General features: G+C 58.2%; 59 protein-coding genes (1 of these 59 cut by a window edge). 16 read left to right on the top strand and 43 right to left on the bottom strand.

The window, feature by feature from the left end:
• Nucleotides 1-89 carry the beginning of a plasmid mobilization protein MobA gene (gene mobA / locus AC4LE2_RS21815; protein ID WP_491828333.1) on the bottom strand. 241 nt of this gene lie to the left of the window's left edge, so only the first 89 of its 330 coding nucleotides appear in the window; its start codon is at nt 87-89; the stop codon falls past the left edge of the window.
• A 413-nt stretch (nt 90-502) separates the two neighbouring features.
• Between mobA and AC4LE2_RS21810 the strand changes: the two genes are divergently transcribed.
• The gene (locus AC4LE2_RS21810; RefSeq protein ID WP_491828332.1) at nt 503-799 is read left to right on the top strand and encodes a mobilization protein; all 297 of its coding nucleotides are present in this window, start codon (nt 503-505) and stop codon (nt 797-799) included.
• 65 nt (nt 800-864) lie between these two features.
• Here the strand turns inward: AC4LE2_RS21810 and AC4LE2_RS21805 are convergent, their stop codons facing one another.
• The 13 genes from AC4LE2_RS21805 to AC4LE2_RS21745 all read right to left on the bottom strand — a co-directional run bounded on the left by AC4LE2_RS21805 (nt 865) and on the right by AC4LE2_RS21745 (nt 10,307).
• Nucleotides 865-1,065, bottom strand: coding sequence for a hypothetical protein (locus AC4LE2_RS21805; protein WP_426154154.1), 201 nt, complete (start codon nt 1,063-1,065; stop codon nt 865-867).
• A gap of 79 nt (nt 1,066-1,144) precedes the next feature.
• The gene (locus AC4LE2_RS21800; RefSeq protein WP_491828331.1) at nt 1,145-1,969 is read right to left on the bottom strand and encodes a DUF932 domain-containing protein; all 825 of its coding nucleotides are present in this window, start codon (nt 1,967-1,969) and stop codon (nt 1,145-1,147) included.
• 50 nt (nt 1,970-2,019) lie between these two features.
• Nucleotides 2,020-2,187, bottom strand: a complete 168-nt coding sequence (locus tag AC4LE2_RS21795) for a hypothetical protein (RefSeq protein ID WP_426154158.1) — start codon at nt 2,185-2,187, stop codon at nt 2,020-2,022.
• Nucleotides 2,188-3,111: 924 nt separating this feature from the next.
• Entirely contained in the window at nt 3,112-3,579 is a 468-nt protein-coding gene (locus AC4LE2_RS21790) for a TrfB-related DNA-binding protein (RefSeq protein WP_491828330.1), read from the bottom strand.
• A gap of 216 nt (nt 3,580-3,795) precedes the next feature.
• Nucleotides 3,796-4,047 (bottom strand): ribbon-helix-helix protein, CopG family, encoded by a 252-nt coding sequence (locus AC4LE2_RS21785; RefSeq protein WP_426154162.1) that lies wholly within the window; start codon nt 4,045-4,047, stop codon nt 3,796-3,798.
• A gap of 76 nt (nt 4,048-4,123) precedes the next feature.
• A complete protein-coding gene (locus AC4LE2_RS21780) occupies nt 4,124-4,777 on the bottom strand; it encodes an AAA family ATPase (protein ID WP_491828329.1) in 654 nt (217 codons plus the stop codon).
• A gap of 180 nt (nt 4,778-4,957) precedes the next feature.
• Entirely contained in the window at nt 4,958-5,920 is a 963-nt protein-coding gene (locus AC4LE2_RS21775) for a tyrosine-type recombinase/integrase (RefSeq protein ID WP_491828328.1), read from the bottom strand.
• Nucleotides 5,917-6,294, bottom strand: coding sequence for a DUF2513 domain-containing protein (locus AC4LE2_RS21770; protein WP_491828327.1), 378 nt, complete (start codon nt 6,292-6,294; stop codon nt 5,917-5,919). Before AC4LE2_RS21770 ends, AC4LE2_RS21775 begins: the two co-directional genes overlap by 4 nt.
• Nucleotides 6,295-6,497: 203 nt before the next feature.
• Nucleotides 6,498-6,869 (bottom strand): hypothetical protein, encoded by a 372-nt coding sequence (locus AC4LE2_RS21765; RefSeq protein WP_491828326.1) that lies wholly within the window; start codon nt 6,867-6,869, stop codon nt 6,498-6,500.
• A 160-nt stretch (nt 6,870-7,029) separates the two neighbouring features.
• Nucleotides 7,030-7,794 (bottom strand): TraX family protein, encoded by a 765-nt coding sequence (locus AC4LE2_RS21760; protein ID WP_491828325.1) that lies wholly within the window; start codon nt 7,792-7,794, stop codon nt 7,030-7,032.
• 29 nt (nt 7,795-7,823) lie between these two features.
• Entirely contained in the window at nt 7,824-9,197 is a 1,374-nt protein-coding gene (locus AC4LE2_RS21755) for a heavy metal sensor histidine kinase (RefSeq protein ID WP_491828324.1), read from the bottom strand.
• Complete coding sequence (locus tag AC4LE2_RS21750) at nt 9,194-9,877, bottom strand: heavy metal response regulator transcription factor (protein ID WP_040259172.1); 684 nt, start codon at nt 9,875-9,877, stop codon at nt 9,194-9,196. Before AC4LE2_RS21750 ends, AC4LE2_RS21755 begins: the two co-directional genes overlap by 4 nt.
• A gap of 232 nt (nt 9,878-10,109) precedes the next feature.
• Nucleotides 10,110-10,307 (bottom strand): heavy-metal-associated domain-containing protein, encoded by a 198-nt coding sequence (locus AC4LE2_RS21745; RefSeq protein ID WP_005782520.1) that lies wholly within the window; start codon nt 10,305-10,307, stop codon nt 10,110-10,112.
• 157 nt (nt 10,308-10,464) lie between these two features.
• Here AC4LE2_RS21745 and AC4LE2_RS21740 point away from each other — a divergent pair, with 157 nt between their 5' ends.
• Together AC4LE2_RS21740 and cueR are read left to right on the top strand one after the other, a co-directional pair.
• Complete coding sequence (locus AC4LE2_RS21740; RefSeq protein ID WP_491828323.1) at nt 10,465-12,849, top strand: heavy metal translocating P-type ATPase; 2,385 nt, start codon at nt 10,465-10,467, stop codon at nt 12,847-12,849.
• The gene (gene cueR, locus AC4LE2_RS21735) at nt 12,846-13,244 is read left to right on the top strand and encodes a Cu(I)-responsive transcriptional regulator (protein ID WP_491828322.1); all 399 of its coding nucleotides are present in this window, start codon (nt 12,846-12,848) and stop codon (nt 13,242-13,244) included. The genes AC4LE2_RS21740 and cueR overlap by 4 nt, the downstream gene beginning before the upstream one ends.
• An 86-nt stretch (nt 13,245-13,330) precedes the next feature.
• Here cueR and AC4LE2_RS21730 read toward each other — a convergent pair whose 3' ends face one another.
• From AC4LE2_RS21730 to AC4LE2_RS21720, 3 genes are read right to left on the bottom strand one after another with little or no spacing between them, the layout of a single operon-like run.
• Entirely contained in the window at nt 13,331-16,474 is a 3,144-nt protein-coding gene (locus AC4LE2_RS21730; RefSeq protein WP_491828321.1) for an efflux RND transporter permease subunit, read from the bottom strand.
• Nucleotides 16,471-17,925 carry an efflux RND transporter periplasmic adaptor subunit gene (locus tag AC4LE2_RS21725; protein WP_491828320.1) on the bottom strand — a complete coding sequence of 485 codons (1,455 nt, stop codon included), beginning with the start codon at nt 17,923-17,925 and terminating at the stop codon, nt 16,471-16,473. Before AC4LE2_RS21725 ends, AC4LE2_RS21730 begins: the two co-directional genes overlap by 4 nt.
• Entirely contained in the window at nt 17,922-19,184 is a 1,263-nt protein-coding gene (locus AC4LE2_RS21720) for a TolC family protein (RefSeq protein ID WP_491828319.1), read from the bottom strand. The genes AC4LE2_RS21725 and AC4LE2_RS21720 overlap by 4 nt, the downstream gene beginning before the upstream one ends.
• Nucleotides 19,185-19,797: 613 nt before the next feature.
• Here AC4LE2_RS21720 and AC4LE2_RS21715 point away from each other — a divergent pair.
• Complete coding sequence (locus AC4LE2_RS21715) at nt 19,798-20,244, top strand: DUF411 domain-containing protein (RefSeq protein WP_491828318.1); 447 nt, start codon at nt 19,798-19,800, stop codon at nt 20,242-20,244.
• 86 nt (nt 20,245-20,330) lie between these two features.
• Here the strand turns inward: AC4LE2_RS21715 and copD are convergent, their stop codons facing one another.
• The 5 genes from copD to AC4LE2_RS21690 all read right to left on the bottom strand — a co-directional run bounded on the left by copD (nt 20,331) and on the right by AC4LE2_RS21690 (nt 24,874).
• Complete coding sequence (gene copD, locus AC4LE2_RS21710; protein WP_491828317.1) at nt 20,331-21,266, bottom strand: copper homeostasis membrane protein CopD; 936 nt, start codon at nt 21,264-21,266, stop codon at nt 20,331-20,333.
• A 2-nt stretch (nt 21,267-21,268) separates the two neighbouring features.
• The gene (gene copC / locus AC4LE2_RS21705; RefSeq protein WP_491828316.1) at nt 21,269-21,652 is read right to left on the bottom strand and encodes a copper homeostasis periplasmic binding protein CopC; all 384 of its coding nucleotides are present in this window, start codon (nt 21,650-21,652) and stop codon (nt 21,269-21,271) included.
• Nucleotides 21,653-21,713: 61 nt separating this feature from the next.
• Complete coding sequence (locus AC4LE2_RS21700; RefSeq protein ID WP_491828315.1) at nt 21,714-22,655, bottom strand: copper resistance protein B; 942 nt, start codon at nt 22,653-22,655, stop codon at nt 21,714-21,716.
• Nucleotides 22,656-22,660: 5 nt separating this feature from the next.
• Nucleotides 22,661-24,541, bottom strand: a complete 1,881-nt coding sequence (locus AC4LE2_RS21695; RefSeq protein ID WP_491828314.1) for a copper resistance system multicopper oxidase — start codon at nt 24,539-24,541, stop codon at nt 22,661-22,663.
• Between the two features lie 129 nt (nt 24,542-24,670).
• Entirely contained in the window at nt 24,671-24,874 is a 204-nt protein-coding gene (locus AC4LE2_RS21690) for a co-regulatory protein PtrA N-terminal domain-containing protein (protein ID WP_491828313.1), read from the bottom strand.
• Nucleotides 24,875-25,088: 214 nt separating this feature from the next.
• On the opposite strand from AC4LE2_RS21690, the gene AC4LE2_RS21685 reads away from it, so the two are divergent.
• Both AC4LE2_RS21685 and AC4LE2_RS21680 read left to right on the top strand, forming a co-directional pair.
• A complete protein-coding gene (locus tag AC4LE2_RS21685) occupies nt 25,089-25,439 on the top strand; it encodes a hypothetical protein (protein WP_491828312.1) in 351 nt (116 codons plus the stop codon).
• Nucleotides 25,440-25,445: 6 nt separating this feature from the next.
• Nucleotides 25,446-25,598 (top strand): DUF305 domain-containing protein, encoded by a 153-nt coding sequence (locus AC4LE2_RS21680; protein WP_491828311.1) that lies wholly within the window; start codon nt 25,446-25,448, stop codon nt 25,596-25,598.
• Nucleotides 25,599-26,036: 438 nt separating this feature from the next.
• On the opposite strand, the gene AC4LE2_RS21675 is transcribed toward AC4LE2_RS21680, so the two are convergent.
• The gene (locus AC4LE2_RS21675; RefSeq protein WP_491828310.1) at nt 26,037-26,363 is read right to left on the bottom strand and encodes a four-helix bundle copper-binding protein; all 327 of its coding nucleotides are present in this window, start codon (nt 26,361-26,363) and stop codon (nt 26,037-26,039) included.
• Nucleotides 26,364-26,712: 349 nt separating this feature from the next.
• Between AC4LE2_RS21675 and AC4LE2_RS21670 the strand changes: the two genes are divergently transcribed.
• The 9 genes from AC4LE2_RS21670 (at nt 26,713) to AC4LE2_RS21630 (ending at nt 33,776) form a co-directional block, all read left to right on the top strand.
• Nucleotides 26,713-26,988: a metal/formaldehyde-sensitive transcriptional repressor gene (locus AC4LE2_RS21670; RefSeq protein WP_491828309.1), complete on the top strand. Its 276-nt coding sequence runs from the start codon at nt 26,713-26,715 to the stop codon at nt 26,986-26,988.
• 17 nt (nt 26,989-27,005) lie between these two features.
• Entirely contained in the window at nt 27,006-27,953 is a 948-nt protein-coding gene (gene dmeF / locus AC4LE2_RS21665) for a CDF family Co(II)/Ni(II) efflux transporter DmeF (RefSeq protein ID WP_491828308.1), read from the top strand.
• 178 nt (nt 27,954-28,131) lie between these two features.
• Nucleotides 28,132-28,476, top strand: coding sequence for a metalloregulator ArsR/SmtB family transcription factor (locus AC4LE2_RS21660; protein ID WP_491828349.1), 345 nt, complete (start codon nt 28,132-28,134; stop codon nt 28,474-28,476).
• Between the two features lie 25 nt (nt 28,477-28,501).
• A complete protein-coding gene (locus AC4LE2_RS21655; RefSeq protein ID WP_491828307.1) occupies nt 28,502-29,785 on the top strand; it encodes an arsenic transporter in 1,284 nt (427 codons plus the stop codon).
• A gap of 16 nt (nt 29,786-29,801) precedes the next feature.
• Complete coding sequence (locus tag AC4LE2_RS21650; protein WP_491828306.1) at nt 29,802-30,272, top strand: arsenate reductase ArsC; 471 nt, start codon at nt 29,802-29,804, stop codon at nt 30,270-30,272.
• Nucleotides 30,273-30,319: 47 nt separating this feature from the next.
• A complete protein-coding gene (gene arsH / locus AC4LE2_RS21645) occupies nt 30,320-31,033 on the top strand; it encodes an arsenical resistance protein ArsH (RefSeq protein ID WP_491828305.1) in 714 nt (237 codons plus the stop codon).
• A gap of 41 nt (nt 31,034-31,074) precedes the next feature.
• Nucleotides 31,075-31,482, top strand: a complete 408-nt coding sequence (arsC, locus tag AC4LE2_RS21640) for an arsenate reductase (glutaredoxin) (protein WP_491828348.1) — start codon at nt 31,075-31,077, stop codon at nt 31,480-31,482.
• Between the two features lie 39 nt (nt 31,483-31,521).
• On the top strand, nt 31,522-32,589 hold the full coding sequence (locus AC4LE2_RS21635; protein ID WP_491828304.1) for an ArsO family NAD(P)H-dependent flavin-containing monooxygenase: 1,068 nt from the start codon (nt 31,522-31,524) through the stop codon (nt 32,587-32,589).
• Entirely contained in the window at nt 32,589-33,776 is a 1,188-nt protein-coding gene (locus AC4LE2_RS21630) for an MFS transporter (protein ID WP_491828303.1), read from the top strand. Before AC4LE2_RS21635 ends, AC4LE2_RS21630 begins: the two co-directional genes overlap by 1 nt.
• 45 nt (nt 33,777-33,821) lie before the next feature.
• On the opposite strand, the gene AC4LE2_RS21625 is transcribed toward AC4LE2_RS21630, so the two are convergent.
• Nucleotides 33,822-34,373, bottom strand: a complete 552-nt coding sequence (locus AC4LE2_RS21625; RefSeq protein WP_491828302.1) for an arsinothricin resistance N-acetyltransferase ArsN1 family B — start codon at nt 34,371-34,373, stop codon at nt 33,822-33,824.
• Nucleotides 34,374-34,549: 176 nt separating this feature from the next.
• On the opposite strand from AC4LE2_RS21625, the gene AC4LE2_RS21620 reads away from it, so the two are divergent.
• A complete protein-coding gene (locus tag AC4LE2_RS21620) occupies nt 34,550-34,915 on the top strand; it encodes a hypothetical protein (protein WP_491828301.1) in 366 nt (121 codons plus the stop codon).
• A 4-nt stretch (nt 34,916-34,919) separates the two neighbouring features.
• Here AC4LE2_RS21620 and AC4LE2_RS21615 read toward each other — a convergent pair whose 3' ends face one another.
• The 19 genes from AC4LE2_RS21615 to AC4LE2_RS21525 all read right to left on the bottom strand — a co-directional run.
• On the bottom strand, nt 34,920-35,627 hold the full coding sequence (locus AC4LE2_RS21615) for a hypothetical protein (protein ID WP_491828300.1): 708 nt from the start codon (nt 35,625-35,627) through the stop codon (nt 34,920-34,922).
• Nucleotides 35,628-36,286: 659 nt separating this feature from the next.
• Nucleotides 36,287-37,057 carry a hypothetical protein gene (locus tag AC4LE2_RS21610; RefSeq protein ID WP_491828347.1) on the bottom strand — a complete coding sequence of 257 codons (771 nt, stop codon included), beginning with the start codon at nt 37,055-37,057 and terminating at the stop codon, nt 36,287-36,289.
• 370 nt (nt 37,058-37,427) lie between these two features.
• Complete coding sequence (locus AC4LE2_RS21605) at nt 37,428-37,619, bottom strand: hypothetical protein (RefSeq protein WP_491828299.1); 192 nt, start codon at nt 37,617-37,619, stop codon at nt 37,428-37,430.
• A 119-nt stretch (nt 37,620-37,738) separates the two neighbouring features.
• Nucleotides 37,739-38,170: a GntR family transcriptional regulator gene (locus tag AC4LE2_RS21600; RefSeq protein WP_491828298.1), complete on the bottom strand. Its 432-nt coding sequence runs from the start codon at nt 38,168-38,170 to the stop codon at nt 37,739-37,741.
• 35 nt (nt 38,171-38,205) lie between these two features.
• Nucleotides 38,206-38,367 (bottom strand): hypothetical protein, encoded by a 162-nt coding sequence (locus AC4LE2_RS21595; protein WP_426154095.1) that lies wholly within the window; start codon nt 38,365-38,367, stop codon nt 38,206-38,208.
• A 71-nt stretch (nt 38,368-38,438) separates the two neighbouring features.
• Nucleotides 38,439-40,757 carry an F-type conjugative transfer protein TrbC gene (gene trbC / locus AC4LE2_RS21590; RefSeq protein WP_491828297.1) on the bottom strand — a complete coding sequence of 773 codons (2,319 nt, stop codon included), beginning with the start codon at nt 40,755-40,757 and terminating at the stop codon, nt 38,439-38,441.
• A complete protein-coding gene (locus tag AC4LE2_RS21585) occupies nt 40,744-41,820 on the bottom strand; it encodes a DsbC family protein (protein WP_491828296.1) in 1,077 nt (358 codons plus the stop codon). The genes trbC and AC4LE2_RS21585 overlap by 14 nt, the downstream gene beginning before the upstream one ends.
• A gap of 108 nt (nt 41,821-41,928) precedes the next feature.
• Nucleotides 41,929-43,137, bottom strand: coding sequence for a secretion/conjugation apparatus DotM-related subunit (locus tag AC4LE2_RS21580; RefSeq protein ID WP_491828295.1), 1,209 nt, complete (start codon nt 43,135-43,137; stop codon nt 41,929-41,931).
• A 101-nt stretch (nt 43,138-43,238) separates the two neighbouring features.
• Nucleotides 43,239-43,877: a plasmid IncI1-type surface exclusion protein ExcA gene (excA, locus tag AC4LE2_RS21575; protein ID WP_491828294.1), complete on the bottom strand. Its 639-nt coding sequence runs from the start codon at nt 43,875-43,877 to the stop codon at nt 43,239-43,241.
• 11 nt (nt 43,878-43,888) lie between these two features.
• A complete protein-coding gene (locus AC4LE2_RS21570; RefSeq protein ID WP_491828293.1) occupies nt 43,889-46,036 on the bottom strand; it encodes a DotA/TraY family protein in 2,148 nt (715 codons plus the stop codon).
• Nucleotides 46,037-46,165: 129 nt separating this feature from the next.
• Nucleotides 46,166-46,723 carry a conjugal transfer protein TraX gene (traX, locus tag AC4LE2_RS21565; protein WP_491828292.1) on the bottom strand — a complete coding sequence of 186 codons (558 nt, stop codon included), beginning with the start codon at nt 46,721-46,723 and terminating at the stop codon, nt 46,166-46,168.
• Complete coding sequence (traW, locus tag AC4LE2_RS21560; RefSeq protein WP_491828291.1) at nt 46,713-47,927, bottom strand: conjugal transfer protein TraW; 1,215 nt, start codon at nt 47,925-47,927, stop codon at nt 46,713-46,715. Before traW ends, traX begins: the two co-directional genes overlap by 11 nt.
• A gap of 10 nt (nt 47,928-47,937) precedes the next feature.
• Nucleotides 47,938-50,991 (bottom strand): ATP-binding protein, encoded by a 3,054-nt coding sequence (locus tag AC4LE2_RS21555; RefSeq protein WP_491828290.1) that lies wholly within the window; start codon nt 50,989-50,991, stop codon nt 47,938-47,940.
• Nucleotides 50,966-51,577 carry a conjugal transfer protein TraT gene (locus AC4LE2_RS21550; protein WP_491828289.1) on the bottom strand — a complete coding sequence of 204 codons (612 nt, stop codon included), beginning with the start codon at nt 51,575-51,577 and terminating at the stop codon, nt 50,966-50,968. Before AC4LE2_RS21550 ends, AC4LE2_RS21555 begins: the two co-directional genes overlap by 26 nt.
• Before the next feature lie 103 nt (nt 51,578-51,680).
• A complete protein-coding gene (locus tag AC4LE2_RS21545) occupies nt 51,681-52,070 on the bottom strand; it encodes a DUF6750 family protein (protein ID WP_426154115.1) in 390 nt (129 codons plus the stop codon).
• A 74-nt stretch (nt 52,071-52,144) separates the two neighbouring features.
• Nucleotides 52,145-52,684, bottom strand: coding sequence for a conjugal transfer protein TraQ (gene traQ, locus AC4LE2_RS21540; protein WP_491828288.1), 540 nt, complete (start codon nt 52,682-52,684; stop codon nt 52,145-52,147).
• A gap of 8 nt (nt 52,685-52,692) precedes the next feature.
• Complete coding sequence (gene traP, locus AC4LE2_RS21535) at nt 52,693-53,406, bottom strand: conjugal transfer protein TraP (RefSeq protein WP_491828287.1); 714 nt, start codon at nt 53,404-53,406, stop codon at nt 52,693-52,695.
• A complete protein-coding gene (traO, locus tag AC4LE2_RS21530) occupies nt 53,403-54,767 on the bottom strand; it encodes a conjugal transfer protein TraO (RefSeq protein ID WP_491828286.1) in 1,365 nt (454 codons plus the stop codon). Before traO ends, traP begins: the two co-directional genes overlap by 4 nt.
• A gap of 5 nt (nt 54,768-54,772) precedes the next feature.
• A partial coding sequence (locus AC4LE2_RS21525) for a DotH/IcmK family type IV secretion protein (protein ID WP_491828285.1) occupies nt 54,773-55,801 on the bottom strand: 1,029 nt, incomplete at its 5' end.

Raw genomic sequence — 55,801 nt, 5'->3', positions numbered from 1 at the left:
AGGGCCTTGTCACGGATTAGGTCTGCATCGGCTTGAGTGCATCGGATTTCGATCCTTACCGTTGCCTGGCGCGCTTTGCTCTTTGACATAACAACAACCTTGGAAGATCAACGGGGTATCGGGGCACAGCCCTGATTCGGGTTTTGAATGGATGGACTGCTTGAAGGCCGTCCGTACAAAACATTTCCGGTCCTAAATATAACATCGAATTTCAGATACAGAGATGTTACACCGTATTACACGCCAAAGACCATAGCTGGATCCGTTTCACCGACGAAGCGAACAGCGGGCGTCGGGTAGGTGCGGGGGCTCTAGCTCAGTACACCCAGGCCGCCAGCTGCGACAGAGGAAACGCATGCCCTACCCTGTAGGGCGAATTAGGGCATCGTGCTGATCATTGCTCGGCGGGCTGTGAAGGGCTTAGATTTTCCTGATACGCTAAACCGAAATGAGGCCTCGCCATCATTTCAATTTACGCCAACGCATCAGGTAGAAAACCATCATGGCTAAGAAAACGTACACGCAAGAAGACATTGAAAAGGCACGCGCAGCACTGGAATCACTGCCAGATTTGAGCCGTCAAAAGCTCGGTCAGGCCGAAGCCTTGGCAGAGCTAAAGGACCAAATAATTCTGCTCTCCAGCACTAAAGGCTACTCAAACGCTGAGATAAAATCAGCGCTAGCTCAGGTGGGCATACAGGTCACGACGAAGGCCATAGCTGAGGTGATCACTACCCGAAAGCGCGGGCCTGGCCGTAAGAAATCGGATTCAGAAAACGGCGACACCACGGCGGGCTGAGGTTAGCCAGACCAAAAAAAATGCCCCTTCTATAGGGGCACTTTTTTCGTCTTGGATTGCGCAGGCTAGATCAAAATTTGATGTTCCGCCAAGTCGACTTGCTGCGATTTGCCGCCGCTATCGGTGACGATGAAAACGCAAGCGGTGTCAGGCTCACCTGCTGAGATTCTAGGTTGAAAATAGCTTTCCGCTACTTCCCGTGCTGCGGCAACATGGTCGTCGGTTGTCTCAACATAAGTGGTCCATATGACGGTGTAACCTTTCATGGATAGCGCTCCTTCACGTGTCTTCGACCGCGTGCAATCCGGGCACATTCACCCGGACTGCTGACTGGAAAATAACGGATTAGGCAGCTTGCATCGCCTGAGCCAATACCCATAAAGCGCGGTTCAATTTTAGGTCCTGGTCAATGCCTGTAACCGCTCTCGTTTTGGTACGACGACCTTGCTTGTTCCTGCCTACCAGCCCGCCTTGAATTGTGTTCTCCTGGATGCGGTTGAATGTAGTCCATAGATCGTCGTTTCTGTCCTCACGACGACGCGGCATGAGCAGCTGGCTTGGCGTTACCGGCGCTGGTCCTTCTGCCGGATCATACCGGTAGGCAAGCGCGGCCATGGCGAACGCTTCTTGCTCTAGTGGCTTGAGCCGGCGACCTTTCATGCCATCTAGATGCTCGTCAATCTGTTCAAACTGATTAAGCACCTCGAACGCGCCTTCAATTACATTATCAATCACGCTGGCGCCGCCGCTGTGCCGCACCTTTTGGTCGCTGGCCACGTCACCCAGCACCAAACCATTAGCGCACACGAAACGGAACTTGCCGCCGATCATTTGATAGCTGCTGCTGCCATCGTGGCTGTTCAGCAAGATGATTTCGTTCGCTTCTTCCGTGGCGATTTGGCTTGCATGACGCAAGCGCAGCATGTGCTTGGTATGCTCGCGCTTACCTTCATGGCGTACGCGTGTCTGACAGGCCATGAAAGCCTCGAAACCTTGAGCCCGAAGCCCATCCAACACCTGGACCGTAGGGATGTACAGATAGCGCTCTGAGCGGCTGTCGTGTGCTTCTTCAGCAAAGATGGAAGGTGCCACGCTGGCAATCGCTTCATTGGTCAAAGCTTCGTCGCTGCGGATCATGCAAGGGTTACGAAAATTGCTGGAAAGGCGCATGTGATTCTCCTTGGGAAGGAACCCAGCGGACCGGGCTCCTATGCTGTTGATTAACCCGCGAGGGCTACGGCGGCTTGTGGGCGGCGTACCTTGATGGTCTGGCCGATTTCTTCAACCGTTACGCCTTTGCGCTGGTATGCAGGCACAAGATCCAGCAACGCGTAGTCAACTTGCCCAAGGGCTATGGAACGGGGGGCTTTAGTGGCTTGATGTTTCATTTCGTATCTCTCCTTTGGTAGCCCTGAGCGGTGGCTGCCGCTTGTTTCAGGGCATCGAACCCGAGTGGCTTCGATGGATTTATTATACTTCACCCCTTGTTATTTGTCACCACTTGTCACCACTAATAATCCGTTATTTTTACCTTCAGAACAGTGAGGTTTGCCGGTTCGCGTAAGTTGACCATCGGTTAAATGATTCCTCGCCACACCATTACCGCACGTTTTCTATGAAGCCCTCCCCTTCCGCTATCTCGATCAATTCGCCTCTAACATCCTGGGAATCGCCCATCTCGAAACAACTATCGAACTGGCGTTCGCCTGAGCCTTCATAACCATTTTCCAAAAGTTCGTAGCTAGTTATTTCATGGACCAAGTTATGACGAAAAGCCAGCCTCAAAAAGACTACCCTTGCCTCGTCTTTATGCAGCTTCTGGCTAAGCCTCAATAGTTCGCAGCACACCGCCCCCCTACCGCTTTTGACGCGCTTTTTTCCGCTGTTGCTCTTGTGTGGCTTTTTGCTTCTTAAGTCTTCACTTCATTGTCGACTTTGCTGGGTGCTTTTGGCCGTTGCGCATTGGTCGATCAGGCAGTGCCTGGTTCAAGGGCGCAATACGAGGCCGCAGCTAAGGGAGCGAAACGAGTCTGAACGGGAGCGTATTGCGGGCGAAGCCACATCCTTGAACCAGGCCCTGGATGAGCTACCGTAAAACGCAGGACAAATGCACTTTGCAAAGCCTACGGTAAGTTGTAGGAGCCAGCAGATAACTATCGGCACAGGTTGCTAGGCTTGTGCGTTAGGATTGAAACCCGTAGGGGCGAGACTGGCAGGCTTCATGGCCAGGCTCGATGCGCAGCATGAAAGCCCGACCCGTAGCGAAGTGAAGGGGAACGTCCGTCAAGTGATCTGGCGCTGACGGCCTGTCCTCAACGCTGCAAAGTGATAGTGAAACTCTGCGCCTCAAGCTCGCCAGTCGCTTGCGCGGACCTCAGCGAGGTGGCCAAGGCGCGTAGCTGTTCAGCTACGGTCCCTGGGTACCATTCAGTCACTTTCACCCAGTCCGCAGGTAGTTTCTCCATACGGCGGCGAATACGTGTTATCAGTCGGTGCACCACCTGGCGAGCTAGATCCGTATCAGCAGCAGCTTCAGCTACGCTAGCTCCTTTCACGAACACCAATCGAGCTGCCGCTATCGATTTGTCAGAGAATGCGCGGCGCGTGTTTTGTCCGGCCAGCACGTTCATCACCTGCTCGAATGCTTCATTGCTCATCAAAGCAGTGCTTGGTGCAGGCTCGATCAGGCGGATGAGCTGTGAGATTTCACCAGATGAATAGGTATCCTGGATTTCGGCAGCCAAGGCTTTTAGTCTGTCATCCAGTAACTGAGTGGTCATGAAGTCGGTTCCATGGGTTTAACGATTGCGTTTATTTCTGTCACCTGTTGTCACTACTAATCTGTATCTGGCTGTTCCCCTTCTCTTTCTGTACCATGGCCATGCTTTCTCGTATCTCTCATTACGGTAAGCATCGAACCGAAGGCCTGGCTGGGCTTTCGGTTTTTTTATGCCTAGACCTTGCTAAGCCCCTGGCCAGAGTTGCCTCGATCAGGCTCAAACGCCTGCGTCCAGCAAGCGTCTTACCGCAATCTTGATCAGAGCCGGCCTAGACAGGCCCAGTTGTTTCCGTGCAGCGTCAAATTCAGCCAGAAGCTCAGGCTCGAAACCTACCTGAAACATTTCACGCTTCCCCCGCACGTTCTTTTTAGCCTTGCTATCAGGCGCCGTAGCAGCAGCTTTAGCAGCCACTTGGGAGGATTCAGGGTCAGCAGTAGCTGATTTTGGGGCTCTTTTTATGATAGCCATTACACATCCTTAAAATACTATAAAAGCATGCTACTCATACCGAAGGGATATGAAAATCATATCCTTTTCGTCTCATCTAGAAAAGGGCGGAAAGCAGTGCGTTGATCTCCTTTACGGCCTTGGGATCTCGCGGTTTCATCTCACTGACTGCTAGCCCCATGGTCGAGGCTGCGGCAATAGATTTTCGCCTGACGATGTTCAGATCGATCAGCTGCAACTGGGGGTAATTCTCTATCGACTTACGGGTATCGACGTTATCGCTTGAGAATTTCTTGGGTTCAGCCATGTTGAGGTAGGCATAAATGGGAAGGGGATTGTCACCGCGTAATGCCTGAATCTCGGCTATCAAAGGGACCAATTCGTCTTCCAAGGCATCAAGCTCAAAATTACCTGGAGCGATAGGCACTAGCATCACGTCAGCGATCATCATCGCGTGACGAAAGGCTGAGCTATCACGACCGCCTGCATCAATGATGATGTCGTCGTACTTATCCAGCTGACGGAGTACCTGGTTGCGCAGTTGTTCACCTTCAGGGTAGGCGACCAGAGTCACGCTTGGCTTAAGGCCGGCCTCGTCACGCCTGTCTATCGCTTTGGATGATGAAGACTGTCTATCACTGTTCACCAAAAGCACGTCCTTACCTTGAAGGGCGCGGCCAACAGCAACCTGGACTGTATTCGTTGATTTTCCAACGCCACCTTTGGTGTTACCAATCACGATAATGGACATTCAAGCTCCCAAGGCATCTCGTTAAGATGCCAGTAGGATATCCCTTTCGTATCCCTTGTCAATCAATATCATATGAAAGGGATATCCTTTTCATGCCCCGTGCGTTCAGCAAGATTTGTGTGGTTTGCACAATGCTGACGACACGAAAGGTTCCATGTGCACATGGAATGCCTACTGATTTCACACCCTGATACGCTCAACCTCGCTCAAGCTGATTTCATCAATGCGGCGGTCGTAGAGCTGCGTGGTGCGGGTGGAAGCGTGGTTGGCCATCGCGGCGGCGCTTTCCAGCGTTCCACCGTTTTTGAGATACGCGGTGATGCCAGTGGCTCGAAAGGTATGGTTGCCAATTTTGGTATCAATGCCAGCTGCAACGGCACGGCGACGAACCATGAGGTAAGCGCTGGGTTGGGGGAGGGGGGTTCTACTCAGCTGCTTGGTACCCCTGGCTAGCGTCCTGAACAGCGGACCTTTGCTGTCCAGGTCGATGCCAGTCCCCACCAGGTAGGCGTGTAAGTATTCTTCCAATGAGTGGTGGCAGGGCATGGTGTGCTGCTTGCCGCCTTTCTCACGCAGTCGAACCCATAGCCGGCGATTCTGCGTGTACACGTCCTCCACCTTCATAGCTAGCGCTGCACCGATCCGCGCAAACGAAAACACCATCAGCCCAATCAATGCTCGATCACGAAGGCCGGCAGGGGTGCTGATATCAATGCTGTCTAGCAGCTGGCGCGCCTCGCTCGGATCAAGCACCGGTGTCTTACCCGTGCGGCTGGTGTGACTAGGGCCGCGGACTGAGGCGGCTGGATTCAACGGGACGACCTGGCCCACTACTAACCAGTCGAACAAATGGCGTAGGGCGGCCAGGCGCTGCTTCACAGAGGGGACCGACAACCGCTCTAGCTGTAGCTCGATCCAGGTTGAAACGTGCAGAGAGGTGACAGCCGCCAAGCTAGGCACGCCGACCGTAGCGCACCAGGTTAGAAACTCATCCGTAGCACGGGCATAAGCGCGTCGTGTGTTGGGATTGCGGATGTTGGCCGTGAAGAACTCCAGGAAGCGCATACCTGCACGTTCGCCAGCCTGGCCGACAAGCATTGGAACGTTTACCAAGGCCGAGGCGGGCATCATCAGACCGTTCATGGCAGCTCGATCCCCAGACGATCCTTGATGACCTGCTTACCGTAGACCTTACCCACTTCAAGGATCAAGCTGAGGCTGGCACTGCCTGCTTTTTCTACGCCTTTCTTCGTCAGCCCCCAAACCTCGTCATCACGAATGGTATCGAGGAATTCGTGTCCCTTATAGGTCAGCCGCTTGGGTGCCCATCTGAAGTGATTCATCCCACCTAAAGAAATACCTTCTAAAAGCCCGGCTTCGTTCAGAAGCATGACGTGATAGGACACAAGCTCAGCGGGTTGGTCGCCCAACTTTAGATTCACCAAACCAAGCGGGGGCTTTTCATCAGCCTCAACCGCCAACAGGATTTCGCGCACCAGGTCTTTGTCAAGCTTCATCGAGGGGCTTCCGCGCTATATATGATAAAGGACATTATCATACATAGGCGAAACCTTGAACTGAGCGGCGAAAATAAATAGCCGTTAAGGCCGAAACAGATTGACAAGGCAAATATTTAATGAGCGCAGCGGGGGCGGAGGGGAGGCTTAACGAGGAACTGGTGGAGCCAGTCCTCGATGTCGGGGACTGGCTAAGGCACTGGTCAATAAGCGCGGGGCTGACCAACACGACGATACTGACGGGCAGGCGGCCTGTCGTTTTTGCCCGGCGTGCAGCGGCCCAGGTGCGACAAGAAGAACTCATGATCACTACTATGAAGTGCGTTTAGTTCGACGGCCTGCGAAAGAACCAACTTCATGCTGTCGTGCCATTCCTGCTTTTGAAGCACAGCGACCGCTAAGACTTGATCGAGACGCTTGACAATGCCTACTCTATACTGACCGAAAAGCTGTTCTTTGCATGCATAGATGAAATAACGAATTCGCTGTTGATACAATACGTAGGGATCACCCATATGCTGTGCAAAGCTATCACGCTGATTTGAAGTCAGAGGCAGCATCGTCTTCTTCTCCATAAAGTAGTTATCATTTACCCTTGAATATATTACCTAAAATAAATCAGGCTTTCAATTAAACATCTAACTGCACCGTACTTTATCTATCTGTGGTAGCCAACCATGCTCGCGTCATGCGCTCCCGGCTGAGAGCATTTCGCTTATACTTAATACGCGTCCACTACAAAATCTTTATTAGTTTTATCGCCAACAAATGCGCAGGATAGAAAAAATAGCCCCAACGGCCAACACGCCATATTCCAAATCTTAAACTGGTATTGGCCAAATATAAGCCACCCAGCGGGGCAAGAAAAGCAGCTATCCAGATGACCCGGACAAACCCGTGTGCATCTCCCCTTGTTACCCACACATTACGATTGTTTGCCGCCACACACACCAATGCTGCGATAAGGGGCCAACAGGATTTATATTTGAGGGCCATAAGGAATATTCCTGGCAACAGTACGCCATAGACTCCGTACATCAGAGAGGAGTGAAGAGCCACAGCCAGCAACGTAACGCCTATGGACAGAAACAAAGAGTGCTTTGAGCGATAGTGAATCCCCCAGGCGACTAGCAGGCCAAGCATGAGTGTCGGCATGATATTCGTAGTGCTGGAGGACCAGTCAAGCCACCGATAGGGGATTTCTGAAATGACAGTGAATGCTATCAGCCACATAAGATAGCGGCTATTGACGTCCGTAATCATGGAATCGCTCGGTGCCCGCGCGATATTCATTGCCATTGCTAACGAAAAAAATGGAAACGCGAACCGCCCAAGAATAAAAAGACCCTCAGCTTTTGGGAAAAGATACCGGAGGTGATCAAACAGCATACTGGCCATGGCAAGCCATTTTATTAGGTCTTGAGCAGCATTGCGGCCCCCATGTTCCATATGATCCCTTATAGCTGTAGCAATTACTGGTATATATTTCAAGATTTGCATGAGCATCGCTTGCTGTGGCTTGAAATGAATCAATTGTTCCGAGGAAACACGAGTGTAAACGTAGTCATATGTTCGTTTGATTGACAGGATATTTGACCGCCGTGCGCTTTCATCAAAGATCGAGCAATGGCAAGGCCCAATCCAGAGTTTCCTGACCCTTCCCTTCTTGCTGGATCAACCCGGTAAAAACGATCGAAAATACGCTCAACATGCTCTGCAGATATTGCCGGTCCAGCATTTTGGACCGCTAGCTGAATCGTGCTCTCATCGCTGCAGATATTAACCTTTATAGTCGTTCCCGCCGGGGCGTAGCGCAGGGCATTTGAAAGAAGATTCGACACAACCCGGTCCACCATGACCGCATCCGCAACTACTTTACCCTGTCCTTCTAGGACTAGATTCACACCATTATCTTCAGCTAGGAGCTCATAGTAGCCAAAGAGTTTTTTTACCGCGTCGCTTAACTCGAATGACGAGGCGTTTGGCAGTACCAAACCGTTGTCCGACTTGGCCAGAAAAAGCATGCCATCAATGATGGTGGAAAGCCGGTTAAGCTCCTCCAGGTTCGAGAACAGATTTTCTTCGTAAGCATCGGGCGTGCGCTTTTTGGCCAGGATCACCTCAGCGTGGGTCCTGAGATTGCTAAGCGGGGTCCGCAACTCATGGGCAATGTCCGCAGAAAAATTGGAGAGCCTGACAAACGACTCTTCGAGCCTCGCGAGCATGGAGTTGAACGCAACTATCAGCTCCCGTAGCTCATCCGGCACCGGCTCAAGCGGTATTCTACTTTTCAGCGAGCCTGCCGACATCGAGGCTGCGACCTGCGTTACCTGGGCGACCGGTTTCAAGCCGCTTTTGGCCACCAGCCAGCCGAGGAGGGCGCTCAATACTGCGCTGCCTAGCAGAACCACACCGAACCACCATTGCAATAGCGCAAAGAAATGCATGTGGGTGGTTACGTCCAGGATTAACCAGACCGTGAAGGTTTGCCCTCGGGCTGTTTGCACCACTTTGGCGGTCAAACCACGGTAGAGATGGTGACCATGCCCCCATTCCCAGACGTCATCGCGCAATTTACCGTCATCCAGAGAGGGAAGCTCAAGGTCAGGCGGGGCTGAGAAAACAACGGACCCGTCTGATGCCAGGACTAATGCCGATAGGTCAGGGTGTGCGCTCAGTAAGGCGCGTAACTGCAGCTGAATACCTGATGGGGCTTCTGCGCTTTCGCTGCTGTTAAGGATTAGCCGTGTGGCTTCAAGCTTCTCGACGAGCGCTTGTTTATCCAGGGCTCTGAAGTGATGTCTGCTCAGCTCGTTGAAAGCGGTGCCCGCTACGACCAGCACGGCTACGACTGAAACCACGAACATGATGCTCAAGCGCAGCGTCAATGACCCACGCTTCATACGTCTTCCTGAGTGTCGAGCATATAGCCCATGCCACGCGAGGTATGAATCAGCTTGGTTTCAAAACCGTCATCGATCTTGGCGCGCAGCCTTCGGATCGCCACTTCGATCACGTTCGTGTCGCTGTCGAAATTCATGTCCCAGACCTGAGAGGCAATGAGCGACTTTGGTAGCACTTCGCCCCGTCTGCGCATAAGCAGTTCGAGGAGGGCAAATTCTTTTGCGGTGAGGTCAATTCGCTTGCCTGAGCGGGTGGCCCTGCGCTTGAGCAAATCCACCTGAAGATCACCTATCTGCATGGTTGTCTGGGTCTGGGCAGTACTGCCCCGACGCAACAGGCTTCGCACACGTGCCAGCAGTTCGGAGAAGGCAAAAGGCTTTATCAGGTAGTCATCAGCCCCCAATTCAAGCCCTTTCACCCGGTCATCGACGCCGTCTCGTGCCGTGAGAAACAGCACGGGGACAGACTGGCCAGCGTCGCGCACGCTCTTGACGACTGCCCAGCCATCGAGGCCTGGCATCATCACATCGAGAATAAGCAGGTCATAGGCTTCGCTTAGTGCCTGGTTTAGCGCCTCGGTACCGGTCATTACCCGATCTACGCTAAATCCAGCTTCCATCAAGCCTTGCTGCAGATACATGCCGGTTTTAGGTTCGTCTTCAGCCACCAACAGTTTCATGACAGCAACCTCATTTACAGATGAGGTTTAGTCTGCCGACAAACCGATAGGTTTGGTGTCACCTTACACAAATGTAATCGGCAAATCAGGTGCACGTCAGCTGCCAAGGGCTAGTCTGGGCTCAGCTCCCTTCAAAGACCTCCGCTCCTTGGTCTCCGGCGCCTGTCCAGGCGCCGTTTCTTTTGCAAAAGAACCGTCTTAGGAAAGCCTGAACCCAAGGGAAGGACAGGAATCAGGCAAGCTCAGCGGGATAGCCTTTTTCCTGGATTGCTTCGAGCAGGGCCTGCGCTGGCTGGCGGCTTTGAACCTGTACGGTACGGCTTTCCAAGTCCACATCGACCGTGGCCTCACTATCCAAAGCCGTGACCGCTGCGGTGATCGATTTGACACAATGACCGCAATTCATGCCTTGCACGTTGAACTGATACATAGCGTGTCTCCAAATCATAGGGGGCAGCGCTACTTTCAACGTTGACATGAGGTCAAGGTCAAGCCTCTCCTGTTCTGAAGCGTTAGGCGCGGTTGGAGGTTGACCTTTACATGAGGTCAAGGTTGATCCTCTACTCATTGATAGCGAGGAATCCGCCATGGCTGAATTTAATCTACCTATCCAAGGGATGACCTGCGCCGCGTGTGCCGGTCGCGTGGAGCGTGCGCTGAAGAAAGTGGCCGGCGTACAGGAAGCCAGTGTGAATCTGGCCAACGAGCAAGCCCGAATTGAAGCGCCGCAGGACGCCATGCCGGCTTTACGTGAGGCGATTACCCGCGCCGGCTACGGAGTCCCGGACGAAACCCTCGTATTGAGCATCACCGGCATGACCTGTGCCAGTTGCGTTAACCGTGTCGAACGGGCCTTGCGCAAAGTGCCCGGCGTGGGCGAGGTCAGCGTCAATCTGGCCACCGAACAGGCCCATGTCACTGCCGTAGCAGGCACGTCTGTGCAGGCCTTGATCGCCGCCGTAAGGGACGCGGGCTACCAGGCTCAACCTCCCACTACCAAGGTCCCAGCCGCTGAAAATACTCGACTCACACAGGAGCGCTGGGCGTTGATCGCAGCCTTGCTGCTGGCCGCTCCGCTCGTGCTGCCCATGCTGCTGCAACCGTTAGGCATTCACATCATGTTGCCGGTGTGGCTTCAGTTCGCTTTGGCCACACCGGTGCAATTCCTGCTCGGTGCCCGTTTTTACCGCGCAGCCTGGAAAGCGCTACGGGCCCGCACTGGCAATATGGATTTACTCGTCGCCCTGGGGACCAGCGCTGCTTATGGCTTGAGCGTCTACCAAGCCGCGGCCGCTGTGCCCGGCCAGTTCCCCCACCTTTATCTAGAAGCTGCAGCTGTCGTGATTGGCCTGGTCCGTCTGGGCAAATACCTTGAAAGCCGAGCTAAGCGGCAGACCGGTGAAGCCATACGTGCGCTTCAGGGGTTGAGGCCCGAGCGCGCCCTACGTCTGGAAGCTGATGGCCGTGAGCAGGAGGTTGCGGTAGCTGACTTACGCCTGAAAGAACGCGTACGGATCAGGCCCGGCGAGCGCATCCCGGTGGACGGCCTCATTGAGACAGGCGACAGCCATGCGGACGAAGCCCTGATCAGTGGCGAGAGCCGCCCGGTGGCCAAACAAGCCGGCGACAAGGTCATTGGTGGCTCCATCAACGGTGAAGGCACGCTGATCGTTCAGGTCACAGCCCTTGGGGGAGAGAGCGTACTGGCGCGGATCATTCGTCTGGTTGAAGACGCACAGGCGGCCAAGGCACCCATCCAACGCCTGGTGGACAAGGTTAGCGAAGTTTTTGTGCCGGTGGTGCTCGGCATTGCCCTGTTAACGCTTGTGGGCTGGCTGCTGGCAGGGAGCGACTGGGAGACGGCGCTGATCAACGCGGTAGCCGTACTGGTCATTGCCTGCCCTTGTGCCTTGGGCTTGGCCACTCCAACTGCAATCATGGCAGGCACCGGCGTTGCGGCACGTCACGGCATCCTGATCAAGGATGCACAAACCCTGGAAGTCGCCCATGCCGTGCAAGCGGTGGCCTTTGACAAAACCGGTACCCTCACCTCAGGGGAGCCCCACCTGGTGCATATGGCGGTAGCTTCGATCCCCGAAGCGGAAGCCTTGGCGCTGGCGGGCCGCTTGCAACGAGGTAGTGAACATCCCCTGGGTCGTGCTGTTCTGGCGGCCTGTAGTGAACGCGGCCTTGATACCCCAGTGGCTGACAGCGTCCGTGCGCTGCCTGGTCGTGGCGTCCAAGGCTCTGTCGAAGGCCGGCAGCTTGCCTTGGGCAATGGCCGATGGCTTGAAGAGCTAGGGCTCGAACCAGGCGCGTTAGCTGAACACGCTCAGCAATGGGACGCGGAAGGCCGGACCTTGTCCTGGTTGATCGAGCTGGGCGCTGCGCCCAGGGTGCTGGCCTTGCTCGCGTTTGGCGATGCGCTTAAGCCTGGCGCCCAGCAGGCTGTAGCGGCCTTGGCAGCACGTCAGATCAGCAGCCATTTGATTACCGGGGATACCTGGAGCAGTGCCCGGCAGGTCGCTGCTCAGACGGGCATTGAGAACATTCATGCCCAGGTACTGCCGGCCGAAAAGGCGGCCGTCGTTGCAGGTCTCAAGGCGAAGGGCACACGGGTGGCCATGGTCGGCGACGGTATCAATGATGCGCCCGCCCTGGCGGCTGCCGATGTCGGCATTGCCATGGGCAGCGGTACCGATGTGGCCATGCATGCTGCCGGAATCACACTACTGCGCAGTGATCCACGACTTGTACCGGCAGCGCTGGATATCGCCCGGTGCACCTACCGCAAAATCCGCCAAAATCTATTCTGGGCCTTCGTCTATAACGTGATCGGCATCCCATTGGCAGCGTTCGGTCTGCTCGATCCGGTTTTTGCCGGCGCAGCCATGGCCTTTTCAAGCGTAAGCGTGGTGAGCAATGCCTTGCTGCTCAAACGCTGGCAACCGGCATTGGAGGACACGCCATGAACATCAGCCAAGCTGCACACGCCAGTGGGCTGACGCCCAAGATGCTGCGCTATTACGAAAGCATTGGTTTGCTTGAGCCTGCCATACGTACAGCAAGCGGTTATCGCCAGTACCGGCCTGCCGATCTGGATACCTTGGCTTTTCTCAAACGTGCCCGAGACCTGGGCTTCTCCTTGGAGGAAGTCGGCACCCTGCTCGAACTGCAACGCGACCGACACCGTGCCAGTGCCGACGTCAAAGCGCTGGCCAATGCTCATGTGCAGGACTTGAACCGCAAAATCGAGGAGTTCATCAGCCTGCGCGACACGCTGCAGGCCTTGATCAATGAATGCCAGGGCAATAAAGATTCTGCCTGCGCCATTCTCGACTCGTTGGCCGGAGTCGAGGGCAAATAGCGCAAAGCCCCGATGTCAGGCCAGTCAGCTTGTTAAGCCAAGCGCCCTGCAGTTGCGGTACCTAGAATCAGGGTACGTTCAGGTACTCAGATCTTCAGTCGTCGCGCTTGAATACGGTGAGCCTGGAGTAGGAAATAGCATGTTGGAATCAGTAGCATCGATAGCAGCGGTGCGGTAAGCATGCCCCCTATCATCGGTGCTGCTATGCGCTTCATGATCTCCGAACCGGCCCCTGACCCCCAGAGTATGGGCAGCAGCCCCGCGATGATCACGGCCACCGTCATCGCCTTGGGCCTCACCCTGAGCACTGCGCCTTCCTTGATAGCTTCTGTCAAATCCTGCTCGGTTCCATGTCCTGCTGCGAGGCGGGGCGACCAGGCGCTGCGGAGGTACACCAGCATGATGACGCCAAACTCGGCAGAAACGCCGGCAAGGGCGATGAAGCCCACGCCTGTAGCGATGGACAGGTTATAGCCCAGGACATACGACAGCCAGATTCCGCCGGACAACGCAAAAGGCAGCGTCGCCATGATGAGTAGCGCCTCGCTGGCCGTACCGAAGGTGAAGTACAACAACACGAAAATGATCGCCAGGGTAGCCGGTATCACCCACAGCAGGCGCTGGTTTGCCCGCTCCAGGTACTCGAACTGACCCGAGTACGAGACAGTGAGGCCGGGAGCCAGTTGGACCCTGGATGCTATCTGTGTCTGAAGCTCTTTTACTGTCGTGGCAAGGTCGCGGCCACGCACGTCCACATAGACCCAGCCCGAAAGCCTGCCATTTTCGCTACGCAGCATCGGTGGGCCATCGGTGATGGTGACATCTGCCACCATCGATAGGGTAATTTGCTGGCCGCTGCTGGTGACGACGGGGAGCCCTTTCAGCGCCTGTGCCGTATCTCGCCATTCGCGCCCGTAGCGCAGGTTTATAGGGTATCTGGCGAGCCCCTCCACGACTTCGCCGATGTTGCTTCCGCCAATCGCACCAGAAACCACTGCCTGCACCTCGCTGATATTCATGCCATAACGCGCTGCGGCTTGGCGATTGATACGTACGTCTACGTAGCGTCCTCCTGTCAGCCGTTCCGCCAGTGGGGATTGGACACCGGCGACTTGCTTGGCCACGGCCTCGATCTGTTGAGTTGCCTGGTCTATCTGCGCAAGCGAGGTGCCGGCCACCTTGATCCCCACCGGGCTTTTAACGCCCGTGGCAAGCATGTCGATGCGGTTGCGAATGGGGGGCACCCAAATGTTCGAGAGGCCTGGGACCTGTACCGCCTTGTCCAGCGCCTCGATCAGCTTTTCAGGGGTCATCCCGGCTCGCCATTGCTCCCTGGGCTTGAACCGTACAGTAGTCTCGAACATTTCCAACGGCGCCGGATCGGTAGCTGAATCCGCACGTCCCGCCTTGCCGAATACCCGCTCCACTTCAGGAACTGAGAGGATCATTCGGTCAGTAAGCTGGAGCAGCTGGCTCGCCTTGCTGGCCGATAAACCAGGCAAGGCCGATGGCATGTACAGCAAATCGCCTTCATCCATTTGAGGAAGAAACTCTCCCCCCAGTCGGCTTAAAGGCCAAAGCGTCGAGAAAAACACCAGGGCGGCGATAAGCAAGGTGAGTTTTGGCCACGCCAGAACCGTGTCGATTACCGGGCGGTACACCGCGATCAGCCCGCGGTTGAGAGGGTTCTGATGCTCGGATGGAATCTTTCCCCGGATCCAGTAACCCATCAGCACGGGGACCAGCGTCACCGAGAGCCCTGCCGCGCCTGCCATTGCATAGGTCTTGGTGAAGGCCAGAGGCCCAAATAGCTTGCCTTCCTGGGCCTGTAGCGTGAAAACAGGCAAGAAAGACAACGTAATCACCAGCAGGCTGAAAAACACAGCCGGCCCGATCTCGACAGCGGCTTGAGCGATTACGTGCCAGTGAGCCTGGCCTTCCAGCGGCTCCCCAGGATGCTGCTGCTGCCACGCTTCGATGTGTTTGTGCGCATTTTCGATCATCACTACTGCAGCATCGACCATCGCTCCGATGGCAATCGCAATCCCCCCCAGTGACATGATGTTGGCATTGACGCCCTGGTAGTGCATCACAAGAAAGGCAACCAAGATGCCCAGGGGCAAGGTCACGATGGCCACCAGCGAGGAACGTACGTGCCAGAGGAAGACCAGGCAGACCAGCGCGACCACCCCAAATTCTTCAAGCAGTTTGAAACCCAGATTGCTGACGGCGCGATCGATAAGCTGTGAGCGGTCATAGGTCGTGACTATTTCAACCCCAGCCGGCAGGCTGCTGCGCAAGTGTTCCAGCTTCTCCCTAACGGCAATCAGGGTATCGCGTGCATTTTTGCCGGAGCGCAAAAGAATGACCCCGCCCACAACCTCACCTCTGCCGTCCAGCTCAGCAACGCCGCGCCGCATTTCAGGCCCAAGCTGGATATTGGCAACTTGCCCGAGCAACACCGGGATGCCATTGCGAGAGGTCCGAAGAGGAATGTTGTTGAAGTCCTCCAGGCTTTCCAGATAGCCGGACGCCCTGACCATGTATTCCCTTTCGGCCATCTCCAATACCGCACCACCCGCTTCCTGGTTGGCGCCCTGGATGGCTTGGGTCACTTCCTGTTGGGTTATTCCGTACGCTGCCAGCTTCAGGGGATCGAGTACCACCTGGTACTGCTTGACCATGCCGCCGATTGTCGCGACTTCAGCCACGTTAGGGAGGGACTTGAGCTCGTACCGAAGGAACCAGTCCTGGATCGACCGTAACTGAGCGAGGTCGTGGCTACCCGAGCGGTCAACGAGCGCATATTGGTAAATCCAACCCACGCCCGTTGCATCAGGCCCCAGACTAGGCGTAACGCCTTTTGGCATGCGTGCCTGCGCTTGGCTGAGGTACTCCAGCACCCTCGATCGCGCCCAGTACAGGTCAGTCCCGTCTTCAAAGAGCACATAGACAAACGAGTCGCCAAAGAACGAGTAGCCTCGGACCGTCTTTGCGCCCGGCACCGAAAGCATCATCGTGGTCAGAGGGTAGGTCACCTGATTCTCCACAAGCTGTGGAGCCTGGCCGGGATAGCTGGTTCGAATGATGACTTGGGTATCAGACAAATCAGGCAGCGCGTCCAGTGGTGTGTTGCGCACGGCCCAGAGTCCTGCGGCTACCACGGCGAGCGTAGCTAGCAACACCAGGAATCGGTTGGCGATAGACCAGTAGATCAGCCGGCGAATCATTGGCCAGTCTCCTGCCTGGAGAGCTGTTCAACGATAAGCCCAGCGTCGCTTTTGGAAATTCCAATGGCGACGTGATCACCCACCTCGAGCCCTTTAGCCACGTCCGGCCTTGCCAGTGGGAAGGTCATGGTCATGCCGGGCATGCCAAGACTTTGGAACGGGCCATGGGCCAGTGTGACGGTCTCGCTGTCCAGGTCAATGATCTGACCCGTACTGGTGTGCCATTGCGCTCCCTCGGAGGGGCCCTCACGCGCGAGCAGGCCTTGGAGGCTCGCTTCCGAATCAAGCAGAAATTGCCCTGAACTGACTACCTCATCTCCTTCGGTCAGGCCCTTGACGATTTCTGCTTGCCCCCCAGATTCTTTGCCCAGTTCGACCACCTGCGGTCGATATCGCCCCTCGGGTAACGCAACCATGACGAAGGACCGCTTACCGCTGCGGATTACGGCTTCGCTCGGGGCTAGGAGTACAGAGGGCTGCTCTTCACCCTGCAGGCGAACCTGAGCGTACATGCCTGGACGAAGCTTCCCGTTGGCATTGGGTAGTTCAGCGCGCACCGTGACCGTCCGCGTTGCGCTGTCAGCGGAGGGCAACATGGAAATGATCTTTCCCTGTATAGCTTGGCCAGGCCAGGCGACGAAAAAGGCAGAAATGGGGTTGCCCACCGCCACACTGGATGTCAGAGCCTCAGGTACGGAGATGTCCAGCCATACCCTCGAAAGCCCATTGATCCGAGCCAGGTCCTGGCCTTTGGAGATAGCCATTCCGGCCTTGGCGTCGAGGGTCAGCAGCTCACCGGCGATGGGCATCACGATGGTTTGTACGGCAGCCGCTCGCCCGGTGCGGTCTACGGCTGCAATGGTGGATCCGGGCATTCCCAGCAAGCGAAGGCGTTCTTTCGCAGCGGCAGTGAGCTGAGAGTCTCCGGTCTGTTTTACAGCCAGGTATTCAAGCTGCGCCGCGGACCACTGAGGGATGAGCAGGTCTACAAGCGGTGTGCCGGCGGCTAATACGTCGCCCGGAGCTCGGCCGTAGACCTTATCAACGTAGGCGTCGGCACGAGCCTGGACCGTGGCCAGCTCCCGCTGGCTGTATCCCAAAGTGCCAGCGGCATCAATGCTTGATGGCAATGCCCCGCGTTGCACCCGCACGGTTCGAACACCCAGGCTTTGCACTGTTCCTGCCGCCAGTCCCAAGGATGTTGACGCTTGCTCATCGGCGTATTTTGGAACCAGGGCCATGTCCATGAACGGCGATCGACCGGGCTTATCAAAATGCTGGTCTGGCTTCATGGGGTCATACCAATACAGCGCCTTGCGCGCTTGGGTCGTGGTAGTGCCAGGTTCGACAGCTGTCGATTCGCTTGCCGTGCCGAGCCAAAAGCCAAGCAGAGCCCCCACGCCTACCAGGCAGGCGGCGGACAACGTACCCATCACGTATGAGCCCTTCATTGCGCGCCCTCTGCGTAGGCAAAGAAGAGTTTGGCGGTCAGAACCGACAGCTCTTCCTCCAACCCGACCTTGCGCAAAGTCGCTTCAATCAGCTGCCGGCGCGCAGAAACGACCGTGCCGATGTCAGCGCTGCCAGCCTTGTAAGCCGCCATTTCCAAGGAGAACCTACGCTGGGCCAGCGGTATAGCGCTCTCGGTGCTTCGCCTGAGTACCGCACGTAAGCGATCCTGTTCAGCCAGCCCCGATTCCAACTCCATCTGGTGACTGCGTAGCATCACTTCCTGTTCTTGCTCCATGCGCGAGAGGTTCTTTTCCCTTGATGTGATTCGCGGCCCTTGCCTGGCCCCGGTGAACAGTGGAAGGTCGAACGTCACCTGTAGGCTGACCATATCGCCGAATCGCTTGTCGCGGTTGCCATAACCAAGCTCCACACCCCAGTCGGGCTTTTTCTCGGCGACTGCTTCGCCCAGCTCCGCCTTGGCCTCACCGACCCGAGCGGCGGCGGCCTGGATATCGGGATGATGGGCCAGCCCATGCTGGCTATGAGTAGCTGACCACTCCAATACAGGCGCCGACCCAGCCAAGGGCTGGTCACCTTGCGCACCCAGGAACTGGCGCAATTGTGCCCTGGCGCCGGCTACATCACTGATCAGCTGATCGCGCCTGTCTTCAAGGTCCAACGTCTCCTGTTCGAGCGCCACAGCATCAGCAGGCTTTGCTGTTCCCCCGGCAATCAGCGCAGGTACCGTAGAGCGTTGTAGGTTGAGCTGTTTCAACAGGTCATCAAAAGCGGAAAAGCGTTGCTGAGCATAAAAGAGCTTCAGCCAACTGGCGGCAACGTCCTGCTTGACCTTGATCAGAACCTGGCGCTGCTCGGCTTGCGCAAGCTCAGCGAAGGCTTCAGCCGAATGGCGCCGTGCACGGCGCTTGTCGCTGTTAGGAACCTCTTGCATAACCCCGATCCGACGCATCGTCATTGAGTCGTCGTCCAATGAGTAGCGCTGCTGCCCTTCTACGGGCAAGTTGTCGATACCCAGAAAGAGCTTGGGATCAGGTAGCGCATCAGCGGGGCGAATGGCGGCATTTGCCGACGCGACCTGAGCGGCCCTGGCTAGATTTTCAGGGGCCATTGTCTCTGCCAGCTTCAGCGCATAATCGAAAGTAAGGGCGTCAGCCAGGGCCGGCTGGGCCGCAGTTACAAGCAGCAAGAGTGCAAGCGCGCTGGGTATGCCAGCGGAAAAAGCGGGACGAACAGGCATGACCTGCCTCCATGCGAAACCAATGTATACGCAGACCCGGCGGTATTGCGCCGTTGGTAATGCGTTCGGACAAAGGAATTACACGAAGCGTGGTGGACGCCAAGGCGTAGCGAAGGCCTCTTGAGGCGCTGGCCTAGCTACGCAGGCGTGAACCGGCAGGGGGCCCGGCTTTGGGATTTGTAGGGTGAACAGGCTGATCAGAGAGCTGGTTTTGCAATCCTGTCCCCATTTGCATGGCGCTGTCTGGTTATCCTTGGCCTTTTTCTCCATATCCGCACACGGTGTCTGAGCGCGCTTTTGGACTGCTTGCATTGGACATGGCTCCGCTGGCAGCGGCCCGCCACCCTGGCCATAAGCGGGGAGAAGAAGACTTAGAATAAGCGCAAGTACGAAAACCACGCGAGCCATAGGATTCCATGAACCGAGCCAAACCATTGGCTGTCACCGAGGCTGATTATAGAGCGAAACGTTTGCTGGGCCAGCTATGGCGCGCCTTGCTTACAGCATTGTAATGGGGTCGTGGCAGCTTGGAAGATATCCTTGGGCTATTCCATTCCAGGTGACTATTCGAGCAGCCTCTTGCCAAAGGGCCTGCCTTCAATCAGGAGCAACGATGAAAAGAAAGACGATCATGACCTTGGCGGCCCTGCTTATCGCGAGTACCGTTCAGGCGGCGGAGACGCTTAAGGTCGATGTCCACCGTGAGGCCAATTGCGGGTGCTGCAAAGGCTGGATCAAACATTTGGAGGCTGAGGGCTTCACGGTAAATGACCAGGTGGAGCAAGACATGGCGGCTGTGAAGGGGCAGCTTGGTGTGCCACAGGGGCTGCGCTCGTGCCATACCGCCGTCATCAACGGTCGCTTTGTGGAAGGGCATGTGCGGGCAGAACAGCTCAAAGCGCTGAGCAAACGTACTGACCTGGTGGGGATTGCGGTCCCCGGCATGCCGCTGGGTTCGCCGGGCATGGAGCACGGCACTGCCCGGCACGCTTACAAGGTCATTGGGGTGACTGTTGCCGGACCGCAGGAAACGGTCGCAACGTATGACGCCAGGCCCTAAGGGTTCCATACAAGCCACTCCGCAAGAGGAGTCGCCTGGCTCTTCTTAGCATCTGAGCCAGGCTTAATGCACAGCCAGTAGGGCAACTATTGCATCGCCATCTCCACCTCCGGGCTGAGCGTACCCAGCCAGGCGACCAGCCCAAGAACAACCACCGCTGCAGCAAGCTCTGTGGCCATACTCCAACGCAAGGCCTTGGCGGCCCCGGTGTAGTCCCCGTGCCCAATGGAATGCTCAAGGTGAGGGCTGAGCCGAAAGCGGTTCAACGAGGCCAAACCAATCATTGCCGCAAACAGCACCAGTTTAGCCATCAGCAACCGCCCGTACGTGGTATCAGCCAGGCTGTCCAACTGGGGGCCAACGATGAACAGGTAGTTGACTATCCCTGTGACCAGGATGGTCGCGACGATGACACCACCTGCCGATTCAAAGCCGGTTAGCGTCCGCGCCAGGATCTTCACAGAACTGTGGTTATCTACCTTTTTAGCTCGCAGCAGTAAGGCAAAGGCCACCAGAGCACCCACCCAGCCGCCTGCGGCAAACAAATGCACGATGTCGCTCGAGAAGTGCCAGAAACGGCGACTTCCTTCGTCCATAGCACCGTGGCCCGTCCAGGCCAGCGTGGCCAAGGCAACCCCACTGAGCGCTGTGACCACCCAAAGGCTGCCTGTCGGGCTACGGCTGGTTAACAGGCCAGCCACCGCTATCATGGCAAGGGCCGCCATGCGTACGTTCCAGGAAAAACCCACCTCGGTTTCTGCCAGCATCATTTTGAGATGAGGGAAAAGCTCCTCCCACTCAGTAGCGCCACTCATGGCCTTGGTCATCTGCAACAGCGCGGCAAGGGACAGCAACGCTCCCAGCACGGCTGTCCCGGTGAGTAATAGCTTGAAGTTCAGCACCGCGCCTGACTGGCGCTCCGTTCCCCTCAAGCTGTACAGGCCGAAAAGGGCCAAGCCAAACAACACCATCAGGTCGGTATAAAGCGCAAAACGAAGCGCGATGCTGAGTGGATCGGCCATGCTTATTTCACCTTGAAGGTGACGTTGCCTGTAATGGGATGGGTATCGGCCGAGACCGCGCGCCATTCCACCTTATAGCTGCCCGTTGTGAGCGGCGACGCTGGGGTAATGACCATCGTCTTAGGATCGCTGCCAGCGGCCACGCTTGCTTTTACCGGCATGGGGGAATTAGGCATGCCAGGCATGTCCGTCATGATCAGCTTGGCACCGGAAAACTGAGTGACCAAGTTCTCCGAGAAATGAAGCTCGACCTTCTCCGGCGCAGCACCATCAGCCCCTTGCGCAGGCGTGGAAGACACAAGCTTCGGATGGGCTTGAGCCAGGGCGCTTACCAGCATGCCGGCAGCCAGAAGGGTGGCGATGCCTGTGGACTTCAAGAGAGACATAAAACGCTCCTCACAGCAGATGGCTGTTCGATTGGGGGTAATTACTGGGTGAATGTAGCGGTTAGAACCACAGGCGCACGCCCAGGACCAGGCGGGCTTCACTACGATCCTCACCCTCGTCGCGGGCATAATTGGCCGTGTTCCCATATGACCGGTTCCAGGTCACACCGATGTAAGGGGCAAACTCGCGGCGGATTTCGTAGCGCAATCGTACGCCGACTTCACTCTCGGCCAGACCCGCACCGGTACCCCTCTGTGGGTCATTCTTGCCGTAGAAATTGACCTCGGCAGTAGGCTGCAGGATGAGTCGATTGGTCAGAAGGATGTCGTAGTCACCTTCAAGCCGCATGGCTGTTTGGCCACCTTCGCCAACAAAGACCGTAGCCTCGGCTTCGAAGTTGTACAGCGCCAGACCTTGGAGACCAAAAGCGGCCCAGGTCTGTGGATCTCCTGGCTTGAAATCCTGGCGAACGCCTGTCACAACATCCCACCAGGGGCCAACGGCATGGCCCCACAGGGCCTGAACTTCCGCTTCTTCGGTTTTGCCATTGAGCCGCTCACCCTCCGAGCGCACCCACAGTCTGTCGATGTCGCCACCAGCCCAGCCGGTGAAATCCCAGTTCAGAACACTGCCGCTGTTAGCGTCCTGCCATTCAAGCTGATCGAACAGGAGCATGTAGTTGATCGACTCATCATGCACCGTGTGGCCGGCGTCCGATTTATAGACGGCGGCGCGGTCCGCTGCGTTAATCGCGGGGATGGGCGTACGGCTCTGAGTCGGAGCAGGCTTTTGGGGGGACGAGGCCATGCTCGTCATGGAGTCATCCATGCCCTGCATCGAGCTGTGATCCATACCCTGCATCTGGCTGTGGTCCATGCCCTGCATCTGGCTATGATCCATCCCCTGCATGGTGTCTTCCGCTGCCACATAGGCAAATGGGGCCAGCATCAGACTTGCCGTGACCGCCAGACGCACCCCATTACGGGTTAGTAATGTGTCCATACCTGTTATTCCTCTACCCGGACTTCACGGAACATGCCCATCTCCATGTGGAACAAGAGGTGGCAGTGATAGGCCCAACGGCCTAGCGCATCCGCGGTGACTCGATAACTGCGTTTGGAGCCAGGAGGCATGTCAATCGTGTGCTTGCGCACCATGAAATTGCCGTTCTCGTCCTCGAGGTCGCTCCACATCCCGTGCAGGTGAATGGGGTGGGTCATCATGGTGTCGTTTACCAGGACCACGCGCACTCGCTCGCCATATTTCAATCGCAGGGGCTCAGCATCGGCGAACTTGACCCCATTGAATGACCAGGCGAATTTTTCCATATGGCCTGTGAGGTGCAGCTCGATCGTTCGCCCGGGCTCTCGGCCGTCCGGGTCTTCAAAGGTGCTTCGCAGGTCGGAATAGGTAAGCACCCGACGACCGTTATTGCGCAGGCCTAATCCGGGATCATCCAATTTTGGCGTAGGACTCATGGCCTGCATGTCAACCAAGGGATTGTCCTTCTCGGTAACCGGGTGGGCTTGCATCGGCATGTCACCCATGCCTGACATGCCGGCCATGTCTCCCATGTCTCCCATGTCTCCCATGGCCCCATGGTCCATGCCTGCCATTTTGCTATGGTCCATGCCCTGCATCTGCCCGCCGTCCATGCCCTGCATGGGTGCGCCAGACATACTCTTCATGCCCTGCATGTCACCTGCGCCCATGGCGCCGTGATCCATGCCTTCCATGCTGCCCATGTCGCCCATCGAACCGTGATCCATACCGCCCATACCCATGTCGGCCATGGTCACCAGTGGCCGAGGATCAAGCGACGGTACGGGCGCTACGAGGCCTTCACGAACCGCCAGGGTGCCGCGCGCGAAACCAGTACGGTCCATCGACTGAGCAAACAAGGTGTAAGCCTGCTCGGTAGGCTCAACAATGACGTCATAGGTCTCGGCAACCGCGATGCGCAGCTCGTCAACGGTGACTGGCTTTACGTATTGCCCATCCGAGGCGACCACCGTCATTTTCAAGCCAGGGATACGCATGTCGAAATACGTCATGGAGGAGCCATTAATGAAGCGAAGCCGAATCTTTTCACCTGGGCGGAAAACGCCCGTCCAGTTCGTGTTCGGCGCATGGCCATTCAGGAGATAGGTATAGGTAGCCCCGCTCACATCGGCCAGGTCAGTGGGGTTCATCTTCATTTCAGCCCACATTTTTCGGTCAGCCACGGTCGCTGACCAGCCTTGCTTGTGGACATCCTCGATAAAATCGCTAACTGTGCGCTTGTTATAGTTGTAGTAATCCGATTGTTTTTTCAGCTTTCGCATCAACGAAGCGGGGTCTTCGTCAGTCCAATCAGTCAGCATCACCACATAGTCGCGATCATACGTAAAAGGCTCGGGATCCTTGGCTTCAATCACTAATGGCCCATAAACGCCGGCTTGCTCTTGGAAACCGGAATGGCTGTGGTACCAGTAAGTGCCATTCTGCTTGACGTGGATTTTATAGACGTACATGCCGTCCGGCTCGATGCCGGCGAAGCTTAGTCCTGGTACGCCGTCCATGTTGGGGGGCAAAAGAATACCGTGCCAATGGATCGATGTGTGGTCGCTCAGCTTGTTGCGCACCCTAAGGGTTACAGTATCCCCTTCTTTCCAGCGCAATAGGGGCCCCGGAAGCCCACCGTTAATAGCCATTGCCGTACGAGGATTGCCGGTAATGTTTACAGGCATCTCACCGATTGAAAGATCAAAATCAGTGCCGGTAAGCGTGCTCAGTTGACCAGGCCCTGAAAGCGCCCACGACGGGTTTCGCCAGAGACCCAGGCCACCCAGAACCCCCATGGCCGTCAGGCCCTTGACGAAAGTGCGTCGCGACGTTTTCGATTGCATATATCTGCCTGATAGTTGGAAAAATCTACTGCGGTTGCGCTTGAAAACAATACTTGAACGAATTCATCTCAAAGAGTGGCACAGCCTAACCAACACGGCGATTACATTTCTGTAAGCTTGCCAGAGAGGTTAGCAATGCTTTGGCTTCGCTTCTGGCCCTTCTTGCGCCACTTCCCGAGCCTCCTGCGAAGCGGCTTTAGCGTTATGGGCTGTCATGGCCGTCTCACGGGCTTCGGCCATGCGAGCAGATACCCGTTCACTCCCACCTTCGGCAAGTGCCAAGGAAGATGCGCCCAGCGCGAGGGTAACGAGAAGAATTTTGGCAGCATTCATAGGTAAATCCTCAGTTCAAGGTACCCGGTAAGGGTTAGCCGTTCAGGTGGAGCGCGTTTGGCGCTGAGGCAATACTAAGGACCGGTACCTTTCAGACAGCTGAGGGGAAGATTACAGTTTGGACAGCTATAACCAGCGCTTGGCCCACTGAGATGAAATGGTCAGCTTCAGCGGCTGCGCTTTTTCTTCGCGTAAACCTTACAGAAATGTAATCATGGCAAACCCTACCAGTGCCCTTTTCTTAGCTACCCTTCGGAAGACGTCGGATATTCTTACTGCCGAAGCCGATACAAATATCAATCGAATAACGCTCGCCAAGAGGTCTACTATGCTTAATAAGCATCTAAGCAGTGTCGCTCTTACAAGTATTCTTTTCTTAAGTTCAGCTCCTTTGTCGTTTGCTGACAACAACGATTCCCATGCTGCTTTTAATGAGAAAGGCGGTGCTGACAATATGTCTTCGGCCACGACGGGTGGAGGTGCGTCCACAGAATACAAGCAAGCGATGGAGAAGATGAATAAAGGAATGATGAATGGTATGGCGCCTGACCCGTCTAAAAGCTGAGCTCAGATGATGGTCGAACATCATCAAGGCGCTATCGACATGTCCAGGATTGTGCTTAAAAATACTCAAGATCCTGCTATTAAAAAGATGGCTGAAAAAAATATACAAGAGCAAAGCAAAAGTATTGCGGAACTAAAATCCTGGCTAGGCAAACACTGACGATGGCTGGTTTTTCGCCGCATGGTGATTTTTTTAGCGGGTCAGCGCGAGCAGAGCGGCTGAAATGCATAAAAAAGTCACCTCGGCTTTGACACCAAGCGGCTTCCTCGACCCTACAGGAATGAATCAAGGTCGAGGTGGTGGCTTGGAACTCATACGCATTTACCAGATTTGTGTATCCACCCAATGCGCACGAGTGACCGGCTTCGAGGCAAAAACCGCCCTCCTAAGGCGGTTTTTTTTGTGCCTACGATTTGCCGGTCGCGATAGCAGTATCGCGCCATAGAACTGCTGCCGCGCCGACTATTGATGCAAGCTTGTGGTGGCAGAACGGCCTTCATCCTGACGCTCCTACGTCCTGATCGCCCGTAATGCTGGCGTGCGCTGTCGGCTCGGCAACCCTCCCGTGGTCTTTATGCTCCTTGCCGGGACCGGAACTCAAGCCGCCATGGCCTCGCAGGCCTGGGCGCAGGCGTGGCAGGCCTTGGCGCAATTCTGGCAATGGTCGGCGTCGTGCTTGCCGCACTCATCACCACAAGCTTTGCAGGCCTTTGCGCAAAGGGCACAGAATTCCTTCGCTAGGGGGCTCTGGCGCGCCATCAGCGTTGCCGCGAGCTTGCACATGTCGGCGCAATCCCTGTCCAGTTTTATGCAGTTAGCCATCATTTGAACATCCTGCTCTTGCAAGCAGGCTGAAGCGCAGCGTTCACAGGCAAGAGCGCAGCGCAGGCATTCCTCAATGCAATCATCATAACCACTGTTCATGAGTTATCTCCGAGGTTGGCGGTCGATTCTCGCGTTTACATCCAATGCCTTTTTCCAAGGCACATGAGGTCCGACTCAGCCTGGTGGTTAGAGGTTTCTAAAGTTTAATTACGTTTCTGTAAGGTTGGGCTTGGGGCCGCGCTGCGCCATCGCGTGGGGGTACACCAACTGGGTCATAGCGCGATCGTAAAGCATGCCATAGGACGGTAACCCTGTTCCTTGGCCTCAGGCGTAACTACCCGCAAGCGGCCCTTCAACACTGAACGCGCAGCAGTGAATGCTGCGCCTGTCGCCCTTGCGCCGGAAAATGCACGTATGTCATCCTTTATATAGGTAAGGGGGGTATGGTATGGGTCATTTAGCATCAAACAAAGACGATTTACTCAAGCGCGTCAAACGGATCGCGGGACAAATCCAGGCCATCGAAAGGGCGCTGGAATCCGATCATGACTGTGCAAAGACCCTTCATTTGGTGGCCGCCACACGCGGGGCCATCAATGGGCTGATGGACGAAATCATTGAGGATCACGCCAGGGAGCACGTGGCGAACCCCGCCCTGAGCGAGCAGGAACGCAATAAAGGCGTCGAGGAACTCTTAGAAGCCATTCGACGCTACTCCAAGTGACGAACGCAGGCCTGAATATGAACAGCAGTACCCGATTTACACACGAGCACGTCTTCCTCGGATCAACACACGATGAAAATGCAAAACGCACCCTCTGGGTCGTGATGCTCACCGTCGTCATGATGATCGGAGAGATTGCAGCCGGGTACATCACCGGCTCCATGGCCCTGCTCGCGGATGGGTTTCATATGGCAACCCATGCCGGCGCCCTGGGTATCACTGCTGGCGCATACGCGTATGCCAAGCGCCATGCATCCAGCGCGCGCTATAGCTTTGGCACGGGTAAGGTGGGTGATTTGGGAGGCTTTGCCTCGGCCCTGATTTTGGGGCTGGTCGCCTTGGGGGTAGGCATAGAGTCCGTGATTCGCTTGCTCCAGCCTGCGGATGTTCAATTTGGAACGGCCACCCTCATCGCCATTGTGGGCCTGGCCGTGAACGTCCTCAGCGCGGTGTTGCTGGGGCACGGTCACCACCATGGTCATGACCATGACCACCACCAAGACCATGACCACGCTCATCACAAGGCCCACCAGGGCGCTGACAACAACCTTAGGTCTGCCTACGTACACGTCATCGCCGATGCCCTAACGTCTGTCCTGGCCATCGCCGCCCTACTGGCTGGGCGCTACCTCGGGTGGGTCTGGCTTGACCCGGCCATGGGTGTCGTCGGGGCCATTGTGATCGCACGGTGGGCATGGAGCCTGATGAGGGCGACCGCCAGTGTTCTTCTGGATGAGACGGACCAGCACGTTGCGGCAGAAATCCGCGAGCTGGTTGAACAGCCTGGCGACGCCAAAATTACCGACCTGCATGTCTGGCGCGTCGGCCCAGCGGCTCATGCCGCCATTGTCAGCGTGCTTGGTGAATCCACCATGGACGCAGATAGCATCCGTGAGCGGTTGAAGCCTGTCCACGAAGTCGGCCACCTCACTGTTGAGTATCGAGCCATGTCTTCTACAGCGTAATTACCTTGTCCATTACGGTAGCAGCCCCAAAGAGCAACTACCCCGCTGGAACGAAAACCGCCTTTTAGGGCGGTTTTTTCTGTCAGATAGCGAAAATATTCGCTATCTCATATATATGAAAATGCGTATATTTGGATTCTCATATGTAATGGAGCCTGTCATGTCTGCCCTAACCGCCATGACCCCGACGGCGTTATTCAAATGCCTTGCCGACGATACCCGGACCAAAATCACCTTGCTGATCGTGAGCCAGGGCGAGTTGTGTGTGTGCGAACTCACCGCCGCGCTGGACCTGAACCAGCCGAAGATTTCCCGTCACCTGGCCCTGCTGCGTTCGTCGGGGTTGCTGATGGATCGCCGCCAAGGCCAGTGGGTGTACTACCGCTTGCATCCCGAGTTGCCCGCCTGGGTCACCGCCGTGCTTAAAGACGTGGTGGACGCTAACCAGCAATGGCTGGAAACCGAGGCCAAACGCCTGTGCGGCATGAACGACCGTCCCGTCAACCAGGCCGTGTGCAGCTGAATCACGTCCCAACCGAGTGACCGAAATGCTGACTGCCGTACTGATTTTTATAGCCACCATCGTGCTCGTCATCTGGCAACCCCGGGGGCTGGGGGTGGGCTGGAGCGCAACCTTTGGCGCCGTGCTGGCCCTGTTGACCGGTGTGGTCAGCGTGGGCGACATCCCTCAGGTGTGGCACATCGTCTGGAATGCCACCGCAACCTTCATCGCGGTCATCATCATCAGCCTGTTGCTGGATGAGGCCGGGTTTTTCGAATGGGCCGCGTTGCATGTCGCGCGCTGGGGAGGGGGCAGCACACGCAAGCTGTTCGCCTTCATCATCCTCCTGGGCGCGGCGGTATCCGCCCTGTTTGCCAATGACGGCGCCGCGTTGATCCTTACCCCGATCGTCATCTCGATGCTCTTGGCGCTGCGCTTTTCCCCGGCCGCTACCCTGGCCTTTGTCATGGCGGCCGGTTTTATCGCGGACACGGCGAGCTTGCCGTTGGTGGTGTCGAACCTGGTCAACATCGTCTCGGCGGACTACTTCAATATCGGCTTCAGTGAATACGCGTCCGTCATGGTCCCCGTGAACCTGGTCAGCGTGGCAGCGACCTTGCTGATGCTGCTGTGGTTCTTTCGCAAGGAGTTGCCCAACACCTACGACCTGGCGCAGCTGCATCACCCTGATGACGGAATCCGCGACCGACCAACGTTTATTGCCGGCTGGTGGGTCTTGGCGGTGCTGTTGATCGGCTTCTTCGTGATCGAGCCGCTGGGCGTGCCGATCAGTGCCATCGCAGCGGTGTGCGCGTTCGTGCTGTATGTGATCGCGGCCCGGGGTCATGCGATCAACACCGGCAAGGTGCTCAAGGGCGCACCCTGGCAGGTGGTGATTTTCTCCCTGGGCATGTACCTGGTGATCTACGGCCTGAAAAACGCGGGCCTGACGGACTACATCGCGCACCTGCTCAACGTCTTTGCCGGCTACGGCCTCTGGGGCGCGTCGCTGGGCACGGGGCTGCTGACCGCCTTCCTGTCTTCGATCATGAACAACATGCCGACGGTGTTGGTCGGCGCCTTGTCCATCCATGCCGCCAGCGTCGATGGCGTGGTCCAGCAGGCCATGGTGTACGCCAACATCATCGGCTGCGACCTGGGCCCGAAGATCACGCCGATTGGTAGCCTGGCCACGCTGTTGTGGCTGCATGTGCTGGCCAAGCGGGGCATCACCATCAGCTGGGGTTACTACTTCAAGACCGGAATCGTGCTGACCCTGCCCATTCTCGTCGCCACCCTCTGTGCTTTGGCCCTGCGCCTGAGTATCTGAACCAAGGAATCCTCTGATGAAAGTCCTGTTCATGTGCACCCACAACAGCTGCCGCAGCATCCTCTCCGAAGCGGTGTTCAATCACCTGGCCCCGGCCGGCTTCGAAGCGGTCAGCTCGGGCAGTTTTCCCAGCGGTCGGGTCAACCCGCGCGCGCTGCACACGCTGGAAGCTGCCGGCATTCCTACGGCCGGCTTGAGCAGCAAGGCGTCGGACGCCTTTGAAAGCGCACCGCCGGACATCGTGATCACCGTCTGTGACCGCGCCGCTGGCGAAGCCTGCCCCCTCTTCTTCGGCCCGGCCTTGAAAGCGCATTGGGGCCTGGCTGATCCCTCGGAAGCCACTGGCTCGGAGGCTGACATCGAAGCGGCATTCGCCACCACCCTGGCCAAGATCCAGGAACGCGTGCGCGCCTTCCTGGCGCTGCCCTTCGCAACGCTGAGCGATGAGCAGTTGAAAGCCGAGCTGGGCCGTATCGGAACGCTTTGAAGATCAACCAAGGCTGTGCCCGCAGGACGCAGCTTTAGGAGAGTGCTATGCAAGACACCTTACCCAACGTGCAGGCGGACCTGCTCGACCTCCCGACGCTGGAGCAGCTGACACCGGCCACCCCGTCGCTTCACAAGCCCCGGATTCTGCTCCTGTACGGCTCGACGCGGGAACGCTCGTTCAGCCGCCTGGTGACTCAGGAGGCGGCGCGCCTGCTGGAAGAATTCGGCGCCGAAACCCGCATCTTCGATCCCTCCGGCCTGCCGCTGCCGGACGATGCCCCCGACTCCCACCCCAAGGTGCAGGAGCTGCGCGAACTGATGCAGTGGTCGGAAGGGCAGGTGTGGTGCTCGCCTGAACGGCACGGCGCGATGAGCGCGGTGTTCAAGGCGCAGATCGACTGGGTGCCGCTGGCCCTCGGCGCGGTGCGGCCGACCCAGGGAAAAACCCTGGCCGTGATGCAGGTGTGCGGAGGCTCGCAGTCCTTCAACGTGGTCAACCAGCTGCGCGTGTTGGGCCGGTGGATGCGCATGTTCACCATCCCGAACCAGTCCTCGGTGGCCAAAGCCTTCACGGAGTTCGATGAGGCCGGGCGGATGAAACCTTCGTCCTATTACGACCGCCTGGTGGACGTGATGGAGGAGCTGATGAAGTTCACGCTGCTGTTGCGGGATCGTCAGGATTACCTGGTTGATCGCTACTCCGAACGCAAGGAGTCCGCTGAAGAGCTCTCCAAACGCGTCAATCAGCGTTCCATTTAGCGCGTGTCTACGGCGAAGCTCGCCCCAGGAGTCAGGTCACGATCTACCACAACCCGCAATGCGGCACTTCCCGCAATACCTTGGCGCTGATCCGCAACAGCGGCGAAGAGCCCACCGTGATCGAATACCTCAAGACCCCGCCGGATCGCGCGACCCTGGTCGGGCTGATCGAGGCGATGGGGACCGGCGCGCGACCGCTGCTGCGGATCAAGGGCACCCCTTACGAAGAACTGGGGTTGGACGATCCGGCCTTGACCGATGAACAGCTCATCGAGGCCATGCTGGAACATCCCCTCCTGATCAATCGCCCGATCGTGGTCAGCCCCCTGGGCACCCGCCTGTGCCGGCCTTCCGAAGCGGTCCTGGACCTGCTGCAGCAGCCGCAACGGGGCCGCTTCGTCAAGGAAGACGGAGAGGTGGTCATTGATGAACACGGCCGCCGGGTCTGAAGCGAAGCAGGCAAGGCCAGGGCGTTGAACGGGGGTAGCATGGATCAAGCCAAAAACGTGGACGTGGTGGTCATTGGCGGTGGCCAATCGGGCCTCACCGTGGCCTATTTTTTGAAGCGCACCGGCCTGTCCTATGTGGTGCTCGATGCCGAGCCGGGCCCCGGAGGGGCCTGGCGTCATGGGTGGGCGTCGCTGCGGCTGTTTTCCCCTGCGGCCTGGAGTTCGATTGCCGGCTGGCCGATGCCCGCCATGGCCGAGGGGACGCCGGGGCGCGACGAGGTGATTGACTACCTGACTCGCTACGAGCAGCGGTACACCTTTCCCCTCCTGCATTCCACGCGGGTGACCCGGGTGGAAAAGATCGCGGGGGGATTGCGGGTCGTTTCACAGGACCGTTTCTGGGACGCCAAGGCCGTCATCAGTGCCACCGGCACCTGGAGCCGGCCGGTCCTCCCGGCCTATCCAGGGCAAGCACTGTTCGAAGGGCAGCAGCTGCATTCGGCGCACTATGTGGGGCCCGAGGTGTTCGAAGGGCAACGCGTGCTGGTCGTCGGCGGGGGCAACTCGGGTGCTCAGATTTACGCGGAAGTGTCGAAGGTCGCCCAGGCGACCTGGGTGACGCAGGCGCCGCCCAACTACCTGCCCGATGAGGTCGATGGTCGGGTCCTGTTTGAACGAGCCACCGCGCGGTTGAAAGCCCAGCAAGCGGGCCAGGAACCGCCGCCGCTCACCGGCGGGCTGGGCGACATCGTGATGGTGCCGTCGGTCAAGGACGCCCGCGAACGCGGGGTGTTGCACGCGGTACGGCCCTTCACCCGGTTCACCTCCACCGGCGTGGTCTGGCCCTCGGGTGAAGAGACGCCGGTGGACGCGGTGATCTGGTGCACCGGCTTCTCCCCGGCGCTCGACCACCTGACCAGCCTGGGGATCGTCGGCGAGGACGGCAAGGTCGCGGTGGCCGCGAACCGGAGCGTTGAGTTACCCAATCTATGGCTGGTGGGCTATGGCGACTGGACAGGGCTCGCCTCCGCGACCTTGATCGGGGTGACCCGGACCGCTCGGGACGTGGTCAGGCAGGTGCGGCACGACCTTACCGGGGCCGACTGATGCCTGCCCTGTCCCTATCAAGACGCCGTCACGCAACCTTGATAGGGGCACTGGGCTGCAACCAGATCCTGGCGTGGGGCTCGACCTTTTACCTGCCGGCCGTGTTGGCGGTGCCGGTGGCCTATTCGCTGAACGCCTCGGTGCCTGCGGTGGTGGGTGCCCTGTCCTGGGCCCTGCTGGTGGCCGGCGTGTGCGCACCGCTGGTGGGCCGGACCATCGATAGATTCGGGGGCAAGTGGGTGCTCGCGGGCAGCTCTGTTTTGCTGGCCCTGGGCCTGGCCATGATGTCGGCGGCCTCCGGTTTGATCGCCTACTATGCCGCCTGGACGGTCCTGGGGTTGGGCATGGCGGCGGGGCTGTACGACGCGGGATTTGCGACGCTGGGGCGCCTGATGGGCTCCAGGGCCAGATCCTCAATGACGGGCCTGACCCTGGTTGCCGGCTTCGCCAGTACGCTGGCCTGGCCCTTCCTCGCGGCCATGGAGGCGAACCATGGATGGCAGACCACCTGCAGGGTGTTGGCGGTCATCCACCTGCTGGTCGGTCTACCGCTTCACCTGTTCACGGTGCCGTCGCCGGCGCCGAGACCACCTGCCACAGCCACCGCGATCAATCCCACCAACGCGCAAGCCAGCCCACATCTCGCCTGGATCGCGGTGCTGTTCACCCTGCATGCCTTCGTGATGTCGGCCTTGGCGGTGAACTTGCTGGTCATCCTGCAGGGCCAGGGGATCCCGGCAGCGTTGGCGGTAACGCTCGGTGCATTGATGGGGCCTTCGCAGGTGGTTGCTCGCCTGCTGGAGTATGTATTCGGCCGCAAGGCCCACCCGGTCTGGATCGCCAGGTTAGGCATGCTGGCCTGTATTGCCGGCCTTCTTGGGTTGGGGCCGGGCCTGGTAACGCTGTCGCTGGTGGCCGTCGTTGCCTTCGGCGCCGGCAATGGGATCATGACCATCGCCAGGGGCACCGTGCCCCTGACCCTGTTGGGCAGCGCCCAATTGGGCAAACACCTGGGGTTGATCGCGCGACCGGTGCTGATCGCCCAGGCAGCGGCGCCGCTGGCCTGTGCGTACATCCTGGAACAACTGGGCCCGGGCTGGCTGATCGGGATCATGGCCGGCCTTTTGGGCCTTGGCGCGGTGGTGGCATTCACTCGGTTAAGGGCATTCGAACCGACGCAGGTCTGACTACCTGCCGTAGCCCGCTTCGCAGACTAAGGGTGCCGGGTTGGCCTACCTTGATGTGCGCTCCAGGTCGGGGAACAGTACCGGCTCCAGCGGTGGAGTTAACGGGCACAGCCCGCGCCGCCAATAGCCAACGTCGTGCCATTGGCCCAGCTTGAAACCCACCTCCGGGTAGGTACCGATGTGCACGAACCCCAACGCCTCGTGCAAACGGACGCTCCCTCGATTGGGTTGCGCGATCCCTGCGTAGGCGGCTCGAAACCGCTGCTGTTCAAGCATCGGAAGCAACGCTTCGTAGAGCTGACGGCCAATGCCCTGACGGCGGGTCGATTCGGCGATGTACACCGTCACGTCCACGGCCCACCGGTAGGCCGGGCGAGCCCGGTGTTGGCTGGCGTACGCGTACCCCTTGATGACCCCATCCTCCTCGGCCACCAGGTAGGGGTAGGTGCGAAGCGTTGTCGCTATCCGCTGAGCCATTTCCTGAACGGTTGGAGGGATCTCTTCAAAGGAAATCGCCGTTTCCAGAACCACAGGTGCGTAAATGTGCTGGATGGCGACGGCGTCTGCTTCCACCGCCGTACGAATGCTTAAAGCCACTGGAGGTCGTCCCTGTCCAAAAATGGAACGGTACCTTTTTGGATCGCGTTGAGGATGAAAAATCATACCCGCGCATGAGCGCGCATCCTTCCGTTCTGGATGGCAGCCAAGAGGCCATTCCAAGACCTGCACTTAGGGTTACACTGTACATCCATACACTAAAACGGAAAGCCGACATGGACGAACAGCCCTCGAACTCACTGCCTGACCCTGACCAGGACGCGTTTTCCCTCGGTATCCCGTCCCTGCTCGCCGCGTGGAAACACCACGGCACGTTGCTCAATCATGAACTGGACGAGACGTGCCGCGAGCTTACGAATAGTCGGCGCCGGATCGCGCAGCTGGTGACCCGGCACGACAGCGATCAGCAGCGAATCAAGCAGCAGCAGACCAGGATTGGCGAGCTTGAAACCGAAGTGAAGCGGCTTAAAGACCGGCTTGTCACCGCCATGGCCCGTGAAGCCGCCGGCAACAGCGCCGCGATCTATGAGCATGCGTACCACGGCACGCCGTCGGCAGCGCGCCTTCCACGCCATCCCTGAGGCGTTAGGCCGGCTCAATGCCGGTGTGGTGGCGATACCACTCCCACCAGCGGTGCAGCAGGGCCAGGCGCTCGCGATTCACTTGGGTCACCGTCGGGGGAGGGCCGTCCAGTGTGCTGTCGCGAGGCTCATCATGGTGGGCCAGGCGCCAATGGGTCACCCCGCCGATGCCCAATGCCTGATGTTCGTCATACCAGCGCGCTCCGTTCAGGCTGAACGTGCACCGGTGCAAGTCACCGCCATACGCGGGGCTGTAGACGATGTATTCGAGCTCCCCCTGATAGTCATTCCAGGGCAAGGCGTCGGTACAAGCCACCCAGCCATGCCCCAGCGGCAGGATCAATTCACACGGCCATACCGCTGACCACAGGTCATTTCCGCCCTGTTGCCGGCCCGTGGCCGGCGTAGCAGGGTCAGGACAGGCAGACGGCCGGGTACCAGGGGCGTTCAGCGTGCCGGCCAGCGCCTGGTGCGCGCCGGCCGGGTTGAACACCGGCCCCCAGTCGTCCAGGGTGTAGACCGGGCCGGTTTTGCTGAGGGTTACGCCGGCCTGCTCGCCCGCCTGGGCGACCAGGTGCGTCACGGTCTTTTTATCAAGGCCGGTCCTGGCCGCGACCTTGACCAGGGTCGCGTCGGGCGTTGCCTCGATGGCGGCGAGGACCGCGAGCATTCGGCGCAGGTCGCCTTTAGGGTAGGTCGCAATTACCGTCATCACAGCTCAGAGGTGCGTTTAATGCACCTACTGTAGTCAGGACCACACGTGTTGTCACGTTGAAAAGCCCGCGCTCCGCCGCCGTGGCGATTGCCGCGTCAGCATCATCACCCGGTCGAGCCAAGGGCTCAAAACGCATGCCTTCACCGAAGGCACCGTGCGGACGTTTAAACACTGCCTGCTCTGAAAGCCTGCGCGCACGCGCGCCCGGTTGAGGCGCAGCCAGGCGGGGCCTGGCTGGGGCGATTTATCCGGGTCTTGGCGCCCGCAGGGTGGCCGCAGGCCAGGACAGGGCGGGGACCGCCCTGGGCCGCCTAGACAGGCTTGTGTGGGGGCTCAAGTTCACCCGTCCACGCCGTGCCATCGGCACGAAATGCGTGGGCATTATGCTCTACGAGGGGGGCTCCACACCTCGTAATTCCCTGTTTTTTCCGGGACGGGGAAACTGAAGGGGGTATAAAATTTCATTTATTCCAAAACATCCACAAGCTTCTCCTTGGGACAGTCCAGCCGGGGATGTTTTGAGGGGGAAATGGGCGCGCTTGGCGCCCCGTTCAGGGCATTCCCACAGGCGACAGCGAAGCGGGAGAAAGCCCACTAAATCGCAGGCGTGACAGGGCCTCCGCGTGAGCGGATACGGATTTTGGACGTAGGGGTGCTTATTTGGCCTTGTTGGCCATCGATGCAAAGAGCCTGTCCATTGCGCCCTGCACCTTGTTACTCGCCTTTACTGCCGGGCCGCCTCGCGTCTCGGGTTGGGCCGGGGTTGCCGGCTTGCGTGGGCGATCTATGCCGGCCTCACGCGCTTCCTTGGCTTGCCAGCGCTCCCGGGACAATTCCCGGCGTTGTAGCTCCAGCGAGTGCCGTTCCAGCTCGAACAGGCGCTGCTGGCCAATGTCGCGCAACTGCGCGTCACGGCGCTTCTTGGCCGACTTCTGCACGCGCTCATAGACGTAGGCCAGGCCCAGGTCTTTCCAGAACAGCTTGGTGAAGCGCACCAGGACACGGGTGCGTACCAGGTGCAGCCCGTTGTCGTCCCTTTCGTCCAGGCGCACGCGCTCGATGCGGCGGTACACATAGCCAGCATCGTCCAGGGTTTTCAGCAGGCGGCACAGCGCCGGCGCGGAGATCCCTGCGTCTTCGGCAATGCCGCACTGGGTGTTCAGCACATAGCGGCCATTTTGAGGATCGATGTAGCCCAATACGCTGGTGGCCAGGTCCAGGCGCACCAGGAGCTGTTCGGCCACGCGCTCGATGGCCAGGAATTTCTCACGTCGGGTACGGCGGTCGCCGTGGACGCCATCCAGGCGGCGCAGGTAGCGGCCGCGGTAGCTGTCCATGTTGCTCAAGCGCTCGTAGGCGCTGCGGATCAGGGGGTTTTTAAGCTGCTGTTCGGAGAGATGACGCGGGGTTGCACGGCGGGCAGGCAGTTGCCGTGCCGATCTGCGCAAAGCGGAGTGGGGATCAGAGGGGGCGAGCTTGACGGCCTTGAGGTGGCTCATGCTTCACCGCCTGGGGCACTGGGGCCATAGGCTGGGGTGAAGCGCGTCAGGGTCGGGTGTTTCTTGTTGTACCGGCTTAAGCCAAGGGATGGCATAGCCTGAGTGGAAATCTTTTCCATATGTCCGCCGTTCAGCGGTGAGTCGCTAGCTATCACATTTTTGTGGCTTGCACAAAGCCGCAGTGATTGCCATAATCGACTCACGTTCGTTGGTGAACAGGTTTTCCGCCTATCAAAACGGCCTGTTCATGATTTTCCAAAAAGCCCCGCCTGCAAGCGGGGCTTTTTGGTTTCTGCTATTAGGATTTACGCGCTACTGCGATCTCCAGTTGTGGCCTTTGACCAGATTCGACCGCTACTACAAAGCGCTCTATTGCCATGCGAATTTCTTCAGAAGCCGTCTTGCCACGCATCTGTTTCAGAGCGATATCAAAACGGATTTTCAGGTCTTCATCGCATCGGTAGGTGAAGGCTTTGAAGGCTTCAGACATGCTCAAATCCAAAAGTGTCACGGTAATACGCAGAGACTAGCTATCTGCGTAGCCTCTGTCAACGAACAAATAGGCAAGCCCTAGCAGTGGCGCCTATGAAGGCCTTTTAAACCATTCTGCTAACCACCCGCCGCTATGGATCCCATAAAGTACAGGATTCGACTTCTGAAGTCCCGTTGCGCTTCTGCGCACCCCAAGGATGCATGTTGGTGCTCTATAGCTTTTAAGAAGCTTGAGAGATTGTCGGCTTCCCAGGCCTCATCTCTCGAAACCACTACGTGAGACGTGTACCTATCAGCAACCAGGTAGCCTTGGATTTCCAAGGCCCTGAGCGCTTCTCGAACAGGCATCCGGCTCACGTCGAATGCCTCTGCAATCACCTGTTGGGTGATGCGGTATCCAGGCGGTAAGCGGCCATCAATGATGGCCGTACGCAGTGTGGCCACAATGATTTTGTGTTGGTTCTCTGGGGAAGGACCGGGGGAAGGATGGGATGCCAGGCCTCTGAGCATGTCTGAGGATACTTTTAGGCGGCGCTGGGTCGTGTCCATGGGAAGCTCCGAAACGGGTTTACGTGTGGACGGGTTCAGTAACCGAGCCAGCGCAAAACATCTTGTGATTGATACTCGGGATGGTCGCCCAGTGCGGCAACCATTTCCTCCACGCTGCACGCGTGCAAGCGACATTCGCGCTCAGCAGCTTGCCGATTAATAACGGTGTCTTCGTCCATTGCCTCATCGTAGGTCATGGGTCTTCCTTCGAAACTTCAAGGTGATACAGGCTGCATCGGTTTGTATAGCCATCTAGCAGCCGCACGAGCTACCGAGACTCGTCCTCGAAGCGCGGCGGCTGGCTCAAGTCACTGCCGTGCAAAAACGCGTCATCGAAACGGGGCGGTTGTTGATCACCGGTACCTAGCATGACGGGTGCTGCCTGGGGGGTGGGCGCCTTAGTTCTGGCCTGCGCCTTCGGCTCAATGGCAAAATCGGCATGCTGCGCTCTGTAGTCATTCAAGCGCTGGGTGCTGACGGCCAGTGCTTGCGCCGTGGACGCTTGCGCGGTGTAGCCGTGGCCACGCTCAGGTATCCGCCGCAACGTGGTGTGCCACAACAACGTGCTGCGCACAGCTGCACCAGGCCGGCGCCGCCAGATAAGCGCCCATTCCTCGTTCAGCGCGTTCAAGGCCGCTAGTGCTGGATCGATCAGCACCAGGTTCTCCAGGTCGGCGCGGCCAGGCTTCATTGCCAAGTGGTAGAGGATCTGCTGAACCCGATCTGCACGCGGGTAGCTGCGCCGGATCTTCGCCGGCGCGCTGGCCAGCAACGTATCAAGCGCAGGGGGGGCCACCTCGACAAAGCGATTGATCTGGATTGCTTCCTTGGACAGCTTGTCCACGTCATCGATGTACAACGAGCTGCCGCGAATCACTTCACCCTTGAACAGGGTGATGTTTTCGCCTTCCTGCAATTGCTGCACTTCCTCGACGCTGACTTTCTTTTGCTCTTTCAAGCTCAAGGTATCGGCGTCCTCCCAACTGCCACCCAGCATGCCCGCCTGGCGGACCATGTTGTTCATCTCCGGCAGGTACTCGGTACCGGCCATCAACTGCAGGATTTCAAGAGTGTCCTTGGGGTCCATGATTTTTCCGGTGATCCGGGTACCCATGTTCGCAATCAGCGTCCACACCTTGTCACCTGCCGCCGATTTGAGCCGTTGGGCCTCCTGGCTGGCTAGCAGCAAGCAAATGCCCAAGGACCGCACCTGGGTGGCCAACTCGCCCAGCTTTTCGGTGTAGTAGGCCCCCACCTCGTCACAAATCCACATGAACGGGAAACGGTCTTTGTACTTGCGAATGACCAGCGTATCTTCCGGCCTACCCTCCAGCTTTTCGCCCAGGTCCTGGCTCAATGTCATGGCGGCCTGCGACACGTACAGACGGCCGAGCGTCGAGGCCTCGGACGACGAAACTTCCAGCGCTGGAATCAGGACCACCAGAATGCGGTCGTTGTGTATCGAGTCCTTAAGATCAATATCGCCGGCGTCGAGCGCAAACACATGGCCATAGGTGTCGTTGAACAAGGCCAGCATGCGCGTGAATTGCTGTATCAGGTAGCCGTGTTGATTGAGCGCCTCAGGTGCCCATTCTGACGGCGAATCCACCTTGGCCAAGTCAAAGCCTGACAACGTGCCCAAGTAGTTTTTCAGCGGTAAACGGGCTTCCTCGTGCCATTGCTGTTCTATCGACTGGATATAGAGCTTAGCAATGCTGCGCAGGGGCAAGTGCTCCTGGATCGTGCGCTGGGACATGACTGTGCCTTCGCGCCGGCATTTGTACACCAGGGAAAACACCAGGGCCTGGATCATGGCCCGTGCTTTTTCCTGCCAGCCACCATCATTGCCGGCAGGCGGCAACATCGAATCCATCAGGTTGATAATGTACGTTTCCTGCGCGATGCCAAACGCATTGATCGTGTTGGTCTGCCCCCTGTTTTTGGTGTCCTCAAGCAGTTCTTGCGCCCTGGATCGGCCTCCGGTGATGAAGTTCATGACGCGAACGTCATCCTCACGACCGTAGCGCCTGGCCAGGGACACAATCGCGGCGGCCACGTCGTTTTGCGCCTTACCGTCCGAGTAAATCAGTCCCTTTCCGTAGCTGAGCTGGCCCAGCACGTACCCCAACAAGGCCTCGGTTTTACCGGCGCCGGTGGTACCGAACATCAGGATATGACGCGTCATATCGTCCATGGACAGCCATAGCTCGCGGCCTGCATCGCGGCCGCGCAAATACCCCATGTACAGAATGCCGGCTGCCTTGCTCATGGCCGTGCGCATGACGGTGATTGGCAGGAAGCCCAGCAGCTTGCCGGGCACCTGGCGTTTGGTCGAGGGGTCAGGAAGCTCCATGTCTGTTGGCATGCGCATGGGCATCTGCCAGGGCGCAAACAGCATACTGGGTGCCCATACCGACAGCACAGGCAAGGTAACCCACAAGCTGACGGGGTAGACAATGCCCCCTATCACGGACCCGGCCAGGCCAAGAGCAAGGGTGCCAGGTCCACTGAACCAATCCCCTAGCGCCGAGTGATGAACCCGGCGATTCAGGCGTGCGCGATCAACAGCAAAGTCATTTGGCCGCATCTGGTACCCCCGGCCCATCGACGGGCTTTTTCTTGTCCAGGAAGGTTTGGAGCTGGGCCGAGTCCTTCAGCAATGCTTGAGGAACGTAACGGCCATCGTCTGCGATCACCCACGGCGTACCTGGAATGCGGTACGCCTGATAGGCCACCTCGTTTACGCCCAAGGCTTTCTGCGCCATATCGCAGTTGGCAGCCACGTCCTTCGACGCCGTTTCTGTCTGCCCTGCTTGGGGCTCTCGGCCTAGGTTCAGCCCGTCGCGGGTCGGGTCGAACAGCGCGTTCCAGGCGGCCTTACGCTGCTCAGCGGGCAGGCAAAGCACCGGGGTGATATCGGCCACCGATTTTTCCTTGCCGATCACTGAAACCGGGAAGACCACCACGTTGAAGGCGTCAGACAGGGCATTGAGTGCAGGGTCCAGCCGTGTGCAGTTGGGGCAATGCGGATCTGCAAACACGTACAGCGTGCGGGCATGGCCCGTGGAGTAGTTGACGGTAAACAGATTTCGCTCAGCGGCCTTGTGCAGCTTGGCTGGAAGCGTTTCACGGACGTTCTCTGGCAATGCCCAACCGTCCGTGGCCGGCGGGGTCGTAGGCTGCTGTGCTGGTTCAGACGGTTGTTCTGCAGGGGCAAGAACTGGGGTAGGCGTGGGGGCCGCTATGGCCGCTCTTGGAGTGGCACTTTCAACATTGGCGGGCATTGGCACGCCTTGATCCAGGTCAGGCAATAGCGTGCCCTGGATGGCCCAATACACGGCCAGCGTCAGCGCGGCCACGCCCAGGCAGCCCGCTTTTAACCAGGTCTTGCGCTGGCTATGACGCATCTGCGCAGCGGTCAATTGGTTAAGAAGGTCATTCGCCTCTACTGCATTGGCAGTGTGGAGCATGAACGCCGGGCCGGTAGCGCTCTGGCAGGCCACTTGGCCATCGACCAGGTAAAAGGACAGGTGCTGACGAAGATCGAGGCTGCAATACGTGTAGTGGCGCTGCTCCAGGACTCGGCTAACCACCAGGTGATGGCCTTTGATGAACGCTGAAAAAGGGGCAAGCGAATACGCGGAGGTCATGGGAATCCCTTTGAACAAAATTAGGAATGGGCAGCGTGAACACCGCTGGTGGCGAAGCCGCACGGTTGAAAGCATTGTGAAAGCGTTACGCTGCAAAGCAGGCGTGGGTTATGCCGGTGCCGGCGTATCGTCGTCCTGGGCGACTTGGGGGGCATACACCGCGGTCATTACCGGGATATCCGAAACCTTACGAGGCGTGGCCACTTCGACTTCGCGGGCGAAGACCAGGCCCACGCTCTCCAATTCGGTCTGAAGGCCTTCGATTGCCTGGGTCACCATCAACCCCGGACGCGGCAACCCTAGTTTGTGGGCATAAACTTCTGCCCGCGCCTGGGCCTGTACGCCTGCGCCCTCTACAAACACCTTGGCGGTGTCTGCGCTGTGCAGGGCATACCACAAGGTACGATCAACGCCTTTGAGCCATCTGAACCGCGCTGGGGGCAACCGAAGATCGCGCCCGTACAAGCCCACCAACGCGCTGCGCACTGAGCCGTGGCTTTGCAGCCACTCATCGACGCCTGGTGCCTGCGTCACACGCTCGAACGCCTGATCGGCCAGCCGGTAGAGCGGGGCCATGGATCCGTTTTTGCGCTTGCGCAAGCCCGATACCAGGCAAGACCTGTTCAAGTCATCGAGCAGCTGAGTAGCGGCTTTGCGGTCATCCAAAAAGACCTGTAGGCCGAACACCCCCAACAAGGCTTGCTCGTAGGGAGACCAGTCAAGGAACCCGTTATGAGGTTGGCCAATTTGGGCTTCAAACACCCGGCGTGCCGCGTCCCTATCCAGCACCTTGTGCTTCACCAGGTTGTGGTTCATGACGAATGTCTCAGGCTTGAGTGCCCATGCGTTGCTGGCCGACGTGTCATTCATCAAACCATCCGGCCCCGACGCGGCTACGACCGGGATAACCGAGGGTGCGAACTGGCTTACCAAGCCGGGCAAGCTGCGGATGTTCACCAGGCGTTTGCTACGAAACGGCAGTATCGGGTGCCCGGCGAGGGCTAGACCGCTCAGGATCACCAGCGGTAGGAGGAACACCAGCAGAATGCCGCTGGTTGCATTCATCACGTCTAGCCATTCCTGCCAGCCAACCTGCTTGGCGTGGTTGGCCACGTCGGCCAGCAGGTTGATCTTGCTCCCGGCCCACTGATGGATCAGCGGGAAGTCCGCCATTTTCCAAAGCCAGTAGAGCAGCCAGGTACTCCAGTACACGAAAGAATCGAAGAACAACCAGCACAAGATGAAAGTGCCACCCAGCACCAACAGCATCATGCCTTGTTCGCCTTCCATTCCCCCTTGGGGCGGTCGATTTTGCATTTTGGTTACCCACAAAAAGGCACACCGCCCGGGTGGGGCGGTGTGGTGTAGGGAAAGAAAGAAAAAGCGCGTCGGGATGAAGCGGAGAAGGGTCTACAGCGTCATGCCAGGCGTGGGATCTGCACGTTCAGGTCACGTTCCAGTGCTTCAAGGCGGTGGTGCACATGCTGTTTGAATGCCTGGGTATTGGTGTATTGCTTATGCTCCATTGCCCCTAACGTGTCGTACCAACGTTGAGCCCAAGGCGTGCCGATTTCGATTCGTGCCAGGTCCGGAAACTTGGTGTAGAGCCGGAATATTCCTTTGCCCTCTACCTCGCGATTGGTCCAATCGTCCATGGTCATGCCCACAACGTCTACCTGACCCTTGCGAATCCGATGCACGTACAGAATGGTGCCGTTCTTGGTGTCGATCCCCAGGTATTTGCCGTCACCTTCGTGGTAAATCTCATTGGAAGGATCTGGATCGAAGAACTGGGGGGCTTTGATGGCCTTAGTGACGTGCTTGAGTAAACGCCGACGATTAAAAACACCATAAGCAAACATCAAGATTGAGACTACTACCGGAACGGCAAACAACCCTGCAAATACGGAAAATCCTTGTGCATCATTTCCTGAAGACCCAAAAGCTGCAATCAGGAACAGGATGGCAAATATCAGCAAAAAAGGAAATGCAAATAAGTAAAGTATCTTAAATATTTGCGCCCACCCTTCTTTAGCTGTTTTCAGACGTTGAACCATAAACTTTCTCCTTACTGAATCCCGTCGCCTGACTCGCCATTAGCTGGCTTTGATCTTGGCTGTGAACGTACACCAGGTACACGTTGCGCTCCAGTGCCAGCTGCTCCGAACATTCCTTTAACGTTGTCTACCATACCTCCCATTAGGTTAGCACCTTCACGGCCTCCCAGGAACGAAATCACATAATCTGCTAGTGACGCCTGTAGACCAAATAGTCGTGTGACACCAAAAGTCGCCATACGAGCGTAGATCATCAACCACCCTATCATTTTGAAGAGGCCTACGATGGAATCCGCATTAGCATTGCCTAGAGCAGAGGCAAAGAGAAGATTCAGAATCGTACCACCGGCTACTACCGTCACTGACGCAAAGAAGAACCCCAACACCATTAACGATGGACGTAGCATCATATCTATTAGGAAAATGTAGCCATACGCACTACGGCTTCCTTTGTCTTCTTCCGCACCTAAGTGCGTTGCGGCCCACATTGGACCAGCAGCACACCCAACAAGCACGCTTACCAACCAGTTGAAAACGCCTATCATCCAGAACAGAAAGGGGACTGCGGGCAGGAATATTGCCAGTGAAAATCCAATGGCCAATAGCGCGAACATAAAGAAGTAGAACATTGGTGACAAAGCACCCATCACGTCCTTGAAAACCGCGCCAACATCAACTGCAAATATTTTTGCTCCCCAGCCCAATGGAGAGTTGCTAGCAGACGATGCAGCCGCCCACGTACCGGCATAGCCAGCCATGAGCGTTTCGGTAACTCCTAGCGTATAGTCTCCAATTTCCTGCATTTTTATCAACGGATTTACTTGATTTGAAAAATCCGCGTCAGTGCCAATTCGCATAGTTGCAAGGTAGTTAGTAAGGCCTTGCATTGGAGATTTGAAGACGCTTACAAATACTGAGTTTGGATCTGCTGCGGTGGCGGCTGCGCCATCAGTTTTAGCAGTTTGCGTGCCCAGGGGCGGAGTATACGTGCTGTTCTGCACCTGAGACTGGTAGGCCGTAAAGATCTGGTTATAGAGATCACTGGTGCCATGCTCGCCCAGGTTGCTCATGCCGGTGACCACCGGCGCTGAGCTGGCCACGTCATTCGTCTTGCTATTGGCCGTGGCGAAGGTGTGATACCAACTGCCCAAGGCCGCCCAACCGCTGCTCTTAATCTGATTTGCGAGCTGACTTTGTAGCGTGTCCTTAAAGTCGATGTTGTTAATCGCCAGGTTTACCGTGTTTTCATACGCCGCCGCTGCGTTCTGAATCTGCGTCTCCACGTCCTGGAAGCTGCCTGTGTCCTGGTCGCGCTTGCTCAGGTAGGTGCTGACAAATGCCTGCGCAGCTTGGTCCAACGTAGACTGCATCGTTTCTAGCGCTTTATGTTGCGCTGAGATAACTCCGCTTGTATCCACGTCGCTGTCGAACATGAGGTTCCAGGTGCCGGTACGACCTGTGTTGGGGGTCTTGACCGAACCACACACCGCGCTGCCGTTACCCGTTTCGTATTGGCCATCACCGCCCTTGGTTGTCATCAGGGGGGTATTGGCCTCCCCATCTTCATACAGTGCGGTCAAGTCGCTGTTGATCGCGTACTTGCACAGGTTCATTTCGAAGATACCCCGAGCAGCGCTGCGCGTGACTGGTGCCGTGGGCTGCGTCACCATCGAATAGCCGTCGCCCATCATGTCCACGGCTTTGTCCGTCAGCAGGTTTGCGCTGCCGATTCCCATTACCGAGGTGGCCCATAACATCGTGAGCTGGGCCAATGACCAGCCTGACTGAGTGGGCACAATCGTGATAAAGCCTGCAAAGGTCATGATCGGGTACAAGGCTGAACGACCGCCGTTGAACACCTGTCCCTGATGCCCAGCCTTTACGATGGTTTTCACCGTGATGGTCAGGAACCAGAAGATGGCCAGCACGCCCAAAAAACCATTGATGATTGCGAACAGCGACCCAATCAACGTGGGCTCTGAAGATGCGAAGGGATCGACGACGACCTGTCCGAAGATCATCACCAGCGCCTGGCGTGAAAGGTCGTTGGTTTTTTGGGCCGCAGCGCTGATAGTCTGATAGTCCACACTGTCGGCCAGTGCCGGCAGGGAGACGAACAGCAACAGTCCCACCCACCAGAGTCTATTGGTAAGTTTCATAGAGTTTTACCGTGTGATATTCCGGACCAGTGAGGGGCCGTACTGATGAAACAGAAGAAAAGCCGCACGCCAAAACGCAAGCCGACCCAAAGCAAGAAGGTTGTAGTCCCCCTTATCTATGGTTGTGAATCACGTCCTCGCCCTGAGAGTCAGGACTTGTCGTACCCACTCGTTCTGAGCCAGGAAGTCCCTGAACGTGCCCCCTTCGCTCTCGCTGACGCGCCTGGTGTGCAGTTGCCATAGGCGGTAGGTGGCAATCAAGGCTTTGACGAACCCTACCCCGCTCAAGCTGGCCAGCAGGAGGGTTGCCATCACCGCACGCAACAGGGTGCTGCCGGGAAGCCCTTGGGCAATCAAGACCATGGCCAGCAGCATAATTGCCAGGCCGCCCGCGCTCATCATCAGGAACCACCAGCCGACCTGGATACGCCTGAAATTGGTGTGCAGCTGCTCCGGTGTCTTGCCGGAAAGCGCTACGGCACGGCTCCAGTCCAACGACTCAGCCGGCGTTTTCTCCTGGTGGAGTAGAGCCCACGCCTGCTGAAGCCGGCCTGCACTGGGCTTAACCCCTCGGCGGTAAAGCACTGCCAGGTCCGAAAATGGGTTGAGAATGGACAGGCCGACGCTCCCTGCCTGCCGCAATGGCGTACGGGGCTTTTGGTCCTCCTGCGTTTGCTCAGTTTTCATTGGCAGTTACCCCCGAACTCATTTTCGCCCCAAGCTCTTGAAGCTCAGGAACGTATTTGGCGTAGGCCGCGAGGGCCAGTTGCTGGCCAGCGATGATGTTGGCCTGACGTTGGTCGTTTTTAAGGCCCAGCTGCAACCAGTTGCCCAGACTTTGCACGCGGATCAACTCCCGCGTCAGGTTTTCCCCGGTCATGGCCTGCAGGTCGGTTTCATAGGCGGTGTTGGCATAGCGCCGGCCCACCTCGAACGCCTCAAACTCGCGCTCACTCATTACCCCGGTGCTTTGCGCCTGCTGGCTGCCTGTCGAGGCGAAGTATTCGGCGGCCGATGAACTCTGTAGCGCTTCCTTCAAGGCCTCCTGCGTGGCCGGGTTGGGCTGGCTGGCCGCGATCATGTCCAACTGGGGTTGTGTCGCAGCGCTTTGAATCGCCTTGTACTGGGTCATCAGGCCCTGGTACTCACGTCCGCTGGCCGATTGGATATCGCCCTTGCCGGGTGCCCTGCCGGCGTCGTGCCGGGCCGAATTCTTCATGTACGCCATGCCAGCATCCACCTGGTCCTGGTTAAAGGTCAGGTCAGGCGTTTTGCCCACGGCGCCGGCGCCGTCAGTGAGTGAACGCATTTCGGTGTCGCCGCCTGGCAACGCTGATACCTGCGGGCACAGGTCGGTGCCGCCATATTGGGCAGACTCGCTCGCGGTGCAGTAGCCTGCATGCATCGCCGCACTGCGGTAGCCGCCCTGGCGCGACCCCACCGGCTCGGACGCGATAGTCCTCTGAACCACCGTACTTTTGACGCCTGAACCACGCGCCAGCACCGCTGCCTGCGCCCGGCTGACCTTCCCAACGGTGGCAGCCACGCCCGATGCCGACTCGCTGCAGATGCTGTCCGCGACCGTGTATTGCGCTCGAGCGCGCTCCAGTCGATCCGTCTGACGCCCGAAAATATCTGTTTCGCGCTGGGCCCGCGCTGCCTCGGAGATAACAGCCACCTGCTTGTCACTGGCCTGCACAATGGCCGTGCCGATCTGCATATCGGTGGTGAGGATTTCCGCCAGAGTGGCTTGAATGCCAGCCAGGGCCGGCGTCACTTGCGTGGTGATAGGCACACTGGCTGTAACCGCCACGGGTACAACAGAGGCAAAGGCCTGGTGAGCCTGCAATAGACTCACGGCCAGCACCGTTAAGGCATAACGTCGTTTCACAGGCTGTTCCTCAAATGTTGTAGCCGCGCCGAGCAATCAACTCGTTGGCCAAGGTCTGAATGACGTTGCTGTCGTCCGCGTCCCCGGCCTGCTTACGGCGCAGTTCTATGACCTTTGCTGCCGACCCCTGGGGGAAGGCTTCGGCCAGAATGGAGCGGGCCGTAGCGCCGCCTACCGATTCGTAAAGCAGACGACGCAGGGCACTGTCACCGGGTGATGAGTTCAAGGCCCACAACTCCAGCGGCCCCATGGCGTTTTTCAATATGCGCGCCAGGGTGCTACCGCCCTTGATTCTGAACACACCGACAAAGGGCACACCGCTGCCATCCTGGGCAGGACCGGAACCTAACCGCTGGAACCGCTTCAAGGTCACCTTGGGCACCTTGAAGGACTCGATCAGGTTTTTTTCGTCCCTGGGATCGACCTCCATCATGAACAGCGAGTTAGCCGAATTCAGAATGGCGGCGGGGAAGTCGCTCACGTACTGCGAACTCAACACGGTGCGCACCCCAAACTTGCGCTGCTCACGGTCCTGGGTTTCCAGCATGGGGAAGATAAAGGGCACGTTGCGGGCGTTGTGCAGCTCGTCATAAATCTTGCTTTTGACCTCCTGGTCCAGCTGTTCCAGGCGCTCCAGGTGCATGGGGCGGTACTGCTCCGCCACCGTGTTCAGCAACTCGTCCTTGTATTGAGGCAGTACAAAGTCACCACCCCCAACCTGGCCTGCGAACAGGTACATAAGCCCGGTCTGTAAGTGGCCGGCGTTGGTGTTGTCGCCCATGACGTTGTTGAGGTCGATGGCGATCACCCGTGTGTTAGGGCTGATCAAAAACCGCGTACGCCCAGCAAACATCAGGTAGTCGCCACAGGCACTGGTCATGCAGCGGTTCAGGTACTCCAGCAGCAATTCATCGCTGCCATCGCGCCGTACACGACCAAAGGCTGCCTGGATTTCATCGCCATTCAACACCTTGGTCATGTCGTTGAGTTCAGGCATGGCCTCGAATTGGGCCAGCTGTGCCTCCTGGACGCACCCTGTTTCAAACAGCATGTCGCGTACTTCATACCAGGTCGCCGTTTCCCACCACGGCTCAGGGTGGCGGTTGATCACCCCGCTTCTATCCAGGGCAGCATCAACCTTGGGGACAACACCGCGTGTCCAGGCCCTGGGGCTGCCTTCAGCATTGACTCTGTAGGCAATGTTGACGGCGCGTTTCAGGATCTGCCGGGTATCGCGTTCATTGGGCGGCTCACCCGTTGAAGGGTTGATACACAGCGCCGTGAGCATGCTGATAATCCAGTTAAGCTCCGGCGCAATGGGGTATTTGGCCCCCAGCTGGATATCGAACAGGTTGCGGCAATGCTCGACGCTGTTCTGTAGCACGATGCCCAACACTTCGTCCCGACGCTCAGGCGGTAGGCTGTCGCGCAGCAAAGCCACCTGGCCCTGCATGGAGAACCCCTTGTCCACGCCTGCCATAAAGGGCAATCGTTGCTGCGCGCTGGACACCATGATGTTGCCCAGTTTGTTCAGCAGCACCGACTTACCCAGGCCCGGCGAGCCCGTCACGATACTGGTCAACTTGTTCTGCTTGCTCGTGGCCAGCCCTACGGGATAGAGCTTGCCGTCCAGCGTGGGAAACAGCGCGTTGCCGTCTTCGGCCCAGGCCGAGGCCGGACGGGTCAGCGGCAACAGGTTGAACGCCTGGGAAAGCGGCGGGTACAGCAGGTTTGGCCCGCTGCCCTTGCTGGACGCGACCAGCGTTGAAGCCCAGGCGCGCACAGGGTTGCCAAAGGTCTGCGTCACTTCACACACGCCCCAGGCCTGAAAGGCTTGCGTCAGCAAGGTGAGGTTGCGCGTAACCGTGGCTTTGGAGTCTCCCCAGGTCGAAGCCATGATCGTCATGACGCACACCGGTTCTTCCTGCTCGATCTGCGTCAGGGTTTCGATGGAGCGCCATATGGGCCGAAGTCCTGGCAAAAATGCCATAAAGTCCAGGGTAGCCTTCTTGGCCCCAAGGGACTTCATGCCTCCCGGCATAATGTCCATGCGCACGCGCCACGGCACGCCACGGGGTACCAACGCCTTGAGCTTGGCAAACGTCTGCGGCGTCTGCGGCCCCAGCACAACCGACAAGCTGCCGTGCCACATCCCATTGACGCACAACTTGTTGCCCTCGGGCTCCATGCTTTGGTTCATCAATTGAAACTTAAGCTGCGGGGCCAGAAACGGGGTGTGATCGTCTCCCTGACGCACACCGTGGGGGGTAATGGGGTCATCCGGCAACAGGGGGTGCCACGTCTCATGGGTGCCTGCCCGGTCCACTTGGGAGCGCAGCGCATGGCCTACGGCGTGGGCATCAAGCAGTTCCAGCATCACGCCTTGACCGTCATCCCCAAAAGCGCCTTCTACCGCGCTCATGAAGGCGTCATGGCGAATCTTCTGGCCTGCCATTTCGGCCAGCACCGGGTTTTGCCCGAACCGGGCCACCGGGCTTTGGCTGACCAGCTCCTTTAGACGCCGGTTTTCATCGGCCAATTCATGGGCCGAGATTGCCTTACGCCCGGTGTAGCACACCAGGTAGCAGCGCTCCCGCGATACCCAGGGAGACAGCTTCTCCACGTTCTCATCCAGGATGGGCGTCAGGTCGATGCCGGTACGCTTCACGGATGCGTATTGCGGAGCCAGCAGGAGTTCGACTTCTTCGCGGCCTCGATCCGGGTCATCGTCGAACACCAGGCTGATTTTGTGGCCATGTCGGCGGTAGCTGGCGGTGAGCGCGTGGGTCATGCGCTCCAGGCGGCCACTCCAGGAATAGTTTGCTTCAAGCGGCGCGCCTTCGTCGGTGTCGCAAAAGCTGCCGGCGACCGCGTACACCGAACAGTAATCGCCATCGTCGTTGACCAGCACATACGGGGCTTTCAAGCTCGGATGGCGTACCCGGTCGTCGTCAGTCAGGCGCAGCACCGTGTTCAGATCGCAATAGTCAGGCAAGTCCTGGGACACGGCGAACCGGGAGGTTTCAGTGATCAGGTTTTCAACCCAACGGGTGAGGCTCGGCATAAAAATCACTCCGGGTGTAGGTGTCCCAGCTACGGGAAGTCAGTACGGCGGCGGCGGTTTTGCCGCTGGGCAGCAACAGCGTCAGGTCTTCAAACCTGTCCGCTGGCAAGATCAAGGCACAGCCCGTCAGCCGGGCTTGAAGGGTTGAACGTTTTTGAGGGGACAACCGTTGCATAGCCAGGGCGAATTCGCCGGCGCGGGCGGTGCCCCAGGCTTGCTCGACTTCGCGGCTATGGCGGGCAAGCCAAAGCATCACCCGTTGCCCTTCACGACGCTGGGTCCGTGTGCCGCCCAACACCGCGATGAGGGCGCGCCGTTGTAGGTGATGCACGTCGGTCATGGCCAGGCCGGGCAAAAAGGCCAGCAGGCCATGTGCCGCTGTGGGGCTGTCCAGGTGTCCTGCGAGGTAACACAGGGTGCAAACGGCATGCTCTGCGGTAAAGCCTGACCGGGCGCCCTGCCAGAGCTTGGCGGTCCAAATCCCACAGCAGGCGCATTTTTCACCCCTGACGGCTTCGGGGATTGGTGTTTCAGGGTGGCCGCTAACGTCCAGCGTTAAGGGGGCCTGCGATAAATCAACGTCCATAGCTTCGCCTTCTGGTGCATGTCAGAAATTCGATAAAGGGTGGGTTTGGGTAGGTCTTGCGGGGAAACCCTGCGATGACCGCGGCCATCGCAGGAAGGGGTTTTTAGCCTACGTCTACCGGGGTAAGACCAGCCTGCGCCTGGGTGCGCTTGATGAGTTCGGGAACGACGATCAGGCACGCGCCAACAAAGATGGAAATCGCAATGTGCCAGACCTTGACCTGCGGGTTATCTTTCTTGGTTTTTGCCGCGACAAAACCGCCAACGACAGCAATCACGCCCAGGAACTGGGCCACCGTCAGCCAGTTTTTCTGTGTCGCGCTCGCGCCCTCGGCTATCGAGTCGCCCATTGCAGCAAGGTCGTCTCCAGCGGCAAACGCCAGGACCGGGTTAGCAGCCGCCGCCAACATCAGCCCTTTCATCACACGCCGACGCAGACCGTCTTTGAATACAGACAGGCGAACAGCCGCGCACAGCAATACGTCTTTGGACATAGCCAACTCCTAGGTTTTATCAGTGAGGTGTAACAAGTGAAGGTGCGCCTAAGCGCGTTGAATTCCCTGCCCGCTTAGTGCGCGCTGAGAGAGTTCTGCAGGGCAGTCAGCAGGTACGGACTGCACACACATAAAACGCCTAATACAAACTTGAGGGTGCCGCTTGAAACGTCCTGGCTAGCTGTCAGGCCGGTGTGGCCATCTTTGAGCGAGCGCTTCCAGGCCATCATGCCTTGCAGTGCGAAAAAGACGCCCAGCATCCGTACCAGGCTCAGCACAGCGTTGGCAGCATCTGCCCCCACGCCGAACACACCCACGTCCACATAGCTGATGGCGTCAAAGCTCGCCCCCTGCCAGCCAAGCTGACGTGAAGCGGCTGCAATCATCTGGTCAAGGCCTGCCAGCCCGCCGCAAATCAACAGGACAGCGACCACCTTAAGGCTGCCTTCCGGCTGCCCAGGCGCTCGGCGTGCAGCACTGGCATGTGCGATCAGGTAGCCCACGGCGCCTGTTACAGCGAAGAAGCTGCCCAGTGTGAAGGCCAGGTTTACGAAAGATCCCAAAACGCTGTGGGACAGGTTGACCAGCATTTGAATCGCGTCGGTACCGCCCATGGCCTACCTCACTTGAGCGTACCCGCGCTGGTCTGCACCTGGCGGGCTGAGGCATCGATTCTGGTGATCATCACTGGCCCTAAGGGATCGCCTTCTTTAACCGCCCAGGTCTGGTTCTGCCAGTACACCCAAGCCATGCCGTTTTGCACGGCTTGTACGTGCATGCCAGTCAGCGGCGAGCGCTTTTTGGCGGCCGGCTGAGCGATAGGTTGCGCGGTGGCCAGCGCACCAGGTCGCCCTTCCAGGAAGGAAATGCGAGCCGAGAACAGGCTATTTTGGGCCTGAGCCTCGGCCAGTTGCTGCTGCAACGTCTGCACCGCCGCGCCCTGCGCCTTGACCGTTTCGGACAACCGCTCAATGGCTTTACGGTTGACCTCGGCATAGGTACGTACCCCGCCGATCATGGAAGCGGCTTCGTTCTTGAACTGGGTTAGATCCGCTGCCCCAGGCCTGGGCGTCACAGGCGCCGGGTTTGTTCCTGGTGCCGCCAGTGGCTGTTGCTCGATGTCCTCATTGAACGCCAGCCGATTCACCTGGGAGGTTTGCTGCGGGGCAAACAAGTACCACGCCGCCAGCCCCAGGATCAGCACCGCACCAACCAGCCAAGGCAGTGACAGCCCCAGCACCAATGGGCGCTGCCAGATACTGGGGGTTACCGTCCGTTTAGGGGGCCTTGGGGGCGCGCTTATCTTCGATTCCGCTGTGGGATTGAACTCACTCATGGTTGGCTCTCCTGCAACTTACGCTGCGCCTCGATGCGCGATTGCGCCTGCGCACGCCATTGATTCGGGGTAACCGGCTGCACGGGGGCCTGGGGTTGTTCAGTGTCAGACCTGAGCGCCTGAGCCGGCGCAGCGGACTGCACGGAATCCCCGGTGCGTTTTGGTGCGACGGCATCGCCTGCGTACACGCCCCGCATGAACTGGATGGACACGACCTGGCCTGCTGTGACGGTGACCTGTGTAGCCGGCGTACGCGCCGCATCCTGTGTTAGCACCTGTGCCGCTTGCTCTGCGGCCCCACCGGCGATGGAGCCGGCGACGGCTGCACCATCGGGCATGCCAGGGCGCACGGTTTGCGTGGAGAAGCCATTGGTCAGCACCTCGGTATTGGCCTGGGAGTACATTTCGCCAATGTTGCCGATGCCGGCCAGGATCGCAGGCAGCACGATGCGCTCCATGTAGCGGTGGTTCACGTCGGTGGCGACGTTGGCCATCAAGGTTTGCTCGTGCAGGGCATAGGCGTCGATTTTGTAGTTGATGCCCTTGAACGCCATTTCAGTGAAGTGAATCACTACGCCTTCACCTGCCAACCTGGCGCCTTCAGGCGCTTTCAGTACCGCACCGGCATAGGCACCTGACAGCTTGCCCAGCACCGGCGTGGTGTTGTTGTCAGAATCAACGCCCATGGAGATTTCGCCAGCCCCGCGCCAGTACGGCGGCACGATTTCGACTGCCGAGTAACTGTCACCGCCACTCGACGCGCTCTGCTGCTTGGCTCCACCGGGCAGCGTTTCGCTCCAATGGTCGTAACCGCCAACCGAACCCGCCGCCGAGCCGCCCGCGCTGCCCAGGCCACCAGCATCGCCCATGACCTTGCCAAGCGTGAGGCCCGTGCTGGTCTTGGCCTCGGCTGTCTGAGGATTGATCCGCCCCATCAATGCCTTTAACGCGTCCTGTCGCGGGTCTTTCTTTTGATTTCCCTCGGAGGCTGTCGCCTGTCGGGTGTGACTGGGCCGAGGGGTAGGCGGTGTCTGCTGGACCGGCTGGAAGGCTGGTTCAGGCTGCATGACGGTGTTCTGTTCCATCGGGATACTGGCGATAAAGCTGCCGTTCTCCTGCTTCGCAGCGTGCGCGCCCTGCTCGTTGGAAAGCCTCAACAGGTCGCGGTATTCCTGGCTTTCAGACGCCTCGTTTTGCGCAGCGCCTGAGACACGATAGAGGTTCACCTTCGAAGGCGCCGGAGGCGGCGTGGCCATCCAGTTCCAGAGGATGTAACCGCCTCCTATCAGCACGACCAGCACCCCGCCAACCAGCAAGGCGGTCATCTTCAGGTCACGCTTGGCATCGTTTTCGTTCGCCATGATGGTTACTCCAGGGCAACGTTAAGGGCGGCTGTTTGGCCCATTACCGAGAACGACACGTAAGGCGTCACAGGTAATTTCCATAAGTGCGTGCCATCTGCCGACGATAAGGTGGCCTCAAATTCGTCACGTATTTCAGCCCGCGTGCGGATATAGAGGTCATCGCCTAGCTGCCACACGGTGGTGTCCGGTACGTTGCCCGTGGTCTTGAGTTGCTTGGCTTCCTGGGGCGGAACGCCGTCCAGAAAGCCTTGCAGCACGCGGTCATGCAAACCGATACGCACCTCGGGCGCCGCGCCCGGCTGAGCCGCTGGCCCGCGCCTGGGTATGCGCATGTCCAGGCGGCTGTCCACGGTCCAGGTGTTGGCCTGGCTGTCCGTCTCACCGCTGGTAACGTTGAGTACGATCGGCACGGCGAGCCCTTCCAGGTAGACGGTGACGTTGCCATTGGCAAAGGGCTTGGTGGCATACAGCGTCATGAGCGGGCTATTGGGGATGTAATAGGCCGTGATATCAGGGTTGCCGCTGACCGGCGCCGCACCGATTTTCCAAGGTGCCCCGGTGCTGTCGATAAAGGTCAACGAGCTGGGGTAGTTCACCGCCGTGCGTACCAGGGGCAGGCTGGCACCGGGCGCCAGGTTGATCGTCTGCGCGCTGATCCTCGGCACGATGGTGACTGGGGGGGCCACCACGGCCTTTTCGATATCCTGAGCCTGTCCCTTTAGTAGTCGAATCTCCCTAGGCGTCAGGGGGGAAATACTGTCCTGGGCTTGCTGGAACAATTCTGAAGACGGCGGTGGGAGTGGATCATTGCCCGATGGCGCGGCTTGGGCCGATCTTGCCGTGCCTGCGCCAGTGCTTGGCATCTGTGCACCCGATGCGCTCGCCTGCTGGGTTGAAGGATTCATGTCTACACCTTTGGACCAACCCGAAGGGGCATTGGGATTAGCTGCCGGCGCTGCCGAAGCCGGTGCAGGTGCAGGTGCAGTAGACGGTGCCGGTGCTGTTTGCGGGCTGGCGGTTTCATCCGCCCA

Source organism: Pseudomonas sp. 9.3L (assembly GCF_058536285.1).
Note: the sequence above shows the minus strand (reverse complement) of the source record. Positions and strands in the feature narration are given on the sequence as shown.

Coding starts and splice junctions, on each gene's coding strand:
- AC4LE2_RS21810 (WP_491828332.1), top strand. CDS start 503: ATGGCTAAGAAAACGTACACGCAAGAAGACATTGAAAAGGCACGCGCA.
- AC4LE2_RS21805 (WP_426154154.1), bottom strand. CDS start 1,065: ATGAAAGGTTACACCGTCATATGGACCACTTATGTTGAGACAACCGAC.
- AC4LE2_RS21800 (WP_491828331.1), bottom strand. CDS start 1,969: ATGCGCCTTTCCAGCAATTTTCGTAACCCTTGCATGATCCGCAGCGAC.
- AC4LE2_RS21795 (WP_426154158.1), bottom strand. CDS start 2,187: ATGAAACATCAAGCCACTAAAGCCCCCCGTTCCATAGCCCTTGGGCAA.
- AC4LE2_RS21790 (WP_491828330.1), bottom strand. CDS start 3,579: ATGACCACTCAGTTACTGGATGACAGACTAAAAGCCTTGGCTGCCGAA.
- AC4LE2_RS21785 (WP_426154162.1), bottom strand. CDS start 4,047: ATGGCTATCATAAAAAGAGCCCCAAAATCAGCTACTGCTGACCCTGAA.
- AC4LE2_RS21780 (WP_491828329.1), bottom strand. CDS start 4,777: ATGTCCATTATCGTGATTGGTAACACCAAAGGTGGCGTTGGAAAATCA.
- AC4LE2_RS21775 (WP_491828328.1), bottom strand. CDS start 5,920: ATGAACGGTCTGATGATGCCCGCCTCGGCCTTGGTAAACGTTCCAATG.
- AC4LE2_RS21770 (WP_491828327.1), bottom strand. CDS start 6,294: ATGAAGCTTGACAAAGACCTGGTGCGCGAAATCCTGTTGGCGGTTGAG.
- AC4LE2_RS21765 (WP_491828326.1), bottom strand. CDS start 6,869: ATGGAGAAGAAGACGATGCTGCCTCTGACTTCAAATCAGCGTGATAGC.
- AC4LE2_RS21760 (WP_491828325.1), bottom strand. CDS start 7,794: ATGCAAATCTTGAAATATATACCAGTAATTGCTACAGCTATAAGGGAT.
- AC4LE2_RS21755 (WP_491828324.1), bottom strand. CDS start 9,197: ATGAAGCGTGGGTCATTGACGCTGCGCTTGAGCATCATGTTCGTGGTT.
- AC4LE2_RS21750 (WP_040259172.1), bottom strand. CDS start 9,877: ATGAAACTGTTGGTGGCTGAAGACGAACCTAAAACCGGCATGTATCTG.
- AC4LE2_RS21745 (WP_005782520.1), bottom strand. CDS start 10,307: ATGTATCAGTTCAACGTGCAAGGCATGAATTGCGGTCATTGTGTCAAA.
- AC4LE2_RS21740 (WP_491828323.1), top strand. CDS start 10,465: ATGGCTGAATTTAATCTACCTATCCAAGGGATGACCTGCGCCGCGTGT.
- cueR (WP_491828322.1), top strand. CDS start 12,846: ATGAACATCAGCCAAGCTGCACACGCCAGTGGGCTGACGCCCAAGATG.
- AC4LE2_RS21730 (WP_491828321.1), bottom strand. CDS start 16,474: ATGATTCGCCGGCTGATCTACTGGTCTATCGCCAACCGATTCCTGGTG.
- AC4LE2_RS21725 (WP_491828320.1), bottom strand. CDS start 17,925: ATGAAGGGCTCATACGTGATGGGTACGTTGTCCGCCGCCTGCCTGGTA.
- AC4LE2_RS21720 (WP_491828319.1), bottom strand. CDS start 19,184: ATGCCTGTTCGTCCCGCTTTTTCCGCTGGCATACCCAGCGCGCTTGCA.
- AC4LE2_RS21715 (WP_491828318.1), top strand. CDS start 19,798: ATGAAAAGAAAGACGATCATGACCTTGGCGGCCCTGCTTATCGCGAGT.
- copD (WP_491828317.1), bottom strand. CDS start 21,266: ATGGCCGATCCACTCAGCATCGCGCTTCGTTTTGCGCTTTATACCGAC.
- copC (WP_491828316.1), bottom strand. CDS start 21,652: ATGTCTCTCTTGAAGTCCACAGGCATCGCCACCCTTCTGGCTGCCGGC.
- AC4LE2_RS21700 (WP_491828315.1), bottom strand. CDS start 22,655: ATGGACACATTACTAACCCGTAATGGGGTGCGTCTGGCGGTCACGGCA.
- AC4LE2_RS21695 (WP_491828314.1), bottom strand. CDS start 24,541: ATGCAATCGAAAACGTCGCGACGCACTTTCGTCAAGGGCCTGACGGCC.
- AC4LE2_RS21690 (WP_491828313.1), bottom strand. CDS start 24,874: ATGAATGCTGCCAAAATTCTTCTCGTTACCCTCGCGCTGGGCGCATCT.
- AC4LE2_RS21685 (WP_491828312.1), top strand. CDS start 25,089: ATGGCAAACCCTACCAGTGCCCTTTTCTTAGCTACCCTTCGGAAGACG.
- AC4LE2_RS21680 (WP_491828311.1), top strand. CDS start 25,446: ATGATGGTCGAACATCATCAAGGCGCTATCGACATGTCCAGGATTGTG.
- AC4LE2_RS21675 (WP_491828310.1), bottom strand. CDS start 26,363: ATGAACAGTGGTTATGATGATTGCATTGAGGAATGCCTGCGCTGCGCT.
- AC4LE2_RS21670 (WP_491828309.1), top strand. CDS start 26,713: ATGGGTCATTTAGCATCAAACAAAGACGATTTACTCAAGCGCGTCAAA.
- dmeF (WP_491828308.1), top strand. CDS start 27,006: ATGAACAGCAGTACCCGATTTACACACGAGCACGTCTTCCTCGGATCA.
- AC4LE2_RS21660 (WP_491828349.1), top strand. CDS start 28,132: ATGACCCCGACGGCGTTATTCAAATGCCTTGCCGACGATACCCGGACC.
- AC4LE2_RS21655 (WP_491828307.1), top strand. CDS start 28,502: ATGCTGACTGCCGTACTGATTTTTATAGCCACCATCGTGCTCGTCATC.
- AC4LE2_RS21650 (WP_491828306.1), top strand. CDS start 29,802: ATGAAAGTCCTGTTCATGTGCACCCACAACAGCTGCCGCAGCATCCTC.
- arsH (WP_491828305.1), top strand. CDS start 30,320: ATGCAAGACACCTTACCCAACGTGCAGGCGGACCTGCTCGACCTCCCG.
- AC4LE2_RS21635 (WP_491828304.1), top strand. CDS start 31,522: ATGGATCAAGCCAAAAACGTGGACGTGGTGGTCATTGGCGGTGGCCAA.
- AC4LE2_RS21630 (WP_491828303.1), top strand. CDS start 32,589: ATGCCTGCCCTGTCCCTATCAAGACGCCGTCACGCAACCTTGATAGGG.
- AC4LE2_RS21620 (WP_491828301.1), top strand. CDS start 34,550: ATGGACGAACAGCCCTCGAACTCACTGCCTGACCCTGACCAGGACGCG.
- AC4LE2_RS21615 (WP_491828300.1), bottom strand. CDS start 35,627: ATGACGGTAATTGCGACCTACCCTAAAGGCGACCTGCGCCGAATGCTC.
- AC4LE2_RS21605 (WP_491828299.1), bottom strand. CDS start 37,619: ATGTCTGAAGCCTTCAAAGCCTTCACCTACCGATGCGATGAAGACCTG.
- AC4LE2_RS21600 (WP_491828298.1), bottom strand. CDS start 38,170: ATGGACACGACCCAGCGCCGCCTAAAAGTATCCTCAGACATGCTCAGA.
- AC4LE2_RS21595 (WP_426154095.1), bottom strand. CDS start 38,367: ATGACCTACGATGAGGCAATGGACGAAGACACCGTTATTAATCGGCAA.
- trbC (WP_491828297.1), bottom strand. CDS start 40,757: ATGCGGCCAAATGACTTTGCTGTTGATCGCGCACGCCTGAATCGCCGG.
- AC4LE2_RS21585 (WP_491828296.1), bottom strand. CDS start 41,820: ATGACCTCCGCGTATTCGCTTGCCCCTTTTTCAGCGTTCATCAAAGGC.
- AC4LE2_RS21580 (WP_491828295.1), bottom strand. CDS start 43,137: ATGCAAAATCGACCGCCCCAAGGGGGAATGGAAGGCGAACAAGGCATG.
- excA (WP_491828294.1), bottom strand. CDS start 43,877: ATGGTTCAACGTCTGAAAACAGCTAAAGAAGGGTGGGCGCAAATATTT.
- AC4LE2_RS21570 (WP_491828293.1), bottom strand. CDS start 46,036: ATGAAACTTACCAATAGACTCTGGTGGGTGGGACTGTTGCTGTTCGTC.
- traX (WP_491828292.1), bottom strand. CDS start 46,723: ATGAAAACTGAGCAAACGCAGGAGGACCAAAAGCCCCGTACGCCATTG.
- AC4LE2_RS21555 (WP_491828290.1), bottom strand. CDS start 50,991: ATGCCGAGCCTCACCCGTTGGGTTGAAAACCTGATCACTGAAACCTCC.
- AC4LE2_RS21550 (WP_491828289.1), bottom strand. CDS start 51,577: ATGGACGTTGATTTATCGCAGGCCCCCTTAACGCTGGACGTTAGCGGC.
- AC4LE2_RS21545 (WP_426154115.1), bottom strand. CDS start 52,070: ATGTCCAAAGACGTATTGCTGTGCGCGGCTGTTCGCCTGTCTGTATTC.
- traQ (WP_491828288.1), bottom strand. CDS start 52,684: ATGGGCGGTACCGACGCGATTCAAATGCTGGTCAACCTGTCCCACAGC.
- traP (WP_491828287.1), bottom strand. CDS start 53,406: ATGAGTGAGTTCAATCCCACAGCGGAATCGAAGATAAGCGCGCCCCCA.
- traO (WP_491828286.1), bottom strand. CDS start 54,767: ATGGCGAACGAAAACGATGCCAAGCGTGACCTGAAGATGACCGCCTTG.